Origin of the sequence: Micromonospora sp. NPDC047740 (assembly GCF_043204735.1) — a bacterium.
Classification (GTDB): domain Bacteria; phylum Actinomycetota; class Actinomycetes; order Mycobacteriales; family Micromonosporaceae; genus Micromonospora.
This window is the reverse complement of sequence record NZ_JBIDCT010000033.1, coordinates 1-52,167: the sequence shown is the minus strand read 5'-3', so window position 1 is coordinate 52,167 and position 52,167 is coordinate 1. Positions and strand designations below refer to the sequence as shown.

Below are 52,167 nucleotides of genomic sequence, written 5' to 3'. Positions count from 1 at the left end.
AGGGTCGGCAGGTGCAGCACCGCCACGGCGGGAACCGTAGGCGGCAACGTGATCCGGCACGCCACCCACGTCCAGTCCCGATACCCTCGCGGATCTGGGCGGGTGGGCAGTTGCAGCCGCAGCAGTGCTCTTGCCGGGTCGGTGTCGCTGCGTTCGATGGTGGCCTGCTGCTGGTCACACGCGGCCAACAGCAACATCCGCGGAATTCTCGGGGCGCCTTCGAGTTCGAACACGTCCACCGGCAGCCGGCCGTTGGCCTTGGCGAACGTGATGGCCTGCCGGGTCCGGGACTTGATGATGCTGGACGGCAGATGCTCTCCGCCTGGGATCGAGGCTCGCACCTGATCCCACTCGGCGGGGGTGCGCTTGCGCGGATCGGCCGGCCACGTCGCCAGGACCCCGCCGGTCACCTCGGCACGCCACGACGCCGAACGAAGCGCACGCCCCGCCTGCTCCTGCGCCATCCGCACGACCCGGTCATTGACCCGCACACCCCCAGGCGGGGTGGCGGTCCAGCCCAGACGTCGCAACGCCATCCACGCGTTCGACGGCAACCGCCGTCCACCCGCATCCACCCCGCCGGCCAGTACCTCCACATCCACGCGGTTCCAGTGCTCGCCGATCAGCGCGGCCACCATGCCCGCCACCAGGTCGGCACACCAACCCACCCGCCGCGCCAACACCGCCTGAGACAGCACCTCACCGGTTGCCTCGTCCACCCCGGCGCGCAGCACACCGCGGGCACACGCGGTGCGGGCGGCCTCACCCTCGGCCAGCCGCAGCTTCCCGCTCACCGACTCAACGCCGGCCCACAAAACCGGCCCTCACCGCCGACCCACGCCACCGGAACCCTCCCCGAGCCAACCCAAACGTGATGCGCCACGGGGTGAACACCGACACGCTTCCCGGCCTTGGAAAGCCGAAAACGTTCCACACAGGCCAACCTATGATCACTGATCATCGATAATCAAGTCGGTCAGCCTGACGGCCCAATCCGGTACCCGGTTCCGGCTCCTCCAGTGCCGTCGACAGCTCGATGAGCAGGGCTAGCGCCACTCCCTGCTCGACGGCCGGTGCGCCGTCGCCGTGGCGGCGCAGTCCCGAGTTCAGGGCCCGGAAGGCGGCTCGGTCATCGTGGCGCCAGTGGCGGGTCCTACCGCGGCTATGCATGAGTGAGACGGTGCCGGCGCGGTCCGCGGTATTCGATGGACTGGCCGCCCAGCAGCCACCGCGATGTCAGGCCGATGTTCGGCGGGGGATGCCTTTCCCGTCGAATCTGGCTACGTGTTCGACACGGTCGACGCGGCGCTGACCACGGTCGCGGGAAGTCCCTGGGTGCTGCTCGTCGTCGTGATTGTGGCAGCGGCAGATGCCCTCGTTCCGCTGGCTCCGAGCGAGAGCACGGTGATCGCTGTCGCCGTGGCGTCAGCCGCCAGCGGGCACCCACCGCTGGTCGCCGTCGTCGTCGCTGCGGCGCTCGGTGCGTACGGTGGTGATCGGCTGGCGTACGGGGTGGGCCGCTGGTGTGGGCCGGCGATGACTGCCCGCCTGCAGCGGCGCCGGCGAACTCGCGCCATGGCGGAGCTGGCACATCGCGTGATGCACCGGCGCGGTCGCATGCTTATCGTCTTCGGGCGCTACCTGCCCGGTGGGCGCTCGGCGACCGCTGTCACCGCCGGCCTGGTCGGGTACCCGTTGGGCCGGTTCCAACGGTTCACCGCGTTGGCGGTCACCATCTGGGCCGTCTGGGCGACGTTGCTGGGCTACGGCAGCGGCGCACTCTTCGGTAGTAATCCCACGCTGGGGCTCGCCCTCGCCTACACCGTCGCGGCTACGGTGGCCGTCGTCGCCGGGCTCGCCCGTCGCCTGGGCGGGTCCCCGGCGCCTGGCCGGTTAGGGCGTGTCCTGAGGACGGGGCGATCGACCGGCCGGGCCGGTGGCTCGGGGACCAGCAGGCCTGGGTAGCTTCCCTGTCATGAGTGAGGACACCTTCCGCTCGGTGGAGATCGAGCGCACCAGCGTCGGGCAGTACGTCGTGCGGAACGTCCGCGGTGGATTGATGTCGGTGGGCATGGGCCAGGATGCCAGCTTTACGCCGGTGGAACTCCTGCTGGCGGCGATCGGCGGCTGCACCGCGATCGACGTGGACCTCATCACCAGCCGCCGCGCCGAGCCGGCTCAGTTCTCGGTTGCGGTCACCGGCGACAAGATCCGGGACGAGGCGGGAGGCAACCGGATGCAGAACCTCACTGTCGAGTTCACCGTGACGTTCCCGGCTGGCGTGGACGGCGACAAGGCGCGTGAGGCGCTGCCCCGGTCGCTGCAGCAGTCGCACGATCGGCTCTGCACCGTCTCCCGTACCGTCGAACTCGGCACTCCCGTCTCGATCGTCGAGGCCGGTCCCACCGGGGACTGAGGTCTCCGGGCTACGGCCTCCACCAGCCGGTCGAGGGCCCGCCGGTCATGTTCCGGTACGGGAACCGGACTGACCTGGCGGCCTTCGACAGGCACATGAACACGTCCAACTTCTACCGCGTCGTCCGGGCGAGATCGTCAAACGCCTCGTCGCTCCGTGGACCGCGCACCTGATGACGATGCTGATGCAACTGGGAACGAAACCTATTTCATGGTTGCATACATTGCAATACGAGCATATATTGGCGACGTTGCCAAGGTGGAAGGGATGCGGACATGGGCGCGGGTCACGATCATGGGGGTGAGGCGATGCGGGCCGGTGCGCGGCACCGGAAACCGCTCTGGGCGGCGCTGGCCGTTCTGGCCACGTTCATGGTTGTGGAGGCGGTCGCAGCCTGGCTCACCGGCTCCCTCGCGCTGCTGTCGGACGCGGCGCACATGTTCACCGATGTCCTCGGGATCGCGCTGGCCGTCGCGGCCATCACCGCAGCAGGTCGGTCGTCCCACGGCATCCACCGCACGTTCGGTCTCTACCGGTTGGAGGTCCTCGCGGCCCTGGCCAACGCCGCCCTGCTGTTCGGGGTGGGGGTGTACGTGCTCGTCGAGGCGGTACGCCGGTTCGGCGACCCACCGCAGGTGCTGGTCGGGCCGATGTTGCTGGTCGCCATCGCCGGACTGATCGCCAACGTGGTGGCGTTCCTGCTGCTCCGGGCCGGCTCGAAGGAGAGCCTCAACGTACGCGGCGCATACCTCGAGGTACTGAGCGATCTCGTCGGCTCGGTCGGGGTGATTGTCGCCGCTGTCGTGATCGCCATGACCGGCTGGCTCTACGCGGACCTCGTCGTCGCGGTGGCGGTCGGCGTGTTCATCCTCCCGCGTACCTGGCAACTCGCCCGCGCCGCGCTGCGTGTGCTGGTGCAGGCGGCCCCGCCGCACATCGACGTCGCGGCGGTCCGGGCGAACCTGATCGACGTGCCCGGGGTGGCCGACGTGCATGACCTGCACGTGTGGACGCTGACCTCGGGCATGGACGTGGCCTCGGCGCACCTGAGCCTGCGTGCCGGCGCCGAGCTGGGGCCGGTGCTGGCGGCGGCGCGGGCCCGGCTGCACGACGGGTTCAGCATCGACCACTGCACCCTGCAGGTGGAACCGGCCACGGCGGAGAAGGTGTGCCACGGCGTTCAGTGGTGACCGGCCCTGCCTCGCTCGGCGAGATGCGTACGCAGCACAGCCACGCAGATGCGGCACCTGACACGCTATTGACGGCCGAAGATGCGGACGGATTAGCGGGTTTGGCCTGGCAGGTGCCGGACGTTAGGGTGCCTGTGTGACGGCATTTCGGATCGGTGAGGCAGCCGAACTGCTCGGGGTCAGCCCGGACACGGTCCGTCGTTGGATCGACGCCGGACGGTTGAGCGCGACCCGGGACGGCCACGGCCACCGGACGATCGACGGGGTCGAACTCGCCACGTTCGTCAGCGGCCAAGCCGGTGCGGCGGACGGTCGAGCCGACGCGTCGTCGGCGCGGAATCGGCTGCGGGGCATCGTCACCTCGGTGGTGAAGGACACCGTCATGGCGCAGGTAGACATCCAGGCCGGGCCGTTCCGGCTGGTGTCGCTGATGAGTCGCGAGGCCGTCGATCAGCTGGACCTGCAGGTCGGTTCGGTTGCGGTCGCAGTGATCAAGTCGACCACGGTGGTGGTGGAGAGATCCACCCCGGCCATGGCGAACAAGGGGAGGACCGCCACGTGACATCGCATCGCATGCGTACCCTGCTGACCGCACTGGCGGTGTCGGCGCTGGTCGCGGTGACCGGCTGCGGCGGCAACGACACGACTGGTGCACAGACCGGCACGAACGCCAGCGCGGGTGTCACCGGCACGGTGAACGTGTTCGCCGCGGCGTCCCTGACCGAGACGTTCACCAAACTCGGCAAAGACTTCGAGGCCGCACACCCCGGCACCACGGTGAAGTTCAACTTCGCCGGCAGTTCCGCGCTCGCAACGCAGATCAACCAGGGCGCGCCTGCGGACGTGTTCGCGTCCGCGGCGCCGACGAACATGAAGACGGTGACCGACGCCGGCAACGCCGACGGCACCCCGACCACATTCGTGAGGAACCAGCTCGTCATCGCCGTGCCAGCGGGCAACCCGCAGGGCGTCAAGGGCTTGGCCGACCTGACCAGGCCCGGGGTGAAGGTCGCCGTGTGCGCCGAGCAGGTTCCCTGCGGCGCCGCAGCGAAGAAGGCGCTCGACACCGGCGGGGTCAAGCTCACCCCGGTCACGCTGGAGCAGGACGTCAAGGCCGCGCTGTCGAAGGTGAAGCTCGGCGAGGTCGACGCCGCCCTGGTGTACCGCACCGACGCCAAGGCCGCCGCGGCCGACGTCGAGGGCATCGAGTTCCCCGAGTCGGCGGGAGCGGTCAACGACTACCCGATCGTCGCGCTGAAGGAGGCCAGGAACGCGGCCGGCGCGAAGGCGTTCGTCGCCTACGTGCTGTCCGACCAGGGGAAGGCGGTGCTGACCGAGGCCGGGTTCCAAGCCCCGTGACCGACACCGACGCCGTCGTGGCGGGCCGGCCCGAGAGCACGGCGTCCCGCCGCGGCACCCCGGGCCGGCAGGTGCCCGCCGCACTGCTGCTGCCCGCCGTACTCGGGCTGATGTTCCTTGTGCTCCCGCTTGCTGGGCTGCTGATCCGGGCGCCGTGGGCAACTCTGCCGCAGCGGCTGGCCGCACCCGGCGTGCTCACGGCCCTGCGGCTGTCCCTGCAGTGCGCCACCCTGGCGACGCTGCTGTGCCTCGCCCTCGGCGTCCCGCTCGCGTGGCTCCTCGCCCGGGTCGATTTCCCCGGCCGGCGGCTGGTCCGTGCGCTGGTCACCGTCCCGCTGGTGCTGCCGCCGGTCGTCGGTGGGGTGGCGCTGCTGCTGGTCTTCGGCCGCCGCGGCCTACTCGGCGGCTGGCTCGACAGCACGTTCGGCATCACGCTGCCGTTCACCACGACCGGCGTTGTGCTGGCCGAGGCATTCGTGGCGATGCCGTTCCTGATCATCGCCGTCGAGGGCGCGCTGCGCGGGGCCGACCGCCGGTACGAGGAGGCCGCCGCGACGCTCGGCGCCGGCCGGTGGACGACGTTCACCCACGTGACGCTGCCGCTGGTCGCGCCCGGGATCGCCGCCGGGGCCGTGCTCTGCTGGGCCCGCGCACTGGGTGAATTCGGTGCGACCATCACCTTCGCCGGCAACTATCCCGGCACCACGCAGACCATGCCACTCGCCGTTTACCTGGCCCTGGAGACCGACCTGGACGCCGCCATCGTGCTCAGCCTCATCCTGCTCACCGTCTCCGTGGCCATCCTCGCCGGGCTGCGCGACCGCTGGATCAACAGCACATGACCACCGTTCCCGAACCCGTCACGGCGACCCGGACACCGGTCGACGGCCCGATGCTCGACGCGCACCTGGTCGTCGACCGGGGCCCGTTCCGCCTCGAGGTCGCGCTGCGCATCGCCGCCGGGGAGGTCGTGGCGCTGCTCGGCCCCAACGGCGCGGGCAAGACGACCGCCCTGCGCGCCCTCGCCGGCCTGCAACCGCTCACCGACGGCCACCTGGCACTCGCCGGCGGCGACCTCGACCGCCCCGAGCGCCGGGTGTGGACGCCGCCCGAAGACCGCCCGATCGGCGTGGTGTTCCAGGACTACCTGCTCTTCCCGCACCTGACCGCCGTGGACAACGTCGCGTTCGGACTCCGCCGACGCGGCCTGGACCGCCGTGCGGCGCGTGCCCGGGCCGAGTCGTGGCTGGCCCGGGTCGGGCTTGCCGACCTCGCCCGCCGCAAACCCCGGCAGCTGTCCGGTGGGCAGGCGCAGCGGGTTGCGCTCGCCCGCGCCCTCGCCGTCGACCCGACCCTGCTGCTGCTCGACGAGCCCCTCGCCGCGCTCGACGCCCGTACCCGCCTGGACACCCGCGCCGAGCTGCACCGCCACCTCACCGCCCACCCCGGAGCGGCGCTGCTGGTCACCCACGACCCGCTCGACGCGCTCGTGCTTGCCGACCGGCTGGTCATCGTCGAGGACGGCAAGGTCGTGCAGGAGGGCGACGCCGCCGCGGTCACCGCCCGGCCCCGCACCGACTACGTCGCCCGCCTGGTCGGGCTCAACCTGTACCGCGGGCGGGCCGACGGCCATACCGTCCACCTCGGCGACGGGTTCACGCTCGCCTGTGCCGACCGGCTCGACGGCGACGCCTTCGTGGTCTTCCCGCCCACGGCCGTCGCGCTGCACCCCCAGCGGCCCGACGGCAGCGCCCGCAACACCTGGCCGGCCACGATCACCGGGATCCAGCGCCACGGCGACAACCTGCGCGTCCAACTCGCCGGACCGGTCACGGCCGCCGCCGACGTCACCCCGGCCGCCGCCGCCCACCTGCAGCTCACGCCGGGCCAGCAGGTGTGGGCCGCGGTCAAGGCCACCGAAACCCAGGCGTACCCAGCCTGACCTGCCCACCGAAGGACACTCGTGACCGCCGCCCCGGCAGCGTAGGTCATGCCCCGCACCTGGGAATCTGGCACGCCGCCCGGTCAAAGGTCCTTGACGGCATCGCTACCCATACGTTAAAGCTGTAAATATTTCAACGCTTGGATGAAGTGGCGATTCCTCGCGCCGTGCGGGGGAAAGTTCCAGTTCTGGGCGCTGCCGAGACATGCGACGAAGGGATCACGAGGTGTCACGCAGAGGGCTAGGCGTCGGCCTGGTCACAGCACTGTCCCTACTCGCGCTGTGTCCGGCCGAGGCATCCGTCGCCACGGGCGTGCCGGCAGGGGTGTCCGTGTATCTCACCGACCTCGACACCAACACCTACCTGTCGCGCCAATCCAGTGTGTCGTGGCATGGCGGGCGGGCCCCGGACGGACCGACGATCACCGTCGACAGCCAGCGGCGGTATCAGGAGATCACCGGCTTCGGGGCGTCGTTCACCGACTCCTCCGCCTGGCTCGTCGGCACCCGCCTCGACAACGAGCAGCGCGACGCGGTGATGCGCGACCTGTTCAGCGGCCAGGGCATCGGCTTGAGCTTCCTGCGCCAGCCGATGGGCTCCAGTGACTTCGCGGTGAACGGGAACTACTCGTACGACGACATGCCACCCGGCCAGACCGATCCGGCACTTGCGCATTTCTCCATCGACCACGACCGGGCATACATCATCCCGCTGCTCAAGCGGGCCCGGCAGCTCAACCCGAAGCTGACTGTGATGGCGTCGCCGTGGAGCCCGCCAGGCTGGATGAAGACCAGCGACTCGATGATCGGTGGGACGCTCAAGCCGGACGCCTATCAGCCGCTGGCCGACTACTTCGCGAAGTTCCTCGAAGCGTACGGGGAGGCGGGGGTTCCGGTCCGCTACATCACCCCGCAGAACGAGCCGCTCTACGTACCCTCGGGATATCCGGGTATGTCGCTCAGCGCGGAGCAGCAGAACAACCTGATCAAGAACTACCTCGGCCCGGCACTACGGGACCGCGATCTGGGCACAGAGATCCTTGGTTACGACCACAACTGGGATGTCGTCAGCTATCCGGAAACCATGTACGCCGACCCGGCCACGGCCGGGTTCGTCGCCGGCACAGCGTGGCACTGCTACGGCGGCGACGTGCGGGCTCAGGCCGTGTCGCACAACGACTATCCCAACAAGCCGGCATGGCACACGGAGTGTTCGGGCGGCACGTGGGAGGGCGACGAGCAGGCCGGTTTCGCCGGGGCGCTGGGCCTGATTATCAACAGCACCCGTGACTGGGCAAGGGGTGTCATCCGCTGGAACATGGCCCTGGATCAGAACAACGGACCGACCAACGGCGGTTGCCTGACCTGCCGCGGCGTGGTGACGGTCGCGCAGGACACGGCCGGCCACTGGTCGTACGCCAAGACGGTCGACTACTGGGCCCTCGGTCACGCCAGCAAGTTCGTGCGGCCGGGCGCCCGCCGGGTCGCGTCCAACTCCTTTGGGGCCGGTGACGTGCAGGACGTCGCCTTCGTCAATCCGGACGGCTCCACGGCGCTGGTCGCGTTCAACTCCGCGAACAGCCGAAAGACCTTCCGCGTGCAGTGGGGTAACAAGTGGTTCACCTACAGCCTTGCCGGCGGGGCGGCAGCCACGTTCACCTGGACCGGCACCCAGCCTGGCCCGGTGGACCCGGCCGCGATCGGCTCGGTCGACATCCCGCTCGAGAACCCGGACGGGACGCGAGCGTTGATCAGCTACGACTCCGGGATGCTGGCTCACCAGGCTCAGGTGCGGGTCGGCAACCAGTGGCTCGGCTACACGCTTCCCGCCGGAGCGTCGCTCACCGCTTCGACGACCGCGGTGCCGTTGTCCCGGGGCGCCTGGACGGTGTCGGCGTCAGCGAGCAATGCCACCGAACCAGCTGGTAATGCGATCGACGGCGACCCGGCAACGCGGTGGAGCACCGGCCGCGGCATGCAGCTCGGCGACTGGTTCCAGGTCGACCTCGGCTCGGCGCAGACGTTCAACCAGGTCGTCCTGGACACGACTGGTAGCAGCGGCGACTCCCCCCGGGGGTACGAACTCTTCGTGTCCAACGACGGCACGAACTGGGGCCAGCCGATCGCGACCGGACCGGGCAGCCCGGTGAACAAGATCCTCATTCCACAGGTCACGGGCCGCTACATCCGGGTGGTGAACCAGGGCGATGCCGGCAACTGGTGGTCGATCCACGAGCTGAACGTGCTCGGGCCGACCGGTTCGGCGAGCGTGGCGGCAGGCTCGGACAGTGGCGTTCAGCGCAAGACGGCCATGCTGCCCGACGGCACGCAGCTTCTCGTCGTGTACAACTCGCGCCGCTCGGTCGCCACGTTCGACGTGCCGTGGGGAGACACGACCTACGCCTACCGCCTGCCAGCCAGCGCCGCCGCGATCTTCACGACGCGCCGAGGCTGATCAGTTGGCGCTGTGCCGGCCGGCGCATCCCTGGCCGGCACAGCGAAGCGGCGCTTCGGGGGGATGCGGCAGGTCTCGGAACCGGGTCCGGATCGGCGCGGCGGCACCGACGCGGATCTGGTACATCACCTCGTCGGCGTCGGCGGCCGACGCCTCTGCGCGCTCCGCCGCGTCGGTCTCACCGACGCACGGCAGCCAGTGGGACAACGGGTTCGGTCGGAACGCTCTCCTGCACGACATGAGCGTGGGAGAGTCGGCGCAGAGCCTGACCCGAAGGAGGAGGAGTGCCGAGCCGTTGGCGCTTGTTGGCACTGCTCGGGGTCGCCGCCATCTTTCCGCTGGCCGAGTCCCTCGTGCTCGTGTTGATCGGGTTCCGGCAGGCGGAGGGATTGATCGGGCAGAGTTCGGCGGTCTGGCCGTACGACTCCTACCACGACATGCGCTGGCTGCTGGTCTACCACAATTCCTGGTGGGTGTTCGGGCTCGGCCTGGTGGGGGCGATCGTGCTGCGCGGGGCGCTGTCCGCGGTGCTGGTCGGCCTGTCCTGGCCGGCCGGGAAGCGCCGGCCATTACGGCGGACCCTGCTGCTGCGCAATCTCGGCGTGGCGGCGTTGACGGCCGCCATCGTCGCGCCGTTCGCCGCGCTCGCGGTGGCCGCGTCGGTGGTGTCGCTGTCCTGGGTTCTGTTCGCCTCGCTGATCCCCATGGTGATATTGGCCCCGTTCCTGCAGCGGATGTCGGTGGGTGCGGGCTGGTGGCGTGGCCTGCCGACGCTGGAGCTGTTCGGCTGGTCGTCGCTGAACTTCGTGGTCATCACCGTGGCCGGTGGCCTGGTATGGAGCGCGGCCGAGACGTGGACGCCGGTCGTCGCCGTGGCCGTCGGGATGGTCAACGGCCTGCTGTGGAACCGGACCGTGCGGGCGGCCGTGCTGCCCTCCCACGTACGGTTGCGGCGGGTGCCGGTGGTACCGATCGTCGTGGTGCTGGTGCTGCTCGTCCCGCTGGCGGCGCAGGTGCTGACCCGGAGCCACAAGCAGACGTACACCTTCTCGCCGCCGATCTTCAATCGGCCGTTGCCCGCCAACGTTCCCTATGCGGTGATCCTGCTCGCCGGGCACAATTCCGCGTACGACGGCCGAGCCGCCGCGGATCCGAACGTGGAGAGGTTCTCGTACGAGGGGCTGGACTCGGGCGGCCGTCCGCTGCCGTACCGGTCGACCGCCACCCACCGGTCGCTGACGTCCAGCGCCCAGTTGCTCGCCGCGCAGGTCGAAGCGGTACACCGACGGTCCGGCCGGCCGATCGCCCTGATGGGGGAGAGTGAGGGGGCGATGGTGGCCCGCACCTACCTGCGGGACCGGCCGGAGTCACCGGTGACGGCGCTGATGATGTTCAGTCCGCTGGTGCGTACCGGACGGGCGTACTATCCGCCGCCGAACGCCGGGTCGGGATACGGGGTGGCGACCGGTTGGCTGCTGCGGGGCATGTTCGCGCTCGGGAACGCGGGCACCGCAATCGACGTGTACCCGGATGAGCCGTTCATCCGTTCACTGCTGGAAGATGCGCCGTTCTATCGTTTTCAGCTCATGTGCCCGATTCCAGGTGTCCGGGTGATCGCCTTCCTGCCGACGGTTACCGCGGCCGAGTCGACACCGGGTCTGTTCACCAAGATTCCGGTGGTCGAGGTGCCGTCCTTCCACGCGGAGTTTCTTGGCCGGCAGATGGTCGAGGAGGAGGTGTTGGACTTCCTTGCCGGAGAGCATGTCAGCCGCGTCCGTGCCGAGTACGGCCTGCTTCAGCGGCTTGGGGCGGCCTGGCAGGCACCCCTTCTGACGGTGGACGCGAATCCGGTGTGGCGTCCCAAAGCGCCGCCTGGACCATCGTTCTCGTCGGGCCGGATCTGCGGTCCGGTCCGGTGAAGAACACCCTGGCGTCCGTCACCTGCCAGCGGCGCGAGTGCGTCCGGCCGGCGCATCCGGTGGCCAGGACGGCGGTGACCACGAGCGGGCCGGTCAGGCGTGGTGGTCGGTTTGCGGTCGAGGACAGTGGGTGCCGGGGGCTCCGCCCGGCCGCGGGGTCGGCCGGGCGGAGCCGGTCAGGGGACCTCGGCTCAGCCGAGGGTGGTGGTGTCGATGACGAATCGGTAGCGGACGTCGGAGCCGAGGACGCGGTCGTACGCGTCGTTGATCTTGTCAGCCGAGATGAGTTCGACGTCGGCGCCGATGTGGTGCTCGGCGCAGAAGTCGAGCATCTCCTGGGTCTCGCGGATGCCGCCGATCATCGAGCCGGCGTAGGAGCGGCGAGCGCCGATGAGGGAGAAGACGTTGAGGGTCAGCGGTTCGGCGGGGGCGCCGACGTTGACGAGGGTGCCGTCGACCGCGAGCAGGCCGAGGTAAGCGTCGACGTCGATGTGCGCGCTGACCGTGTTGATGATCAGGTCGAACCGGCCGGCGAGTTGCTGGAAGGTGTCCGGGTCGCTGGTGGCGTGGTAGTGGTCGGCACCCAGGCGTAGTCCGTCTTCCTGCTTCTTCAGCGACTGGGAAAGCACGGTCACCTCGGCGCCCAGGGCGTGGGCGATCTTGACGGCCAGGTGCCCCAGCCCGCCGAGGCCGACGACGGCGACCTTCTTGCCCGGGCCGGCGCCCCAGCGGCGCAGCGGCGAGTAGGTGGTGATGCCCGCACACAACAGCGGCGCGGCGGCCGTGAAGTCGATTCCCTCAGGCACCGACACGACGAAGTCGGCGTCGACCACGACGTGGGTGGCGTAGCCGCCCTGGGTGATGGTGCCGTCGCGGTCGACACCGCCGTAGGTCGGCACCATGCCGCCCCGGCAGTACTGCTCCTCGCCGTTGCGGCAGTTGATGCACTCCCGGCAGGCGTTCACCATGCAGCCGACCCCGACCCGGTCCCCGATCTGGTGGTGGGTGACCTCGGGGCCGACCTCGGTGACGATGCCGACGATCTCGTGGCCGGGCACCAGCGGGTAGGGCTGGGGCCCCCAGTCACCGCGAACGGTGTGGATGTCGGAGTGGCAGATGCCCGCGTACCTGATCTCGATGAGCACGTCGTTGGGGCCGACGTCGCGCCGCTCGACGATCGTGGGGGCCAGCGGCTCGGACGGGCTGGGTGCTGCGTAAGCGTGGACACGCATGATGTTGCTCCTGGTTCTTCGTGACAAGGATTGGCCGCGGGGCGGCCGGTTGCCCGTGCGGGTATCTGACGCAGGGCGTCAGGGTGCCGCGTCGCGCAGGATGGCTGCGTTCATCGCCACCCAGGAAACCTCGGCTGCGGCGCGCCGGGGAGTCTCTGCTGAAAGGTGTACTGACAGGCCACCCCACGGTGAGCCCGGGGAGGCAGGTCGGACCGTGGACAGATCCGCGAGTTGTCGCGGCGTGGCAAGATCGCCCCGGTACGGGCGGGCCAGGCAACCACAAAGCGAGAGAACATCACTCCGCGATAGCGGTTTGTGCGCCGGCGTCCGCTTCCTGTGAGGCGGCCCAGGACGCGAGCAGGCGCAGCGCGTCCTCGGATGGGGAGCCGGGCTCCGCGGTGAAGATGGTGAGAGTGAGGCCGGGCTCGGCGACCATTTCCAACCCTTCGTAGGCGAGGGTCAGGTCCCCGACGATGTGATGGCGGAAATGCTTGGCGCCGGTGCCGTGGTGCCGGACGTTGTGGGCTCCCCAGCGCTTCCGGAACTCGTCGCTGCAGGTGGAGAGTTCGCCCACGAGGTCGTGAAGATCCTTGTCGTGCGGGTCGCGGCCGGCTTCGGTGCGCAGGATGGCGACGCAGATGTCGGCGGCGACGTCCCAATCCGGGTAGAAGCGGTGCGCTTTCTCGTCGAGGAAGGTGAACCGTGCGAGGTTGGCGGGCCGCTGCGGATCTGCGTACACGTCGACGTAGAACGCGCGGGCGAGCCGGTTCGCGGCGAGCAGGTCCATGCGGCCGTTACGGACGAACGCGGGACCTTGGGTGACGGCGTCGAGGGCCCATTGCAGGCTGGGGCGTGGGGACCACTGCCGTGCCGTCCGGCGCCGGGGCCGCATGAGGGCACTGCTGCCGTCCGCGGCTCGGGCGAGGTCGAGCAGGTGGGCCCGCTCCGCGTCGTCGAGCTGGAGCGCCCGTGCGATGGCGTTCAGCACGCCAGGCGATACCCCGGCGAGCGAGCCCCGTTCGAGCTTCGAGTAGTACTCGATGCTCACCCCGGCCAGCGACGCGACTTCGCTGCGGCGTAGTCCCGGAACCCGCCGGTTGGGGCCGGCGGGCAGACCGGCCTGCTCCGGGCTGATCTTGGCACGTCGCGAGACGAGGAACTCGCGGACCTCTGAGCGGTTGTCCACGTCTCGACCGTACGTGTCGCGGCTGGCCGGTGGGGTGCCCTGTCAGTACACCTTCCAGGAGAAACTCCCTGAGCGGGCGCTGCCGGGGTTTGCTGGGTGGCGATGAACGCAACGACCGGCCGCGCCCAGGGGGAGTGACTGTCGTCGTCCTCGGCGGGGTCGTACGCCCGGCTCCCCGGCATCATCGCGGCCTGCCCGGGTAGGACGCGGAAGCTGGCAGGTCGGGTCGCGGCCGGTCCTTTGGGAGGAAGAAGAACCTATGCGTGGTGTCGTCATGCACGCCCCCGGCGACGTCCGGGTGGAAACGCGGGAGGATCCCCGGATCCTGCTCCCGACCGACGCGATCATTCGGCTGTCCGCGACCTGTGTCTGCGGTTCGGACCTGTGGCCGTATCGGGGCGTTGAAGTGTCGAAGGGGCCGTCGCCGATGGGCCACGAGTACGTCGGCGTCGTCGAGGAGGTCGGCAGCGAGGTCAAGAACATCAAGCCGGGCCAGTTCGTGGTCGGCTCCTTCTTCGCCTCCGACAACACCTGCCCGATCTGCCAGGCCGGCTACCAGAGTTCATGCATCCACCGAGAGCCGGTGGGCGGACTCGGCGCCCAGGCCGAGTACCTGCGTGTCCCGCTGGCGGACGGCACCCTGGTCGCCACGCCCGACACTCCCTCGGACGACCTGATTCCGGGCCTTCTCGCCGCCTCCGACGTGCTCGGCACGGGCTGGTTCGGCGCCGTCGCCGCGGAGGTGGGCCCGGGCAAGACCGTCGCAGTGGTCGGCGACGGGGCTGTCGGTCTGCTCGCCGTGCTGGCGGCCAAGCACTTCGGCGCGGAACGCATCATCGCGATGAGCCGGCACGAGCCTCGCCAGCGGCTCGCGGCACACTACGGCGCGACCCATGTCGTCACCGAGCGCGGCGATGAGGGCGTCGCGCGGATCAAGGAACTGACCGACGGGCTCGGCGCGCACTCGGTCATCGAGGCGGTCGGCACGCAGGAATCGATGATGCAGGCCATCCGTTCCACCCGTGCCGGCGGTCACGTCGGGTACGTCGGAGTGGCCCACGACGTCCAGCTGCCCGGCGACGAGCTGTTCTTCTCCCACGTGCACCTGCACGGCGGCCCCGCCCCGGTGCGCCGGTTCCTGCCCGAGCTGATCGCCCTGATCTGGAACCGGGAGATCGACCCCGGCAAGGTCTTCGACCTTACCCTCCCCCTTGAGCAGGCGGCCGAGGGGTACCAGGCCATGGACGAGCGTCGCGCCATCAAGGTCCTCCTCAACCCGTGACGACCTGCGTCGCCCCGGAGCGGGTGGCCACCGTGGCAGCGACAAGCCGCTGCATCCAGCGCAGGGCGTATCGCACAGGAGGACATCTTGGAGATCCTGACCAGACAGCCGTCGGTCAAGGGACCGGCCGACTGGTTCACCGGGGACGTCTGGTTCGACCAGATCGTTCCCATGACCGGCCCGCACATCGGCCGCTGCAACGCCGTGCACTTCGCCCCCGGCGCCCGCACCGCCTGGCACCGGCACGCCAACGGGCAGCTGCTGCACGTCACCGAAGGCATCGGGCTGACCCAGTCACGCGGCGGCGAGGTCGTCGTCATTCGCCCGGGCGACACCGTCTGGTGTCCGCCTGGTGAGTGGCACTGGCATGGCGCCACCCCTGACCACTTCATGACCCACCTGGCCATCTGGGACGGCCTCACCCCCGGGCAGGACGGGCCGGAAACGCAATGGGGCGAGCACGTGACAGACGACGAGTACCGCCGGCAGCCCGCGTGACCACCAGCCGGCGGCTGCGTCGTCCCGCGGCCGCCGGCCCACCCCGCCGAACAACAGGAGGAGTACGGACATGTCCGGGACCACTCAGCAGAGCCCCGCTCGGAAGATGCTCGGAGACTTCGCGCCCAAGCTCGTCTCGCTCACCGACGACGTGCTCTTCGCCGACGTCTGGGAACGCGCCGACCTCGCGCCCCGCGACCGCAGCCTGATCACCATCGCGGCCCTGGTCGCGGGTGGCAACAGCGAACAGTTGCCGTTCCACCTCAACCTCGGCAAGCAGAACGGCCTCACGCAGGCCGAGATCGTCGAGGCCATCACCCACCTGGCGTTCTACACCGGGTGGCCGCAGGCCATGTCCGCCATCTCGGTGGCCCGGCAGACCTTCGAGGGCTGACCGGAGTGCCAGCCGGCTCACCTTCACCCGTACATCAGGTGCAGCGTCATTCCGGCGTCGGCGTGTGCCAGGTTGTGGCAGTGGTTGGCCCACATTCCGGGGTTGTCGGCTGGGAACGCCACCTCCCAGACGTCGCCGGGGCGTACGTCGAACGAGTCCAGCCACAGGGGACTCCCGGTCGCCGGCTCTCCGTTGCGGGACAGCACCAGGACGTGATGGCCGTGCAGATGCCATGGGTGCACCACCAGTGACCGGTTCACGATCGTGAACTTGACGATGTCGCCGGGGCGTACGACCTGGGGCGGGATGTCCGGACCGGCCGCACCGTTGACGGTGTGGGCGTACCGCGGAAGCAGTCCGTGCAGGTCGAGGCCGCGGTCGAGGACCAGGGTGAACTCCTTGTCGAACCGGGACCACGGCCTCGGGGCACCGGCGCCGTAGGTGAGCGGCTCCAGCACCGGCCACGCGCCGGTCGCCGCGGACACCGGCCCGGTCGAGTAGACCGCCCGTCCGTCGACGAACAGCGCCACCGGCGTGGCGGGCGCGGTGAACGCCAGGTCGTAGCGGCCTCCGGCCGGGATCAGCACGGCGGTGTCCACGAGCGGGGTCGGGCCCTGCAGGTCGGATCCGTCGATCGCGGCGACCCGGAACGGGGTTCCGGCCAGGGCGTAGCGGTGCGTCGTGCTGTCGGTGTTGATCAGCCGCAGCCGTACGGGCGTCCCCGCCTCGACCGGTTCCGTTCGCGGTGCGGGCAGCGGAAGGCCGGAAAGGGTGTGCACCGGCACCGTGACGTCGGCGCCGGTCGCCGGCGCCGGGCGCACCACCAGGACCCCGTAGAGCCCCGTCCGCACACCGACGTCGGACACCGAGTGCGTGTGGTACCAGTACGTCCCGGCCTGGTCGGCGCGGAACCGGTAGACGAACTCCTGTCCGGGCAGCACCGCCGCCTGCGTCACGCCGGGCACCCCGTCCTGGCTGTTCGGCACGTCGTAGCCGTGCCAGTGCAGCGTGACACCCCGCGCGATGTCCCGGTTGCGGAGCGTCACCTCCAGGACGTCGCCGACGGCGGCGGTCAACTCCGGCCCGGGGACCTGCCCGTTGAATGTCCACGCCGCGACGTCACGGCCGCTCACGCTCACCGTGGCGGTCCCGGCCGTCAGGGTGAACCGCCTGGTCGGTTCGCCCACGGTCCGCGCATCTCCAACTCGGTGATCATGTGATACGGCGGGAGCAGCTCCCGGTACGGCTGCCAGCCCGGTTCCGGTCACCAGCGCCGCGACCGCCACCGCGACGGCCGCCCTGGACACCGTCTGCGACGGGCGCGCGCCGAGGACGCGCCACGTGACCGCGGTCGCCGCGACGACCCCGGCGACCGCGAGCAGGCCCGCGCCCGCCGACGCGGGATAGCCGTGCAGGACCGTCACGAGCAGGGCACCGCTGTCGGCGTACCCGGCGAAGAGGAGCGGGACCGCGACGGACCGGATGTCGCCCGGGGCCCGCAGCAGCCGCGGCCCGGCGACGACCACCGCCGCGAGCGACAGTGGGGCGGCGATGAGGACCTTCTCCGCCGCGAACCACCAGCCGGCGCGGGCGAGCGCGGTGATCGTGATCGCGCGGGCGACCGTGGCGAGCAGCGCGACGGCGGCCAGCGCCAGTGCGAGCCGGCGGCGCCGGGCGGCCGACGCGGCACCTCCGGTCAGCCAGCCGGCGGCCGCGAGCAGCGCGATCACCAGGTCGGCCGCGAGCAGCGAGCCGACGGTCATGCCGGCTCCCCTTCCCGGACGGTCAGGCGGGCGGCGGGGGCCGGCACCGGGCTGGCCAGCTTGCGCGCTGCCCGGAGGACGTTGACCACGACGTGCACCGCGACGATTCCGTTGACCGCGTGCAGCCCGGCGATGGCCAGGCCGAACGGCGTGCTGGCGCCCGCGGCGTCGGTGAAGGCGTTCGCGAGCATGGCGAGGAGCGCCTGCAGGACGACGAGGCCGAGCGGCAGGACGGCCAGTCCGACGAGCCGGCCCGGCGCCTTCGCCAGTACGGCGAACAGGATGGTGAGCAGGGTGAGGACGGGTATGACCGCCATCCCGGTGACGCTGTGCAGCGCATACGCGCCGTCGCCCGCGGGTTTGGTGAACGCGCCGACGGCGGCGAAGACGAACTGCAGGGCGAACGCGACGAGCAACAGAATGCTGACGACGACCAAGGCCTTGCGCATGGGTGACCTCCTAGAGTTGAGCCGGGGACAGTGCCCGGGCGACGTGGTCGGTGGCCGTGATCGCGCCGTAGGCGACCAGCCGTACGAGGTCGGCGTCGTCCGGATGGGACAGCCGCCAGAGGGCGACATCGCCCGAGCGGATCGCGCTGGGCGCGAACGCCGCCAGCAGGGCGATCCGCGTCGCGACGCGGTCCGCGCCGGGCACGTCCCGGACCAGATCGGTGGCCCACTCCGCGGGCCGGGCCGGGTGCCGGCCGTCCTCCCAGCTCACGGTGGCGGTGACGGTCCGGCGCGCCACGTCGCCCAGCAGGTCTCCGCCCCGCATGGCGGCGTTCCGCAACGACGCGTACGCGACGCCGACCGGGCTGTCCTCGGCCCACGCCGGTGGCGATGCCGCGCTGGCGCCGAGGAGCGGCAGGCTGTGGCCGGGCTCTTTCGGCTCCCGGGCCGTCCTCGCGTAGAGCCGGCCCCCGGCTGACCGCACCACACGGGAGCGCTGCAGGCCGCCGGGCAGCAGATCCGGATCGAGCAGCGCCGAGACGATCCGGTTGATGAAGTGGAAGGCGAGCAGGGTGCCGGTGACCTCAGGGCGGTACGGGCTGGTCCACTCACCGGCGCTGGGGCTGCGGCTGGCCTCGGCCCAGCCGACCAGCGCGGCCTGCCGCGGCTCCGGTGGCGTCCCGCCCCGGGCGATGACCTCGGCCAGCTCGTGCTCGCCCAGCGCGTGCAACAGCATCACGTGGGCGTCGACGCAGAATCGGCAGCGGTTGGCCCGGGACACCGCCGACGCGACGAGTTCGCGGTCGACCCGGGACGCGTCTCCGGCGAGCAGGGCCTCGCGCATCAGCGCCCAGGTCGCGGCCAGCACCTCCGGCACCGCCGAGAGCGCCTGGAAGGTGGGCGCCGGACCGAGGAACTCGTCCCGCAGCTGCCGGTAGACGTCCGCGGTGAGACCGGTCGCAGCGCCAGCTGGAGCGGGGGTGAAGAAGCGGTATGTCATGGACTCGATGCTTGCGGCGGCGGGCCGGGAAAGCGTCGTGCCGCCGCAGGCACTTGCCCGGGCGCCGATACCGCGTCCGCAGTACGCCGCATCTACCGCAGGCGCGGGATGCTCCCTGATGGCGACCGTTCTACAGTGCGATCATGCGCCGCGATCTGCCGTACGCCCTCAGCGGCCTCGCCCTCGGCATCCTCCTGCTCGGCAACGCCGCGCTCGCGCCGGACGCCGCACCGGTGCGGGCGATCGATGTCGCCCTGGTCCTGGTCATGGCGGCGGCCCTGGCGGCGTGCCGGCGGTACCCGGTGGTGGCGTTGAGCGTGGTAACCGCCGCCATGCTGGCCCTCCACGTCCGGGTGCATCCCGGGGTGTCCGCCGCGTTCCCCGTCCTCGGTGCGGTCTACGTCGCCGCCTGGCGGGGGCACCGATCGGCCACCGCCCTGGCCAGCCTCGTCTTCCTCGGCGGCTTCCTGGCCCGCGACGTCTCGGTCGCGCCCGCCGGCCGTCCCGGCCAGCTGATCGCCGAGCGGACCGCCCTGCTGCTGGGCTGGTTCGTGGCGGCCAACGTCGCCGGGCTCGTCTCGCGGCAGCGCCGGGCGTACCTGGAGCAGGTCGAGCAGCGGGCGGTCGAGGCCGAACGCACCCGCGAGGAGATGGCGCTGCGCCGCGCCGGGGAGGAGCGCCTGCGTATCGCCCGGGACCTGCACGACTCGCTGACCCACAGCATCTCCGTGATCAAGGTGCAGGCCGGGATCGCCGTACACCTGGCCCGCAAGCACGGCGCGGAACCGTCGGCCGCGCTGCTGGCGATCCAGGAGGCCAGCGGCGCCGCGATGCGGGAACTGCGGGCGACGCTGGACGTCCTGCGTTCACCCTCCGACGGGGACGGGGACGGGGTCGGGCTGGCCCGGGTGGGCGAGCTCGCCGAGCGGACCCGGGCGGCGGGCGTACCGGTGCAGGTGTCCGTCACCGGTCAGCCCCGGAACCTGCCCGCCGACGTCGACCAGGCCGGCTATCGCGTCGTCCAGGAGGCCCTGACCAACGTCGCCCGCCACGCCGGCCCCGCCACCGCCCAGGTCCACGTGGAGTACGCCCCGGCACAGCTGACCGTCTCCGTGACCGACGACGGCCAGGCCTCGCCGGTCCGGCCGGTGACACCCGGTGTGGGCCTGCGCGGCATGCGGGAACGGGTCACCGGACTGGGCGGCACGCTGCACACCGCCGCCCGCGACGGCGGCGGGTTCGGGGTGCAGGCCACGTTCCCGCTGGAGGAGCCGGCATGACCGAGCGCTTGCGCGAGGTCGAAGCAGCTCAGTCCGCCACGGATCGTGGCGGCTCCGACCGCAGGGAGGAGCCGGCATGATCCGGGTGCTGCTCGCCGACGACCAGGCGCTGATGCGGGCCGGATTTCGGGCGTTGCTCGACGCCGAGGACGACCTGGCGGTCGTCGGCGAGGCCGCCGACGGCGCCTCGGCTGTCGAGCTGTCGCGACGCCTGCGACCGGACGTCGTGCTGATGGACGTGCAGATGCCGGGACTCGACGGCATCGAAGCCACCCGGCGCATCGCCGTCGATCCCGACCTCGCCGCGGTCCGCGTCCTCATCCTCACCAACTACGGGCTCGACTCCCACGTCTTCGCCGCACTCCGCGCGGGCGCCAGCGGATTCCTCCTCAAGGACGCCGACCCCGCCGACCTGCTGCAGGCCGTCGCCGTCGTGGCGCGCGGCGACGCGCTGCTCGCCCCGGCGATCACGCGTACGCTCATCAGCGAGTTCGTCGCCAGCCCACCGCCGGCTGACCCGGCGGCCGGACGCGACGTGCTGACCGCCCGCGAGCAGGAGATCGTCGAGCTCGTCGCCCGGGGGCTGAACAACGACGAGATCGCCGAGCGCATGGTGATCAGCCCGTTGACCGCCAAGACACACGTCAACCGGGCGATGACGAAGCTGCACTGCCGCGACCGTGCCCAGCTGGTCGTGTGGGCGTACGAGTCGGGTCTGATCACACCGCGTCGCCGGTGACACCGCCTCGCCGTGCGCGGACGACAGCGGCGGTGTGACATCCATCGCCCACGGGAAGGGCCGGGTGAGCCTCGGGCGTTGTCCGGCACATGCCGGAGACGGATGTGGTGGTTGTCGGGGCTGGACAGGCGGGGCTGTCCAGCGCGTACCACCTGCGCTCCGCGGGGCTTGACTTCGCCCTCCTGGACGGCAACGCGGCACCGGGCGGGGCCTGGCAACACCGGTGGCCGACGCTGCGCATGGCGACCGTGCACGGGATCTTCGACCTGCCCGGCATGCGCTTCACGCCTCCGCCGCCGGACGAACCAGCCGCCGACGCGGTGCCGGCCTACTTCGCCGCCTTTGAGCGGGAATTCGGCATCGACGCGCAGCGGCCGGTCGCCGTCACGGCCGTCCGGAACGCCCGCGACGGACGACTCCTCGTCGAATCGGACAACGGCACCTGGACCACCCGGGCACTGATCAACGCCACCGGAACCTGGACCCGGCCGTTCGTGCCGTACTACCCGGGACAGGAAACGTTCCGCGGGCGGCAGCTGCACACCGCCCACTACCGGGGGCCGGCGGAATTCGCCGGGAAGCGGGTGGTCGTCGTCGGGGGCGGAGCGTCGGCCGTGCAGCTCCTGGTCGAGATCGCCGACGTCGCGGCGACGACGACCTGGGTCACCCGCCGGCCGCCGGTGTTCCGGGACGGGCCGTTCACGCCGGACTACGGACGTGAGGTGGTCGCCAAGGTGGAGGCACGGGTACGGGCCGGCCTGCCCCCGGGAAGCATCGCCAGCGCGACCGAGCTGTCGTGGACACCGCAGCTGCGCGAAGCCCGGGAACGCGGTCTCCTCCGCCGTCTGCCGATGTTCGACCGTATCGTCCCCGATGGCGTCCAGTGGCGCGACGGCGCGGCGCAGGACGTGGACGTCATCCTCTGGTGCACCGGCTTCCGGCCGGCGCTCGACCACCTGGCCCCGCTGCGGCTGCGGGGGCCCCGTGGCGGCATCGTCGTGGACGGCACCCGGGTGGTCGCCGACCCCCGGATCCACCTGGTCGGCTACGGGCCGTCCGCGAGCACGGTCGGCGCGAACCGCGCCGGGCGGGCAGCGGTCCGCGAGCTGCGCGCGCTGCTGGCGGCACCCGCCCCGGCCTGACCGCAACGCGGCGGATCCATCAAGGACGCTGTGCCGGCAGGGCTCAGAGCCAGGGCGGTGGACCCTCGAAGGTGAGGGCGTGCACGTCGAACAGCACTGCCGCCTCCACGCCCAGCGCCGGCCCGCCCTGTCGGGCCGCCCAGGTGAGGAACGGCCCGGGTTCGGGGCCGGCCACGCCCAAGCCCCTGGTGTACTCGGCGTGCGCAGCCAGCGAGGCGATACCCCGCTGCAACGGCTCACCCGTGACGTCCACGCCGTGCGTGGGGTGCTCCGCGCCGGCGAAGCAGACGTAGCGCACCCCGCCCCAGGGCGGCAGCCCTTCACCCACCAGTTCCGGGAAGATCCACCGGTTGCCCGCGTCGCGGGCCGCGTCCAGCGTCGCCAGCCCCACCGCCCGATGGTCGGCCTGGTTGGTCATGCCGCCCACCATGCGGATGGTGAAGGCGCCCGCGACGATGACCTCGGGCCGGTGCCGGCGGATCGCCCGCACGATGTCGCGGCGCAGGTCCGGGCCGTACTCGACGACCCCGTCGCGGTGATCGAGGAACTCCACGACCTCCACGCCGACCTCCCGGGCCGCGGCGCGCTGCTCCTCCTCCCGCAACGGCGCGGCCTGGTCCGGGTGCATGGTGTCGATTCCTGCCTCGCCCCGGGTGGCCAGCAGGTAGGTGACGTGCTTGCCCTGCGCGGTCCAGCGGGCGATCGCCGAGGCCGCGCCGTACTCGATGTCGTCAGGGTGTGCGGCCACCGCAAGGCAGCGCTCCCAGTCCTCCGGCAGTGCCGGTAGAAGACCATCCACGGTCCACACCGTAGGCGACTCACCGCCGCTCCGTCACCGCCGCGCCGCCACGTTGACATCCGTCAACCAGGCGATAATGAGCGGGTGGATCCCAGCCGGCTGCACCCGCAGGCGCGGGCGGCGATGCAAGTCCAGCAGCGTGTCCCGCTCACCCGGTCGACCCTGCCGGCGGCACGGCTCAGCATGGTCCAGGCAACCCCGGCCGAGGTGGGCAACGGACCGTCGATCCGGTCCGTGGTGACCGTCGACGCCGGCGGCGTGCCCGCCCGTCTCTACCGCGACGGCGATCACGACGCGACGCCGGTGGTCCTCTATGCGCACGGCGGGGGCTGGGTGATGGGCAGCGTGGAAACCCACGACGGGTTGTGCCGGCACGTGGCGGCCGCGTCCGGCTGGGCCGTGCTCTCCGTGGACTATCGGCTCGCCCCCGAATATCCGTACCCGGCCGCGGTGGACGACATGACGCGCACGCTCACCTGGCTGCGCGGGCCTGGGGCGGCTCGGCACGGCCTCGACCCGGGCCGGATAGCGGTGGCCGGTGACTCCGTGGGAGGGCACCTCGCGGCGGTGACCGCCCGGCGCGCCCGGGACGCGGGGATCCGTCTTGCGGGACAGATCCTCATCTGCCCGGTCATCGACCCCGCCGCCGACTACCCGGCCCTCGACGAGTACGGCCTGGACCGGGAGGAGATGCGGTTCTTCTGGGACGCGTTCGCCCCACCCGGGGTGGACCGTACCCAGCCAGATCTGGACCCCCTGCGGGCCGACCTCACCGGCCTGCCCCCCGCCCTGGTCATCACCGCCGAACTCGACCTGTTGTCCGCCGAGGGTGAGCGGTACGCGGCCCGGCTGCTGGCGGCCGGCGTTCCCGTCACCGCAACCCGATACCAGGGGCTCATCCACAACTTCCCGCGGAAGCTGGCCCTGTTCGACGCCGCCCATGTCGCCCTGGCCCAGTTGGCCGCCGCGCTGAGCCGTTGGTGAAACGGTTGGTACCGCCGCTGCGGGCCAGCACCTTGGGCGTCGCGATGGGGTGTTCGTCAGGCCGCGTCCTGGCGGTGGCCGGCGGCTCGGCCGGTGCGTCGGGCCCGGCGGCGGGCGTCGCCGCGTTCCAGCCACCACTCGGCGACGAGCAGGTTGACCACCCAGCTCATCCAGACGCTGGCGCCGGCCGCGGCCCGGATCATCGCGTCCTGGTCGCCGCCGTAGGTCGTGTCGACATGGGGCAGCAGCAGGACGATGAAGAGCACCAACCACGCCCGGTTAACCACGATCGACGTGGTCAGCGCGAAGCTGCGGATCATCCACCGGCGGTGCTCGACGAACCGGCGTTGCCGCGCCATCCGATAGCCGGCGACCGAGGTGGCGAGCCAGAGCACTGCCAGCATGGTGTTGCCGACCTGTGAGACGAAGCCGGTGCTGCTGAACGGTGCGACGCCCAGGATCGCGATCCCCGCCGGGAAGACCCCACCGAAGAAGTACGCCCGGCCCATCCAGCGGTGCGCGGCCGGGTAGCGGCGACGGAACCAGGGCCAGACCTGGAAGCAGCCGGCGACCAGGGCCACGGAGCCGAACACGATGTGCGCCACCAGCAGCGGGTAGTACTGCGGGTAATCCTCCGGGACCGGCAGCCGCGACCGGCTCGGGTCAAGCGTCAGGTACGGCGGCAGCGCGTACGCGACGAACGCGACCGCGACCAGCAGCAGCGGTACCGCCCAGCGCAGCTGCCGCCGCACGCGGCGGCGACCGGCCGGGTGCCCGGCCGGCCCGCCGGTTACGGGCGGGGTTGACGAGGTGTCGACGGTCGTTGGCATGTTCGCTTCCCCTGCCTTCTCGCATCGGCCGGTCTTGACCCAGGGCGTCCGGCGCTCACCCACCGAGCCCGGTCGGCCGGGGCCTACGACCCGCAACCGCCGGCCGTGCCGCTCGTGATGTGGCGAACCGGATGCAACAGACTCTGCGCCGTCCCGGCCGCCGGGTCAGCGGTGCTGGCTCCCGCATCGCTGGTGGTGCTGGCACCACCCCTGGGCACGCGCGAAAGCTCCGAGCTCTGCGCTGCAGGGGACAGAATGGGGCCCCTGGCCAGCGGCTTGGTGACGCCGGCCAGGGGCCCTTGACGCGATCAGCCTTACCTCAGCCGTCGGACTCCGACGACGGGATGTAGGCGCCCGGCACGTCCTCCGGCGCGAAAATCTTGTCCTCGCCGGGGTAGGGCCTCTTCCAGTCGTGCGCCTGGTACCACGTGAAGTGGTTCATCTGCGCGGGGTTCGCGAAGTCGGGCTTGGCGTCGGGCCCGGTCAGCCGCTGGTGCGACTTCCACTCGTCCCACTGCGCCGCCACCTGCTGCTTGTCCGCCGGCACGGTCGCCGACGGCGCGGCCGCGGCGAGGGGGTTCTGCTGGGCCGGGGTGTCCACGCCGCAGGCAGGCGGGGTCGCCAGACCCGCGGTCAGCGAGGTCCGGTTGGGCACCGCGGTGAACGGCGTGAAGTCCGCGTTCTGGGTGAACGCCCCCCGCATCGGGTTGGCCGCGCTTCCTTCTGGTTCATCGGGTGGATCCCGAGGATCTGCTCGATGGTCCGGATCATCGTGATCTGCGTGTAGTAGTGGCTGTCGACGACACCGTGCCGGGCCCAGGGGCTGATGATCTGGATCGGGGCACGGTGGCCGTCGACGTGGTCGAGGCCGGCCTGCGAGTCGTCCTCGACCACGAAGATCGCCGACTCCTTCCAGTACGGGCTGTGCGAGATCTTGTCGACGATCTTGCCGACCGCGAGGTCGTTGTCCGCGACCTGGGCGGCCGCGTTCGGCGGGCCACCGGTGTGGTCGCTGGAGAGCCAGAACATGTTGAGGTTCGCCGGCCCGTTCTTCTCGAAGTCACGCTTCCAGATCTCGTACCGGTAGATGTCCGGGACGCCCAGGTCGTACTTCGGGAAGCCGGGCACCGACACGTTGTTGAGCGACGGGATCGGCGAGGAGGAGACCATGCGGTAGGCGGAATCCTGCCCGGTCGCGGCCATGTTCCTGGTGTCGCAGTAGAGGTTCTGCCAACTCGAGCCGGGCGGCTTGGTCAGGAACTGGTGGAACTCGCCGAAGTTCCGCACGGTCTTCCCGGCCGCCTGCGCGCCGGTCCAGAGGAAGCCGGTCCGCTGGTGGCCGAGAGCGTCGTCCTCCGTGTCGTAGCTGCGGATGTACTCACCGGCCGAGGACTCGGTGTACTCCGGGTTGTCGGCCTGCATCAGCCAGTTGTGGCCCTCGGCCGAGTTCGTGCCGACGTCGTACGTGTTGTCGTACAGCCCGAACTGGCGAGCCATCGCGTGCTGGTTCGGGGTCACGTTCTCGCCGAACTGGGCCAGCGACGGGTCGCCGTTGCCCCGCGGGTCGTCACCGAAGACCTGGTCGTAGGTTCGGTTCTCCTTGACGATCAGGAAGACGTGCTTGATCGTTGACGGGTCGCCGAGGCGCAACGGGACCGGCACCGGCTTCTTGTCGCCCTTGCCCTCGGTCAGCGTGACCGAGCTGCCGTGCCAACCGTTCTGGCTGAACACCTTTCCGGTCTCGGACTTGATGACATCGTCGCCGGGCAGCGTGAACCGCGTCAGGCTGACCAATTTGATTGTGGATCGTCAGTGATCATAGATTGGTCGTGTGGACCTTCTTCGATTCTCGCAGACCGCGGGACTCCTGTCGGTGTTTACCTCGTGACGTTTGGTGGTTGGGTTGGTTCGGGGAGGATTCCGGGGACGCGGTCCGGCCGTGAGCGTTAGTTCTGCTCGATCGATGGTGGGTCGTTGAGTCGGTGAGCGGGAAGCTGCGGCTGGGCGAAGGCGAGACGGCCCGGACTGCGTGTGCCCGGGCTGTGCTGCGCACCGGTGTGGACGAGGAGACCGGTGAGGTCCTGTCTCGGGCGGTGCTGGTGCGGCGGGTTGGTTGGTGTGCTGATCTGGTGGCGGGCATGGTGGCCGCGCTGGTCGGCGAACACTGGAACCGTATGGATGTGGAGGTACTGGCGGCCGGGGTGGATGCGGGTGGACGGCGGTTGCCGTCGCACGCGTGGATGGCGTTGCGACGCCTGGGCTGGACCGCCACCCCGCCTCGGGGTGTGAGGGTCAATGACCGGGTCGTGCGGATGGCGCAGGAGCAGGCGGGGCGTGCGCTGCGGTCGGCGGCGTGGCGTGCCGAGGTGACAGCCGGAGTCCTGTCGGCGTGGCCGGCTGATCCGCGCAAGCGCACCCCTGCGGAGTGGGATCAGGTTCGGGCCTCGATCCCCGGCGGGAAGCATCTGCCGTCCAGTGTTATCAAGGGCCGGACCCGGCAGGTCGTCACGTTCGTCAAGGTCAACGGTCGGCTGCCGGTGGACGTGTTCGAGTTGGAAGGCGTCCCGAGAATCGGGCGGATGTTGCTGTTGGCCGCGTGTGACCGGCAGCAGGCCATCATCGAGCGCAGCGACACCGACCCGGGCAGGGCGCTGCTGCGGCTGCAACTGCCCACCCGTCCGGATCCGCGGACGTATCGGGACTGGACGTGGGTCGAGTGTCCGATCAGGCTGCCGTCCACGGTTCCCGCCTCGGCGGTGCTGCACCTGCCGACCCTCCGCGTCACCGACGGGACGGTGTGTGCCGACATGGCGTACACGCATGCCGTGCCGAAGGCCCGGGCTACCGGTCACTCGGTGGCGCTCGGTGTGGACTGGGGTCTCAACACTCTCCTCAGCGCGGGCGCCCTGCGACTGGGTAAGGATGGGCGGGTCACGGCGTTGGGGGCTGGTGGACAGTTCCGGGCCGCTGGGGTCCTGGCCAAGCAGCACCGCCTGCGGCGCCAGAGTGAGCGGCTGCATGCGAAGGCCGACCAGTACGCGCGGCTGCTCGGCGGCCGCCCCGACGAGCAGTTGAGAGCGAAACACGAGGTGCTGGCCGGCGAGATCCGCCACGTGTCCGCCCGCCGATCCAACCTCAACGATGCGCTTGCGTGGGCTGCCGCCCGCTGGACCGTCGACCAGGCGATCGCCGCGCGGGCGTCCGTCATCTATCTGGAAGACCTGCGCTCGATGGAAGCCAAGGGCATGGGACACAGCCTGAACACGCGGCTGTCCCAGCAGGTCCGCGGAAAGATCAGCGACCGGATGCGGCACCTCGCCGCCGAGCACGGTATCGCCGTGGTCACCGTCCCCGCCCGGAACACTTCCAAGCACTGCCCGCAATGTTTGACCCCGCTACAGCACCGTAAAGCCCCCGACCGGCCCGCCACGTCGGGATGGAAGTGGGCCATCTGCCCCAACCAGTCCTGCCGTTGGCAAGGAGACCGGGACCACGGCGCCTGGCGGCGCATCGCCGCCCGCGGACTCACCCACCAAGCCAAAACCGTCACCGACAAGACCAGCGGGCAGATGGTGATCCGCTCGGTCGTCGACGAACTCGAAGCCGCAGCCGTCATCACCCCCAGCACCACCACAGGCAGCCGGAGGGACCGGTCGAAGGCCGGCCCTACCCGGCACAAGCCACCACGCCCCGCGCCCAGGCGACGCAGGGCACCCTCCCCCACCCGGCCCCACGGTCAGGCGGGCAAGCGTCCGGAGGGACACGCACCAACGGACCGGAAGCTGCCCCGCGCAGCCCACCGACACCAGAGCGTGAACACGATCAGCACACCCACCGCCGGCCACCGGCCACGCGGAGCCGCACTGGGCGCAGGATTCCATCTCCACGTCCATGCATCTCCACCACGGTGGGAAACGATCCCGGAAACTCAATCCGACTCAAGATCGCTAAGCTGATCAGGGACGCTCGACGTCGTGTCGTGGGTGCCGTGCCCGGCGTTCTTGGTGGGCCGGCGGGCGTCGATACCGCGGGTGTTGGAGACCAGCACGTCCTTGCCGAAGGTGGTGATCTCCGCGGGGAAGTAGTCCGTCGGGAGCAGGCCGACATAGCTGACCGGCTCCAGCGGGGTCGTGTACCGGTAGACGGCGACCGCGTTGGCGCGGCCGACCAGCAGGTGACCGTCATCCGTGAGCGTCACCGCGTTGGGCTCGTAGCCCACCGTCGCCTCCGGCCACGGCTGGGTGGCGATGGTCTGGACGACCTTGTTGCTCGCGGTGTCGATGACCGACACGTCGTTGGTGGCGGTGTTGGTGACGAACAACGCCCCGTTCTTGGCGTACAGGGCGGTCGGGTGCAGACCGACGTCGATGCTCGACGGAGCGGCGGCCGGGTTCGCCAGGTCGATGACGCTGACCGTGCCGCTGAGGGTGGCGGCGGTGACCTGGTCGGCCAGCACCGGCGTGTTGTACGAGTTGATCGTGGGCTCGCCGGGCAACGCCTTCCGCCCGCCCTCGTTGCTGACGTAGAGCTTGCCGCCGACCTCGATCATGTCACGCGGGGCGTTGCCCACGGCCCAGCTCTGCTCGATGACCCCGGTTGCCGCGTTGATGGCGACCACGCGGTTCTGGCCGTTGACGGCGGAGTACACGGTGGAGCCGTCCGGCGAGAACACCGCCTCGCTCGCCAGCGCGCGCCGGGGCCCGTCCTGCGGAATCCGGATGAACGTCGGGTTGGCGAGGGTGCCGTCCGGGTTCACGGTGAATTTGCGGTAGCCGTCGGCCTGGCCCAGCCACAGCTGCGATCCGTCGGGGGAGTACGTGGGGCCTTCCTGGCCCACGTCGTTGCCGCTGATCCGCAGATCCGCCGCCGCGTTGTTGCCGACGAGCTGCTGCACCTTCCAGTTCTTCAGGTCCACGACGGCCAGCGCCATCCCGCCGTCGGTGACCGCGGCCGCGAGGTGGGTGCCGTCCGGGCTGACCGTGGACGACATGATCTTGCCGTTGTTGATGACGAGGCGCTCGCCGATCGGGTTGATGTACTGGTCGGCGGATACGACCAGGCCCTGGTCGGTGGTCTGGCCGACCTGGTCGGTGCCGAACCGGTGCGTCTGGGCGAAACCGATGCCGGTGCCGGCGGCGACGACGACAGCGGTGGTGCCTGCCGTCACGAGGGGGATCCGGCGGCCGATGCGTCGACCGAGAAGGCCTGAGCCGTCCTTCCCGACACGCCGGCGGCGGCGTGTTACCTGCATTGACTTATCCCTTCGTGGTGGGGAGCAGTTCGACATTGCCGTCGAACTGCCAGAGCGGGTTCGGTGCGTCCCCGGTCGAGGTCCGCACCAGGAAGTAGCCGTTCACTTCCTTCGGTCCGTCGCCGTCGGCCACGAACCGCCCGTCTGCGGTGACGTCGAGCTGGTAGATGGCCGTCCCGGCGGCCTCGACGTCGGGGAGATGCCAGGAGACGACGCAACGCCAGTCGTTGCCTGGCCCCTGGGCGGCGACCTTGCCACCGCCCTTGTTGCACGTCGCCGTCGCCTTCAGTTGCGCTTCGGTGACGTCAAGGCGATTGAGCTGCCTGGTCTGCATGCGGTAGAGGTGGGCGAATGCCGTGGCGACCGCGCGCTGCACCTTGTCCTGCTCGATCCCGGAGCCGGTGGCCGGCGTCGCCGCGGCGACGACCCCTACCGTCGCGGCGAGCAGCCCGACGAGCGGCAGGACGCCGGCGGTGACCGCCCGGCGCCCCGAGCCGTCGTAGGTCGGATTGGTGAAGTCGCGCCGCAGGAAGAGCAGGTACGCCAGCGCCGTCGCGGCCACGGTCCACACCAGGCTGACCACGATGCCGATCAGCAGCGGGCCGAGCTGTGTCGGGCTGGTGAACAGACCGTTCCACGCGATGAAGGCATAGCCGGGCAGGGCAAGGCGTACGGCGACGGGGAGCGGCAGCATCTGGGCGAGCTGCATTGCCAGCGCGACGAGCGCGGGCAGCAGCAGTCCCATCGGCGAGCGCCCCAGCGTGACGGACCGAGTAGTCCGATCGCGGCGAGGGCCAAGGTTGGGGCGAGCACGCAGACCCAGGCGAGCAGCACCTTCCCGGTGGCGTCCGCTGGCGTCAGCAGGTGGCCGTCGAGGCCGACCAGCGGCTCATTGCCGACTGCCACGACGCCGCCGGCCGCGCTCGAACAGGCCAGCCCGGCCACGAGCAGCAGGATGACGGTGAGGCTGGACAGTGCCTTCGCCGAAGATCCGTCGAGGCGACCGGACCGCAACGAGCAGGTAGCGCCAGGTGCCGAGCCGGTCCTCGGAGGCGAACACGTCGCCGGCGACCACCGAGGTCAGCAGCGGAAGCGCTCAGGTGCCCGCGAAACCGAGCGACACCAGCGGACCGGCCCACCCGGTGGCGTGCATCCAGCGGCCGAAGAGGGTGTCGACGGGCAGCGAGCTCTGCTGGCTCACCGCGGCGACGAAGAGCGCCGGCGCGATCCAGCAGGCGAGGAGCAGCAAGCGGATCCGCCATTGCGAGACCAGCTTGACCAGTTCGAAGCGGTAGCCGCGCGCCACCGAGACGCGGCGGGCCCTGGTGGCTTGGTCGGCGGTGATGGTGGCGGTCATCGGCCGGCCTCCTGCTGCTCGGTGAGGGCGAGGAACGCGGCCTCGAGCGGCGACACCACGGGTGCGAGCTCGCGCACCGCGATGCCCGCCTGCACGAGCCGTACCACCAGTTCGTCGAGCGCGGGCACCAGCGCGCGGACGACGAGCATCTCGGCGTCCGGCCGCGCCACGGCGTCGTCGTCAACGCGGATTCCGGCCGTGTCGTCGGCCAGCCGCCGGGCGGCCCCCGGATCGGAGGTGCGCAACCGGTAGCTGAGTTCACGGTTTTCGGCGGCCAGCTTGCCGAGTGGGCCGGAGAAGACGACCCGTCCCGTGGCGAGGGTGGTGACCTCGGAGCACAGTGCCTCGAGGTCGCCCATGCGGTGGCTCGAAAGTACGACACTGGTTCCGCCCCCGGCGAGCCGGGTGAGGACACCGTGTACGTGCTTCTTGCCGGCCGGGTCGAGGCCGTTGGACGGTTCGTCGAGAACGAGCAGTCGGGGCTTGGTGAGCAGCGCGGCGGCGAGCCCGAGCCGCTGGCGCATGCCGAGGGAGAAGCTGCTCGCCCGGTCGTCGGCGACATCGGTGAGCCCGACCTGGTCGAGCACGTCGTCGATCGCCGTCGTCCGCGTGTCGTGGCCGCACAGAACGGCCAGGGCGGCGAGGTTCTGCCTGGCGGTGAGCGAGGGGTAGAGGCCGGGACCGTCCACGAAGCCGGCGACACCGTCGGGAGCGTCCAGCGCCCGGGCGATCGGCGTACCCAGGATCTCGAGGCGGCCGCTGTCGGCGACGGCCAGGCCCAGCAGGAGGCCGAGCAATGTGGTCTTGCCGGCGCCGTTCGGCCCGACCAGGCCGTGGATCTGCCCCTGCGCCACATCCAGATCGATGCCGTCGAGCGCCACGACATCGCCGAAACACTTGGTGATCCTTCGAGCCCGGATTGCGAGGAGTGCGTCCATGAGCCCCTTCTTTCGTCGCCCTAAGCAACCTCGGGACCGCACCCAACCCAGGCATCGACAGCTGGTTAAACGTTCATGGAACGGGAGGCGACGGGCATCCGTTGCCGCCGATGCCCGCCGCCGGCCGTCGATATTCGACGGCACCTCGTCGACGTACGCGGAAGGGCCCCTTGTCGGCAAGGAGCCCTTCCACGTACCTCAGTCGAGCAACTCGGTCACGGTGCCGGCGGCGACCGTACGGCCGCCCTCCCGGACGGCGAAGCCGAGCCCGACATCCATCGCGACCGGCTTGCCCAGCTCCACCGACAGGTCAACGGTGTCGCCCGGCAGGACCATCGTCACGTCGCCGAGGTCCACCGACCCGACCACGTCGGTCGTGCGGAAGTAGAACTGCGGCCGGTAGTTGGCGAGGAACGGCGTGTGGCGCCCGCCCTCGGCCGTGGTCAGCGCATAGAGCCTGGCCCGGAACCGCTGGTGCGGCGTGACACTGCCCGGCAGCGCCACCACCTGACCCCGCTGCACCTGGTCGCGCTTGACCCCGCGCAGCAGTACGGCGGCGTTGTCCCCGGCCTCGGCGGTCGCCAACGACTTGCCGAAGGTCTCCAGCCCCGTCGCCACGGTCGACAGCGTCGGGCCGAGCCCGACCACCTCCACCGCGTCGCCGACCCGCAGGACGCCCCGCTCGACCGCGCCGGTCACCACCGTCCCCCGACCGGAGATCGTCATGACGTTCTCGATCGGCATCAGGAACGGCTCGCCGAGCTCGCGGGGCGGCACCGGGACGTACCGGTCGACAGCGTCGAGCAGCTCCACGACGGACGACACCCAGCGCGGGTCGCCCTCGAGAGCCCGCAGCGCCGAGACCCGCACGACGGGCACCTCGTCGCCGGGGAACCCGTACTCGGACACCAGCTCCCGGACCTCGAGCTCGACCAGGTCGAGCAGTTCCGGGTCCTCGACCGCGTCGGCCTTGTTCATCGCCACCACCAGGTAGGGCACACCGACCCGCCGAGCGAGCAGCACGTGCTCGCGGGTCTGCGGCATCGCCCCGTCGAGCGCGGACACGACCAGGATCGCGCCGTCGACCTGCGCCGCCCCCGTGATCATGTTCTTCACGAAGTCGGCATGGCCGGGCATGTCCACGTGGGCGTAGTGCCGGGTCGCGGTCTCGTACTCGACGTGCGCGATGTTGATGGTGATGCCGCGCGCCACCTCCTCCGGCGCCCGGTCGATGCCGTCGAAGGACACGAACCGGTTGACGGCGGGGTCGCGGTCGGCGAGGACCTTGGTGATGGCGGCCGTCAGGGTCGTCTTGCCGTGGTCGACGTGACCCATCGTGCCGATGTTGAGGTGCGGCTTCGCGCGCACGAACTGGCTCTTGGCCATGATGAACTCCACACTGGAGACGAACTGGCGGGAAACGAACGCGGGCGGGTGCCACTCCGCGGAACCGCGCCAGAACCGCATGCCACGGCGCGCCTCGAAGGGCAGCGCCGGAGCACCGGGCCACCCTCCTCCGTGGTTCTGCCGCAGCGGGAGGAGGGTCAGCCTCGGGTATCAGCCAGCCATGCGCACACGCCAGCGGCGCCCGGCAGGTGGAAACCTGCGGGCCGCACAGAGCCGACGGTGCCGAACATGGCGATCACGCTAGCCTCGAACGTCCGGTGGAGCGACCGATATTCCCTGCCGGTCTGGCTGTACGCCGCGACCCGCCTGGCAGAGCGGCCGACGGAGTCTTTCGGACTCAGCGGCTCACCGCGGTCTTCCGCTCGACACGGGACAGCTTCTCGGGATTGCGCACGGCGTAGAGCCCGGTGATGAGGCCGTCGTCGATGCGCGCCGCGATGACCGTGTCGATCTCGCCGTTGAGCCGGAGGATCAGCGCCGGGTAGCCATTGACCTGTGCCGGCTGCAGCGACACCGCGGCGGTGATCCGGCCCCGCCCGGCGTTCAGCACGCGGGCCACCCGGTCGGCCCCCACAACGGGCTTCAGCACGGCCTGCACGAGTCCGCCACCGTCACCCAGGAGGACTACGTCGATATGACAAGGAGGAACCAGTGAGTGACTTTCAGACCATCGCGGATCGCGTCGAGATCGAGGCGCTGCGCGGGGAGTTCACCGCGACACCGCGTCCGGCCGCGCGTACAGGTCGGAGCTCGGGCGTACCCGCGACGGTCGCCAGGGGCTGAACTACGCCATCTACCACGACCGCTACCGGCGCACCGGCGACGGCTGGAGGTTCACCGAGCGCGTCTACGAGGTCCGATACGAGGACAGCACGCCGCTGGCGGGCTCGCCGCCCCGCCGGGCCGCCCGCTGACCCGGCGTGACGAGTCGACACCGCGTCGACGGCCTCAGCAACGCGTCAAAGCCGGTACCCGTCCGGTCGGGCATCGATGCGACGACGCGCGCAAGATCCCGTTCGGCCAGAAGTTCCGACTTGTTCGGGCCGGGCTTACCGGGCAGGCGCCTGGTGGCCGATGTTCCGCTGCCGTTGGTCCGCTGCTTCCCTGGCATCCCACACAGACGTCACCAAGATCCACGAGCGTCTGCGGCTGCGTACACCTGGGCATTCCTGATGCCCCCTCTGTCAAGGATGCTCACCTTGTCCCACCACGAAGACGGCCGTTCCGCCATTTCCGGGCCGAGCCGGCGTCAGTTCCTGATCCTGTCGGGAGCGGTCGCCGCAGCGACCTCGATCGGCACTGCCATCCCCACCGCCGCCACCGCCGCCCTCGGCGGCGGCATCGGCAACCTGCCCGGCTACCCCTTTACCCTCGGCGTGGCCTCCGGTGATCCATTGGCCGACTCAGTCATCCTGTGGACCCGTCTCGCCCCGGAGCCGCTGGCCGTCGGGTCCGGCATGCCGCCGAAGAAGGTCCCGGTCCATTGGCAGGTCGCCCACGACGAGGCGTTCACCCAGATCGTCCGGGAGGGCGAGGTGTTCGCTCTGCCGGAGTACAACCACAGCGTCCGCGTCGACGTTCAGGGACTCGCGCCCGACCGCTGGTACTTCTATCGATTCCGGTGCGGGCCAGAGTTGAGCCCGGTCGGCCGTACGCGGACCCTGCCAGCCGCCGGTGCGCAGGTCAACTCTTTCACCATCAGTCACGCGTCCTGTCAGACCTGGCAGACCGGCTACTTCACGGCGTACCGGTACCTGGCACAGGACGACATCGACCTCGTCGTGCACCTCGGCGACTACATCTACGAGGGCGCGATCACCGCGGCCGCGCCCCGCGGCGGAACCTTCGTGCCCGATGAGGTGCGCGCCGCCACGAACACGGTCGACCAGTACCGGCTGCGCTACTCCCTGTATAAGTTGGACCCTGACCTGCAGGCGGCGCACGCCGCGTTCCCGTGGGCGATCACCCGGGACGACCACGAGGTCACCAACGACTACGCCGGCGGCATCGACCGCGGGCAGAAGCAGCTCGCCCGACGCGCCGCCGGCTACCAGGCGTGGTGGGAGAACACCCCCACGCGTTGCGCTCCGCCCGTCGGCCCCGACCAGCGGATCTTCCGCCGGTTCACCATCGGTAGCCTCGCGCAGCTGGACCTCCTGGACAGCCGTCAGCACCGCATCGGCGACAACGACCCGCTGGTCTCCAAGCTCGGCAACGAGCAGGAGGCGTGGCTGATCGACGGCATCAACTCGACCGGCGCCACGTGGCACGTGTTCGCGCAGGGCCAGCAGCTCGGCGGCGTCAACCAGAACAGCCCAACCCGGAACCGGATCTACCGCGCGTACCACGACCGCCAGGTGTACCCGGTCATCTTGTCCGGGGACCTGCACTGGACGCTCGTCCAGGATTCGCTGCTCGCGGTTCCGGATCCCACCAGCGCGATCGTGGGCACAGAGTTCATCGTCACGTCGATCACCTCGACCGGCGACGGCCCCGGCGACCAGGCCACGAAGGACAACTGGCTCAAGCGTCCGTGGATCCGGTACGTCGACGGTTACCGTGGCTTCATCCGCACCACGTTCACCCCGACCGGCGCGACGGCGACCCTGCGGAACGTCAAGTTCGTCACCCGGCCCGACGCCCCGACCTGGGACGCGCAGCGGTTCTACATCGAGGCCGGACGCCCCGGCGTGACCCTGGTCTAGGCCCCGCCCACGCCCGAGGTCGGCGCACCCCTCGGCACCGATGCCCGTCCGCGACGCGCGGCGGGACCGCGCCGGACGACACAAGATCGACCCCCCACCCTGGTTCAGCAGGGGTGGGGGCCGACTTCGTGAGCTCGCCGGTGGTGCCCCGCGGTCCCGTGCGACATGGGCCCACGACCAGCAGCAACACGGCGCGGCCGCGGCTTCCGTGCGGCTCGACGGCCCGGCCGGATACGGTGGCAGGCGTGACCGAGGCGGTGCGGGTGTCGGTGTGGTGCAGCTGACCTGGTGCGGGCACAGCACCGTATGGATCGAGGACTCGGGAACCCGGCTGCTGACCGACCCGCTGCTGCGTGACCGGCTCGCCCATCTGCGCCGTCGACGCGGGCCCACCCCGCGACTACCGTCCGCCCCGGACGCCGTACTCGTGTCGCACCTGCACGCCGACCACCTGGACTTCGCGTCGCTGCGCCGGCTGCCCGAGCACACCGCGCTGGTGGTGCCGGCGGGCGCCGCACGGCTGGTCCGGCGGGCGCTCGGCGCGGCGGCCGCCGGGCGCTGCACGGAACTCGCGGTCGGTGACCGGCTCACGATCGGCGGCGTCGGCGTCGCCGCCGTCCCCGCCGCCCACCACGCCGGCCGGGGTCCGTGGTCCCGGCACCGGGCAGCCGCCGTCGGTTACCTGATCGAAGGCCGCGCGCGAACCTGGTTCGCCGGGGACACCGGTCTCTTCGACGAGATGGCCGACCTCGGGCCCCTCGATCTCGCGCTGATTCCGGTCGGTGGTTGGGGACCGACGCTCGGCCCCGGCCACCTCGATCCGACGGGGGCCGCCGAAGCGGTACGGCGCGCGGCGCCGGCGTGGGCCGTACCCATCCACTTCGGCACCTTCTGGCCGGTTGGTTGCGACCGGATCCGGCCGGACCGGTTCGCTCGGCCGGGCGACGACTTCGCTCGCCAGGTGGAGATGGTCTCGCCCGCCACCCAGGTGCGCGTGCTGCGGCCGGGCGAGTCGTTCTGTGCGGACCCACCGTGACGGCCACGCTCGGCGCGCTGGGCTCGCTGATCCTGGTGGTGCTGTTCGGCTCCGTGGTCCCGGTGGTGCCGACCGGCGCGGCGGTCAGCGGCGCCGCGGCACTCGCCGCCCACCAGCATCCGGTGACCGTGGTCCTGGTCGTGATCGCCGGCGCCGTCGGCGCGTACGTCGGCGACCTCGCGACGTACGGCATGCTCGGCTGGGGCGGCGAGCGGGTCGCCCGGTGGCTACCCGGCCTGCGCGGACGGCAGCGGGTCGGCCAGGTCTCGGCCCGCGTGCGCGAGGGCCACGTCTCGACGCTGCTGGTGTCCCGGCTCATCCCCGGTGGCCGGATCCCGGTGCTGCTGGCCGCAGCCGTGGCAGGGCTGGCCTGGCGGCGTTTCGCCGTCGCCAACGCGCCGGCCAGCCTGCTGTGGGCGGTGCTCTACGCCTCGATCGGGGTCCTCGGCCGGGCGGTCTTCCCGCAGCCGTGGCAGAGCGTCGTCGCCGCGGTCCTGCTCGTCGTGCTGGTCACCCAGGCACTGGGTTGGCTCAGCCGGCGCCGGCGACTGCCGGACGATCCGTTGACCCCGTAGGCCGCGTCGCCCGCGCTACGCGGCCGGCTCGTGGCGTCGGTCGTGGTCCCGGTCGAAGTCCGGCTCGTTGCCCGCCCCGTCCGGCGTGCCGACGTCGTCGGCCCGCCGCAGGCCGAGCCGCCGCAGCCAGCCGAGCAACTGACGATGTACGTCGTCCGGGCCGACCAGCTCGCCCTCCTGCGGCCAGCCGGCCGGATGGATGAGCAGGGCCTCGGTCTGCCAGCCGCCGAGCCCGCCGTGGCACCCCACCAACTCCTCGAAGGCCGCGACCTCCTCCAGGCCCGGCTCCACGGCGCTGATCACCACGAGGTCGCCGACGTGGTCCATCGCCTGATGGCGTAGCAGGTCGTGGCGTGCCCGGGGGCCGTACGGGGCAAGTGGATCGTCGCCGTCGATCTGCCCGTCCCGCAGCCGGTGGCAGCCCCGGCTCCCGATCGCCAGCGGTCCGGCGGCGGAGTCGACCACGACCAGCCCGATGCCGGGGTGCGCGGCCAGGCCGTCGATCAGCCCCGGGACGGCGGCTTCGATCCGCTCGCGGGACAGCCGTCCCGGATGACGGGGCAGGTAGATCATCGCCAGGTTGCCCGATGCCACCACCACGGCCTCCGGATCGGCAGCGGTGGCCGCCTTCTCCCGGTCGGCCGGCCCCAGGCTGACCTCGCCCCCATCCCTCCTGGACCGCAGGGCCAGCCGAGCCGCCGTGCCGGTCGCCCCGCCCCGGCCGCCGACCTCGGTGAGCAGCGTGTTCACCCGGCCCCACGACTCGACGGGATCGGCGGCCTCGGCGGTCGTCGCGGGTTGGGTCGGGACGGTGGGCGCCAGCCGGCCGCCGGGCGCGACCTCCCGCACCGGGTGTGCGGCAAGGCGGGCGACCAGCTCCGTCAACGACTCGCCGTGTCGTTGGCGGAACGTGGCGCCCTGACTCTGCCCGTGGTCGCTCAACACCACGATGTGGTAGTCCCGCGTCGCCTCAGCCGCCAGACGCTGCAGGATGCCGAGCGTCTGATCGAGCGCCTCGAGGACCGCCATCGCCTGCGGGCGCGCCGGCCCGGCGTGGTGGGCCACCTCGTCGTAGTCCAGGAAGTCGCAGAAGATGACCGGTGTCCCGCCGGCCATCTGCTCGGCGATGAGCGACACGTTCAGGTCGCTGAGCAGGCTCGCCATCGGGCGCAGCGCCAGGTACGAACCTCGGCGCCGTCCCCGGGGCTGGATGTCGCGCAGCCGCTGCCGCCGCGCCTCGTACAGCTCGCGAAGCACCTGCCCGGCCCCGCGCACCACGGCTCGCGCGAAACCGTACGGGCTGGCCATGAACACCGCGTATCCCCGGGTGGATCGTCCGGGCAGTCCCGCGCGGCTCACCGTGAGCAGGCTGGTCGGGGCGTCGCCGGAGAAGGCGGTGCTGATGCTGACCCCGCCGTCCCGCAGCAGACCCTGTCCGGTGGACAGGCGCTGCTCGATCTCGGCGGCGTCGCGCGGTCGGCTGGTCACCACCATGCGGCCCGCGGAGCGTGCCCCGCTGTCGCTCACTGTCGCCTTCTCGTACCAGCGATAGGCCGGCACCCGCCGAGTGTCGCCGTACAACAGGCCCGCCTGGGCTGCCGGCGTCGTGGCCGGAAGCCCGGTGTGCCAGCGGGTCATCCGGTGGCTGCCCGAGCGTAGCCACCGGCCGACCGTGGGCAGGTTGCCGGCGCGGATGGCCCACCACACCAGCGGCGCGGCCACCCCGTCGAGTTGGATGATGAGCAGGCCGTCGGCTGCCTGCTGGGCGGGCGCCTCCGCCGGGGCGTCACCTCGCCGCCGTCGTTGCCGCCGGGCGGGGCGCCGCTCCCGCCTGCGCCGCACCCGGGCCATCACCCACAGCATCTCGCTGACGAACGCGTCGTCCGTTCCGGCGTCAGCGAGCCAGTTCACCACCGCCGCGAGCGCCACGGCGAGCCAGGCGGCGGCGAAGGCATCGGCGAACCCCGCCACGTCTGCCTTCGGATCCAGCCGCAGCGCGACATACATGACGACGGCCTGTACGGACACGCCGATGGCCAGAGCGCCGAGCCCGCCGAGCGCGGTGGCCAGGGCGAACAGCAGCGGCCGTAGCACCGCGCCGATCGCGGCGATCAGCCCGACCAGCCACAGGGTCGCGACCAAGCCGCTCGCCGTCACGCCCGGCAGCAGCCACAGCGTCGTGCTGAGCACCACGAAAGAGGTGACCATGTTGCGTAGCAGCGCACGCACCCGAGCGACCGTCGGCCGGTAGTCGCGCAGCACCCCCAGCCCGACGCGCACAGGCTGGGGCGTCAGCGTCCGGTGCTCCCCGGTGGCTGGGTCCGGCTCCATTCGACTCACAATGCCACACCCCGACGGGCCAAGATCGGTCTGCCGAAGGGCCGGAGTGTCCGCAGGTTGGAGCGGACGGGCTCGACATCAATCTTGGGCCAGCGTCGCCGGCGTGGTCCGGGGGCGGCTCTGGTGCATGAGGGCGGCGACGAGCAGGGCGATGCCCGCCATCAGGACGATGTCGCCGACGCTGATCACCACGTTCAGCCACGGCACGGGCAGGGTGTCGCCGAGTGCGGCGAGCCGGGTCGCCGTGGTGCCGACCGTGTGGTGGGGATCCAGGGTGGTGTCGGTCGGGGCGGCGCCGAGGTGGTGCAGTGCGGCTGGTGCGACCGGCATGTGGCCGTTCGGCAGGATCGTGGCCGCGTTCAACGCCGCGCCGGCGAGGGCGACGGCGATGCCGGCGCGGGCTGGGCGGGACAGGCGGGGGAGGTTGATCAGTAACGCGATGCCGACGGTGGTGAACACCAGGGCGGTCAGCCACCGTTGGGCGGCGGCGGAGAGGAGTCGGGAGCCCGGCGGTACGTGGGTGAGCAGTTGTCCGAGCGCGGCGGCGTACAGCAGCCAGATGCCCCGCAGTGGCTGGTCGGCGAGGCGGCGCAGCCGGCCGCCGGTGAGGTATCCGGCGGCCAGGCCGACGAGGACGGGGCCGACAAGAAGTACGGACATCGGCTTATCCGGCCTCGTCGAGGGGAGTGCCGATGGTCGAGTGCAGCGTGGTGGAAGCGACGAGCAGCAGGTCGATGGAGGGCCTCATCTTGAGCCGGGTCAGCCGCCGTGCTGATGTGGTGCGCCGACGGTGTAGAGCAGGGTGGCGAGTGCGGCCAACGCGAGGACGATCCGAAGCTTCATGGCACTCGATGCTATTGATCGGTGAACATCAACTGATTCGGTATTGTCGGCAGTGATCTGGACCTGTCCGTGCAGATGAATCTCAGGCAATCAGGTAAAGCCGCAGCGTGGTTTACACCCGTGGGTGCCTCCGATGCGTCGCCCGATCCAGCCGGCGTGAGTCTGGAGGGCCGGATGCAACGGGCTTGCCTGTCCGGTTCGGAGGGTGGGCCGAGTCCGTTCGAAAGCCTGGGGCGGTGCTTCGGCCCGACCCAACCGGGGACGGCTGATTCGGCGTGATGTCTGGCCGTCGAGCGTTGCGCTGCTGCCCGCCTTCATTCGTCGTCAGGATGTCGTCATGCGGGCCCGGTCAAAAGCTCTAAAGTGAGACGACGGCTCAACCGCTTCGGCCGGCGAATAGTCCTCACGGAAAGGATGAGTGGTCATGGACTCAGATTCAGACGAAGTAGAACTCAGCCCCGAGGAGCAGAAAGCGCAGTACAGGCTGCTGCAAGCCCTTGAGAGGGCGAGAACGATCTCGATGGCGCTCGACCGTGTCGAGCATCTCCTGGATCCCAATAAACCGTTCACTCCAGCCATGAACACGCCTTCGGTGAGGGCGTTGTTGGAAGAGGTGAATCCTGGCAATACGACCGAGACGCGCCGCGAAGCCGTACGCAAACTCAAGGAGAAGCTGAATATTGCCAACAAGGAGTACGACGAGGCAATGAAAGAGGCGGACAGGTTTTCGTGAGATTGGTGCCGTCGCCGTCCCGCCTGTCTCAGGGGAAGCGTGCGTCCTGCCGGGGCACGCGGGTCAGGTGGCGGCGCAGCACGATGCGGGCGAGGCGCTCGAGCAGCCACGGGCCCCGGGTTTCGTGGCGTTCATAGCCGAGCAGGCGCCCCCATCGCCCGGCGGTGACGACGAGAGCGGTCACCCGTTCGCGGCCGTCGCTGACACGGGTGGTTTCAATGTCGGCGACCCGTCCGATGATCCGACCTGCCAGGTCGCGAACGGGCTGTCGCAGGAGAGCACCGGCTCGCAGTGGGACGTCGGGCTGGTCAGCTGGCATCGTCTGCTCCCGGGATGCGGTTGTGGCGCGAGTCGGCGGGCGGAACTGGCCATCCAGCGGCCGAGGACACCGCCGATACGGTCGCCGAGAGCTTGCTGGCCGATGCGCATAGCCGGCCGCGTCCGGTGGCTGCGACACCTCATACGCCAGGCCGGCCCAGAGCCCGAGCAGCGCCGTGGCCGCGATGATCAACCGATGGACCAGTTTCACCCGGAGCTTCCTACGCACCCGGGTACGGCCGCCAATTCTGCGCTGGCATGCCTGCCTGATGCCAGCAGGACAAGCGAGGGAACCCCCAGATAACCCTTTTTGCCATATTGGGGATCAAGTGCCGCAGCCCCGGCCATAGGCTGCAATTCCAGGGTGTGGGAGGGAGGAAGAGGTGCGGCCTGAGGATCTCAGCGGGGCGGGCCCGCGCGGGCACTGCGGCGGGCTGTTCCGATGACGTGGACAGGACCGTCCAGACGCCCCACGGTAGTCCTCGCCCTGGTGGTAGCGGCCCTGCTCGTCTCGTCGTACGCGATGGGGCGGGCCTTGGGGCTGGACCAGCTAGGGCACAACGCCACCCGGGCTGCCGGTGACCCGGGCGGCGCGCAGCACGCCGACCAGCCCGAGGCCGGATCGGCTGGCCCGGCGACGCGCGACCACAGCGCGAGCCCACTCGATGCCGGGCAGGACGGCGCGACGCGGAACGCCGCCGGTGCCGGTCTCTTCGGTGCCCACGCCACCACCGGCACCCGCCGGATCGCGCTCACCTTCGACGACGGGCCCGACCCTCAATTCACCCCGCAGGTCCTTGCCGTGCTGCGGCGGTTCGAGGTCCGAGCAACCTTCTGCCTGGTGGGGGAGAACGCGCAGAAGCACCCCGATCTGGTTCGGGCGATCGTGGCCGACGGGCACACCCTGTGCAACCACTCCTGGAATCACAACATCTCCCTTGGCAACCGATCGCCCAAGGACATCCGGGCCGACCTGCTGCGGACCAATGCGGCGATCCGGGCGGCGGTTCCCGACGCGCCGATCGTGTGGTTCCGCCAGCCGGGCGGCGTATGGACCTACCCGCTGGTGTCGGTGGCGCACGAGTTGGGCATGACGTCGCTGCACTGGAGCGTGGACCCCTCGGACTGGCAGGCACCCGGGGCTGACCGCATCGCCTCGATGGTGATGAGCAGGACCGGACCGGGCGCGGTGGTGCTGCTGCACGACGGCGGCGGGAACCGGCAGGGCACGGTGAACGCCCTGGATCGCATCCTGCCGGACCTGGCCGCCCGGTTCGAGCTGACGGCGCTGCCCACCGAGGCCAAGTGATCGGACGAGAGCCGGAAAAGCCTGCCTGAACTTGAGCCGGCGCGATACGTGGACGGTTAGCTGGCTGACCTGCCAAGGCGGCCTCGGTAAATCAACCCGGAGAGGACGACGGTCATCGCCGGTATCAGGGCGGCCAAGTTGTGCCAGGCGGTGTAGGCGGCGGCAGTGGCGAACGCGGCGGCGGGATACCAGGTGACGACGAGGCTCCGCGCTATCTGCCGGTCAAGGGACCGGCTGCGGTCGCGGCGTAGCAGCTCGCCGATGCCCATACTGAGCCCGGTCCAGGTGCCCGTTATGTAGGTGGTGGTGACACCGGGTAAGCGGAGCCGGGCGGCGATGGCGCTCTGCATCCCCATGGCGGTGCCGGCAAGGGCGATGAGCCCGTATCGCGGCGCACCGGTTGGGCGGCCGGTCAGCAGGTTCCACCACACCGCCGTGGCCACCAGCAGGCACACCTCGATGAGAAACGCCGTACGGATGTGGTGCGGACCGGGCCTGTCGGGCACGGCGGCGCCGAGGGCCACTGCGGCCAGCACGTACGCACACAGCGCGGTCGCGGATCGACTGACGGCGGGCCAGTCACCGGTGGCCGCGCCGAGGCCGAGCAGGACGGTGTTGCCGGTCATGTTGGCGGGGAAGACGTGGCCGAGACCGAGGTAGCTGAGTGCGTCGGTGCCGGCCGCGGTGACGGTGAGCGCGCTGATGAGCAGTCTCTGCCGGCCCCGGCCTTCGCTCATGCCTGGTCTTGGTCGTCGGCGCGGTCGCGCAGCCGGCGCGCGGAACCGGACAGAGCCTGACCGAGCCGGTCGGGCACGATGCGGCCCGGGCTGGCCTCGAAGCTGGATTCGTCGAGGATGTCCTTGACCATCTGCAGGGCGATGCGGTTGCGGTTGGGTGTACCGGCGCGAAGTGCTGCCGCCAGTTTCTTGACCTGGTCCTTCTTGATCCGCGCCGGCATCGGGGGTTCGTGCGGGTCCACCACGCACTCGACGATGACCGGGCCGCTGGCAGCCAGCGCCCGCTTCATCTGATCGGGACAGCGGGCCGGGTCCGCAATGCGGACGCCCGTGGCACCGCAGGCTTCGGCGAACTTGACGAAGTCCATCGGGGCGAAGTTCACGCCATATTCGGGGCTGCCGAGAAAGACCATCTGCTCCCACTTGATCAGGCCGAGGCAGGTGGGCGCGCGGGTCCGCGACGTGTCAGGTGGCTGTCCCGTGACCCACGCCGGGGGCACCAGCACCGTGCTCGACCCCCTTCCGGGCAGGCAGCGACCGCTCCGGCGAGCGGTCACCCCGGTGTATCCCGTCCCGCCGGGCGGCCGTAAGTGCGCGCCGACGGTAGGTGACGGCAGCACTCACCGGTCCAGGCGAGGCGTCGGCCGGTGCCTGGCGCCGGATGGGCGGGGACGCCCGTCTCGGAAGTTCAGCCGTGGCAGCGCGGTATCTCGTATCCGGCCGGTCCGGGCGGGATGAGCGAAAGTCGGAGCGGCGGCGCCTGCCAGGCGACCGCCGCGCCCCGCAGGATCCGGTACAGCTCCGCGCCCGTCGGCCGCGGTGTCTCACCATGGAGAAACGCGACGAGTCCCTGCTGCACCCGGCTGCGGTCGAACGCGTCCCCGTGCAAGGCGACCACCAGGACGAACGGCACGCCCAACGGGTTGCCCGGCCGATCGGCGAGGGCATCGCTGAGCGTCACGAATGCCACCGTGCGTACCCCCGGGACCGGACAGAACATCTGATCGCGGTAGCGCTGTGGGTTACCCAGGAGCGAGTGGATGAGCGGTTCGTCGGTGCTGATCGGCAGGCCGCTGGACCACCTGGCGACCGTCAGGATCGCCCGCAGCTGCGCGCCTGCGGCCAGTCCCCAACCGCGTCCGTCGCCGGACGGTGGGAAGGCGGCTGCGGATGGGTTGGGCACGGGGCTGAGCAGGATGACCGCGGCCACGGCCGGGTGCGGGCGCGTTGCCAGGTAGGTGCGGACGACGAGGGCTCCCTCACTCTCCGCGAGCAGGGCCACCGGCTGACCGGTGCGGTTGTGCACCTCGGCGACCTGTGCGTCGAGCAGTTTCGCGCTGCTCTCCAGCGACTGCTGGGTTTGCTGCGCCCGATACGGCAGCGGCCGCCCGCCGGAGTCGAGGCCGGCGTAGGAGAATACTTCGAACGGGATGCTGTCGGCGATCTGCTGGCCGCCGCCGACTGGCGCGCCGTCGCCGACGGAGTCGTAGCCACCCACGAAGATGAGTGCCTGAGGCGGCCTGCCGCCGGGGCCGATAGCCAGTGGGGGCGGCGGTTGCCCGGCGACCTGGGCAGCGGTTCTGGCCAGGAACCCGGCCGGGGCGATGCCGAGCAGCAGCCCGACGGCGACCAACGGGGCGACCGGGACCCGGACCAGCACGACGCGTGCCGTCAGCACCGCCGCGAGCAGGCGCCGCCAGAGCCAGCCGTTCACGACGCCGGCGAGGGCGGCCAGCACGATGGGCAACGGGCCCGGCGCGGCGGACATGAGCACGGAGGCAATGGTCAGGATCAGGAACGACACCACGGCCCAGAGCACGGCGGCCGGCGGCGGTAGCCCCCGCCACCAGTCGGGCACCAGGCCGGCCCGCTGTCCGACGAGGACGAGCACGAAAACCACACCCACATCGGCAATGAAGAGCCAGGACAGCGAGGTCGCGGCGAGTGCCACCGAGAGCGCGGCCCAGGGCAGCATGACAACGGCCAGGACGGCGATGCCCGCGATGCCGGTGAGCAATGCCCTGCCCACCGCCGGGCGCCGTCCCGCTTGCGGCGGCCAGGCGACCTGCACGATGGCTGCGGTCCACACACCGCGTCCGACCACCGTGGCGATCAGTTCGCCCGTGAACTGCGGCCACGAGTCGTGATAGACGGAGATCCAGCGCAGGTCGTGAAAGGTCGCGAAGGGCACTGGCGCGCTCGCCTGCGGAGCCAGCCCCACCGCGGACCGGAGGCCGAAGCGGCTCGACAGCACCGCCTCCAGGATCGGCGGAAGCGTGGTCAGGGTAAGGAGCGCCAGGAGGCGTACGGACGCCGATCGCAGCACGACCACCGCGCCGACCTCCTGCTCGCCAGGCGTGCCGCCGCCCAGAACCGGGCTGCTCAGGTGAGGATGGACAGCATATTATCGGCTTTCTCCCTCCTATCTCCGGCATTTGGGGTGTGCCGAACACTAGGGCTCAGCAAGTGGCGGGGCGGGGGAGGGGGTCGGGGCGTTCATGCTGCCGTCGTCAACCCGGCTGAACCGCCGTGCGTACCCCCGTGCCGGCCAGCACAAAAGATCTTGAGGCGGTGTCGTATCCGACGTCCCGCCGGTCGTCTAGCAGGTGACAGCACCTCAACGAGACCGACGGGAGTAGATCATGAAACCGGTCATGGACAGCCTGGACATCGTCGTCGCGGACATCGCCGCCGCGATCGGGTTCTACCGGCGGCTGGGCCTGGAGTTCCAGGTTGACCCGAGCTACGCCGAGCACGCCGGATGCGACCTGCCGAATGGGCTGCATCTGATGCTGAACGAGGAGAAGTTCGCCGCGATGGCCCGCCCAGGTTGGACCCGTGGCGCGGGTAGCCCACCGGTCTTCCTGGCGTTCCGGCTCGACAGCCCGGCCGACGTCGACGCCAAGTACGCCGAGCTCAGCGGGGCCGGATACACCGGGGCGCGGGAGCCGTGGGACGCCTTCTGGGGTCACCGCTACGCCACCGTGCTGGACCCGGACGGCAACGGCATCGACCTGTACTGTCCGCTGCCCGGCCACAGCTGAGAAGGTGAGAGCCGTGAAGTACGTGCTGATGTTCGCCGAAACCGAGCAGTTCGCCGCCGACCTGGCCGCGATGGACGAGACCGAACGCGAGCGGGCCTACGGGCGGGTGCGGCAGTGGTTCACCTGCAACGCCGACAAGATCACCTCGCACACGCACCTGATGCCCGCCCACACCGCCACCACCGTCCGGCTCGACCAGGCCGAGCCGGTGATCACCGACGGGCCGTTCGTGGAGGGCAAGGAAGTGATCTCCGGTTTCGCCGAGATCGACGTCGCCGACCTGGACGAGGCGTTGCGCATCGTCGCGTCGTGGCCGGCGTGCCCACTGGTGGAGATCCGCCCGATCGCAGGATGAGTCGGGATGCCGGGGTGGAGTTGGCCCGCGTGGTGCGCGAGCACGCGGGCCGACTCGCCGCCTCCCTCGTGTCGCTGATCGGTGACTTCTCCGCCGCAGAGGACCTCGTCCAGGACGCGGTCGAGGCAGCGCTGCAGCACTGGCCGATCGAGGGCATCCCGGCCAACCCGGACGGCTGGCTCTACACGGTCGCCCGCCGCCGGGGCCTGGACGCGCTGCGCCGCGACGCCCGCTTCCGGGACAAGCTGGCGCTGGCCGCGTGGCTGCCGCAACCGGTGCCGGACGACCGGCTACGGCTGATCTTCACCTGCTGCCACCCCGCGCTGCCCCGCACCGCCCAGGTCGCCCTCACGCTCCGGGTTGCCTGCGGTCTGACCACCGCGCAGATCGCCAAAGCGTTCCTCATTCCCGAGACCACGGTGGCGCAGCGGATCACCCGCGCCAAGCGGAAGATCAGCGACGCGGGCATCCCATACCGGATCCCCGCCGCCGACGAACTCGGTGCACGCCTGGTCGAGGTGCTGACGGTGGTGTATCTGCTGTTCAACGAGGCCTACCTACCAACCAGCGGTCAGCGCGCTCAAGCGCAGCACCTTGCTGCGGATGCCGAGTTCCTGGCCACCCTGCTCGCCGGGCTGATGCCGAACGAGCCAGAGGTGCTCGGCCTGCTCGCGTTGATCCGGTTGCACCGTGCCCGCGAAGCCGCCCGCTTCACCCCGGACGGCCAGATCATCCAACTGCCCGACCAGGACCGAAGCCGGTGGGACCGGGACGTCATCGTCGATGCGGCCCGGCTGATCGCCAAGGCCGCAAGCCTCAAGAAGCCCGGCCCCTATCAGCTGCAGGCCGCGATCGTCGCGGTGCACGCCGAGGCCGGCCGGTGGGAGGACACCGACTGGCAGCAGATCCTGATCCTCTACACGATGCTCGACCGGCTCGCACCGTCGCCGGTCACCAAACTGCACCGGGCCGTCGCCCTGCGGTACGTGGCCGGGCCGGATGTGGCGCTGGCGGCAGTCGACGAACTCCGCCAGGCCCTCAACGGCTATCACCTGTGGCACGCCACCCGGGCTGCACTGCTCCGCGACCTCGGCCGCCCCGACGAGGCACACGACGCGGACAGGCGGGCGCTGGAGTTGACCGCCAACCCGGCCGAGCAGTCCTTGTTGCGGCAGCGGATCAGTTGGGCTTGACCGCGTGGACGCGTTCGACGGTGCCGGCCTTCAGCCTTTCTGTCTCGACGATCTCGAAGCCCGCGGCCCGCAGGAGGGGTAGCTGGCGGCGGGTGAAGTGCTCGCCGGCCGCGCGAATGGTGACCCGTTCAAGGAGCCACTGGGCGGCATAGACCGGTGGCCAGGTGCTGCCGATGTGGTCGAGCAGGAGCAGCCTGCCGCCAGGTACGAGGACGCGCTTCATCTCGCCGATAGCCTTCACCGGGTGCGGGATGGCGCACAGCGACAGGGCGCAGACCACAGTGTCGAACGACGCGTCGTCGAACGGCAGGCGCTCGGCGTCGCCCTCGTGCAGGTCGACCGAACGGCCGAGGTCGGCGGCGCGCTGCCGAGCGATGCCCAGCATCGCCGGGCTCAGTTCGATCCCGGTAAGCGTCGCCTCGGCGGGATAGTGCGGCAGGTTCCGGCCGGTGCCGATGGCGACCTCCAGCACCCGACCGCGGGCACGGGCGCCCAGCCACTCCCGGCCGCCACCGAACTGGATCCGCTCCAGGAGAACGATCTGCCTGTCGTAGCTGGGTGCGGCCCTGTCCCAGACTCGCCGCTGCTTCGCGGCCGGGGTCTCACCGGTATTCCCCTTGGCGGTGCTGCTCATGACGGTGGTCCTTCCACATTGGCGGGGTGGAGAAGGGTGCGATCCACATCCGAGGAGACGGCAGCGCCGATCACTTCCGTGACCGTCTGGCGGACCCGGGCGGCGGCTCTGGCGGGGTCGGGCTGCCCGGCGTCGAGCCAGGCGATGATCGCCTCGATCGCCACCACCGGGGCGAGCTGGGCGGCCCAGCGCGCCAGCGCCGCGTCGGGTACGACCGCCGAGATCTGCAGGTACGCGGCGGCGGTGATGCCGCCACGGAACTTCTCGATGCGCTCGTTGAACTCCGGTTCGCGCAGGGCGTGCTGAAACAGCAGCCGGAACCCGGCTGGGGACTCGACCGCCGCCTGAAGGAGGCCGTCGGTGCTGGCGTCGGTGAACCCACCGACGGGCTCTTCGACGTGGGCGTCCAGCCGGGCGCACATCCGGTCAAGAACCGCCTGGTACAGGTCGGTCTTGGAGTCGAAATGCCGGTAGAGGATCATCCTCGTGATCCCGGCCTCGGTGGCGATCTCGTCCAGGCCCGTCGCCGCGAAACCGGACCGGGCGAACGCTTCGGTCGCCGCGGCGAGGATCTGTTCCCGCCGCTGGGCCCGAGGCAGACGGCGTCCCGGCTCCGGTTTCTCGTCGGCCACGATCACCCTTCCCGGCTTGTCGACTTCAAAGTCTATAAATGCTCACTGCCTTTCTAGTGCCCGATTGGCAGGCTTCGATGGACGACCCGGTCTGAGTTGGCGTGCGCCTTCCCCCGAGTCCCGGTAGGGCCGCCAGAAGTTGCCACCTCCCGCTTCGGCCCGGCACGGTTCGGACGGCCCTGGACGAGCAGTGAACCTGGACGCCGCGAGCCGCGACTGAACAGGCAAAGGAGGGCAGATGGCCGATGAGTTGTTGGTTGTTCGCTGCCAGCTGGGCGAACGTGAGGCCTTCGCCGAACTGGTACGGGCCTGGCATCCGGCGATCGAGCGGTACGTCGGGCGGATGCTGACCGGGCCCGACGACGATGTGGTGCAGGAGGTGTGGCTGGCGGTCTTCAAGGGGCTGCCGCGACTGCGGCAGCCGGACCGGTTCGCCCCCTGGCTCTTCACCATCGCTCGCCGGGCGGTGATGAACCGACTGCGTGACGTCTACGCACGCCCGGAGCCCGAGCCGGTCGACGACGTGCCGGGAGCCGACGAGGCGGAAGCGGTGGTCGATCGGGAACTGCTCGGTGGCGCGTTGGCGGCGCTTCCGGCCAGGGAACGGGAGGTGCTGCTGCTGTTCTATCTCGAGGACCTCCCGCTTGAGGTGTGCGCACAGATCTGCGCTGTGCCGGTCGGCACCATCAAGTCGCGGCTCAACCGGGCAAGGAAGTTGTTGCGCCGCGAGTTGGCGCGGAAGGGGTATGAAGCATGACGCCGGAAGAGTTGCTCAAGCGGCTCGACGCACCGTTGTCGCTGCGTAAGAAGGTCGGATACGTGGCACTAGCGCTCGCCGGGCTCGCCGGCAGCGGCCTGATCGGGTTGCTGTGGGCAACCGAGCCCGGGCTGCCACCACGGACGATGGTGGCGTGCGCGGTACTGGTGGCGATCGGACTGTGCTGGGCGGCTTTCGGCGGCTGGGCCGTGACCCGCAGGACGCCGATGTTCGCCCGGGATCGCGTCGTCGCCGGCTGGCTCGGACTGGGCGCCTGGCTGCTGTTCACCGTCGGTGCGCTGGTGATCACCACCCTGCGGCACAAGCTCGCGCCGTCGTTGATCGTCGCGGTGCTGGCGTTGGGCGTTCTGGCCATCGCCAACCTGCGCACCGCCCGCCGTAGGCGGGCGGCCCTGCTACGACGCAAGGAAGAGTTGAGTCAGCGTCCCTGATCAGCTTAGCGATCTTGAGTCGGATGGGGTTTCCGGGATCGTTTCCCACCGTGGTGGAGATGCGTGGGCGTGGAGATGGAATCCTGCGCCCAGTGCGGCTCCTCGGGGCCGGTGGCCGGTGGTGGTGGGTGTGCTGATCGTGTTCACGTCCTGGTGTCGGTGGGCTGCGCGGGGCAGCCTCGGCCGGTCCGTTGGTGCGTGTCCCTCCGGACGCTTGCCCGCCCGGCCATGAGGCCGGGTGGGGGAGGGTGCCCCGCGTCGCCTGGGCGCGGGGCGTGGGGTGCGGGGCCGGGTAGGGCCGGTCTTCGACCGGTCCCTCCGGCTGGCATTAAAGGTGCTGGGGGTGACGACGGCTGCGGCTTCGAGTTCGTCGACGACCGTGCGGATCACCATGGCGCCGGTGGTCTTGTCGGTGACGGTTTTGGTCTGGTGGGTGAGTCCGCGGGCGGCGATGCGCCGCCAGGCGCCGTGGTCGCGGTCGCCCTGCCAACGGCAGGACTGGTTGGGCCAGATGGCCCACTTCCACCCCGCGACGGTCCGCTTGTCGGGGCTTTACGGTGCTGTAGCGGGGTTATACATTGGGGGCAGTGTTTGGAGGTGTTGCGGGCGGGGACGGTGACCACGGCGATCCCGTGCTCGGCGGCGAGGTGTCGCATCCGGTCGCTGATTTGTCCGCGGACCTGCTGGGACAG

The 52,167-nt window shown here is 70.7% G+C and carries 53 protein-coding genes and 1 pseudogene; 29 read left to right on the top strand and 25 right to left on the bottom strand.

Features of this window, described 5'->3' with window-relative positions; genetic code table 11:
* Positions 1-794, bottom strand: a 794-nt coding sequence (locus ACGF4F_RS35710) for a hypothetical protein (protein ID WP_393084722.1), incomplete at its 3' end; no start/stop codon positions are given.
* Positions 795-1,284: 490 nt separating this feature from the next.
* Between ACGF4F_RS35710 and ACGF4F_RS35705 the strand changes: the two genes are divergently transcribed.
* The 9 genes from ACGF4F_RS35705 to ACGF4F_RS35665 all read left to right on the top strand — a co-directional run bounded on the left by ACGF4F_RS35705 (position 1,285) and on the right by ACGF4F_RS35665 (position 11,281).
* Positions 1,285-1,965: a VTT domain-containing protein gene (locus ACGF4F_RS35705; RefSeq protein ID WP_357443096.1), complete on the top strand. Its 681-nt coding sequence runs from the start codon at positions 1,285-1,287 to the stop codon at positions 1,963-1,965.
* A gap of 10 nt (positions 1,966-1,975) precedes the next feature.
* Complete coding sequence (locus tag ACGF4F_RS35700) at positions 1,976-2,416, top strand: OsmC family protein (protein ID WP_393084719.1); 441 nt, start codon at positions 1,976-1,978, stop codon at positions 2,414-2,416.
* A gap of 275 nt (positions 2,417-2,691) precedes the next feature.
* Entirely contained in the window at positions 2,692-3,606 is a 915-nt protein-coding gene (locus ACGF4F_RS35695) for a cation diffusion facilitator family transporter (protein ID WP_393084716.1), read from the top strand.
* A 136-nt stretch (positions 3,607-3,742) separates the two neighbouring features.
* Positions 3,743-4,168, top strand: coding sequence for a molybdopterin-binding protein (locus ACGF4F_RS35690; RefSeq protein ID WP_393084713.1), 426 nt, complete (start codon positions 3,743-3,745; stop codon positions 4,166-4,168).
* 11 nt (positions 4,169-4,179) lie between these two features.
* A complete protein-coding gene (gene modA, locus ACGF4F_RS35685; protein WP_393084730.1) occupies positions 4,180-4,965 on the top strand; it encodes a molybdate ABC transporter substrate-binding protein in 786 nt (261 codons plus the stop codon).
* 17 nt (positions 4,966-4,982) lie between these two features.
* Complete coding sequence (locus ACGF4F_RS35680) at positions 4,983-5,807, top strand: ABC transporter permease (RefSeq protein WP_357443320.1); 825 nt, start codon at positions 4,983-4,985, stop codon at positions 5,805-5,807.
* A complete protein-coding gene (locus ACGF4F_RS35675) occupies positions 5,804-6,907 on the top strand; it encodes an ABC transporter ATP-binding protein (RefSeq protein ID WP_357443107.1) in 1,104 nt (367 codons plus the stop codon). The genes ACGF4F_RS35680 and ACGF4F_RS35675 overlap by 4 nt, the downstream gene beginning before the upstream one ends.
* Positions 6,908-7,133: 226 nt before the next feature.
* Positions 7,134-9,362, top strand: a complete 2,229-nt coding sequence (locus tag ACGF4F_RS35670) for a discoidin domain-containing protein (RefSeq protein ID WP_357443110.1) — start codon at positions 7,134-7,136, stop codon at positions 9,360-9,362.
* Between the two features lie 284 nt (positions 9,363-9,646).
* On the top strand, positions 9,647-11,281 hold the full coding sequence (locus tag ACGF4F_RS35665; protein WP_393084709.1) for a hypothetical protein: 1,635 nt from the start codon (positions 9,647-9,649) through the stop codon (positions 11,279-11,281).
* 191 nt (positions 11,282-11,472) lie between these two features.
* On the opposite strand, the gene ACGF4F_RS35660 is transcribed toward ACGF4F_RS35665, so the two are convergent.
* Both ACGF4F_RS35660 and ACGF4F_RS35655 read right to left on the bottom strand, forming a co-directional pair.
* The gene (locus tag ACGF4F_RS35660; RefSeq protein ID WP_357443322.1) at positions 11,473-12,516 is read right to left on the bottom strand and encodes an NAD(P)-dependent alcohol dehydrogenase; all 1,044 of its coding nucleotides are present in this window, start codon (positions 12,514-12,516) and stop codon (positions 11,473-11,475) included.
* Positions 12,517-12,808: 292 nt separating this feature from the next.
* Complete coding sequence (locus tag ACGF4F_RS35655) at positions 12,809-13,699, bottom strand: helix-turn-helix transcriptional regulator (RefSeq protein ID WP_357443116.1); 891 nt, start codon at positions 13,697-13,699, stop codon at positions 12,809-12,811.
* Between the two features lie 259 nt (positions 13,700-13,958).
* Between ACGF4F_RS35655 and ACGF4F_RS35650 the strand changes: the two genes are divergently transcribed.
* The 3 genes from ACGF4F_RS35650 (at position 13,959) to ACGF4F_RS35640 (ending at position 15,873) form a co-directional block, all read left to right on the top strand.
* Complete coding sequence (locus ACGF4F_RS35650) at positions 13,959-14,981, top strand: zinc-dependent alcohol dehydrogenase family protein (protein WP_357443119.1); 1,023 nt, start codon at positions 13,959-13,961, stop codon at positions 14,979-14,981.
* 87 nt (positions 14,982-15,068) lie between these two features.
* On the top strand, positions 15,069-15,479 hold the full coding sequence (locus ACGF4F_RS35645; RefSeq protein WP_357443122.1) for a cupin domain-containing protein: 411 nt from the start codon (positions 15,069-15,071) through the stop codon (positions 15,477-15,479).
* A 70-nt stretch (positions 15,480-15,549) separates the two neighbouring features.
* On the top strand, positions 15,550-15,873 hold the full coding sequence (locus tag ACGF4F_RS35640) for a carboxymuconolactone decarboxylase family protein (protein WP_357443125.1): 324 nt from the start codon (positions 15,550-15,552) through the stop codon (positions 15,871-15,873).
* 23 nt (positions 15,874-15,896) lie between these two features.
* On the opposite strand, the gene ACGF4F_RS35635 is transcribed toward ACGF4F_RS35640, so the two are convergent.
* The 3 genes from ACGF4F_RS35635 to ACGF4F_RS35625 are packed head-to-tail and all read right to left on the bottom strand — an operon-like array spanning position 15,897 to position 19,085.
* Positions 15,897-17,636 (bottom strand): multicopper oxidase family protein, encoded by a 1,740-nt coding sequence (locus tag ACGF4F_RS35635; RefSeq protein WP_393084704.1) that lies wholly within the window; start codon positions 17,634-17,636, stop codon positions 15,897-15,899.
* Positions 17,633-18,085 (bottom strand): DUF6220 domain-containing protein, encoded by a 453-nt coding sequence (locus tag ACGF4F_RS35630; RefSeq protein ID WP_357443131.1) that lies wholly within the window; start codon positions 18,083-18,085, stop codon positions 17,633-17,635. Before ACGF4F_RS35630 ends, ACGF4F_RS35635 begins: the two co-directional genes overlap by 4 nt.
* A gap of 10 nt (positions 18,086-18,095) precedes the next feature.
* The gene (locus ACGF4F_RS35625; RefSeq protein ID WP_393084701.1) at positions 18,096-19,085 is read right to left on the bottom strand and encodes a carboxymuconolactone decarboxylase family protein; all 990 of its coding nucleotides are present in this window, start codon (positions 19,083-19,085) and stop codon (positions 18,096-18,098) included.
* 143 nt (positions 19,086-19,228) lie between these two features.
* On the opposite strand from ACGF4F_RS35625, the gene ACGF4F_RS35620 reads away from it, so the two are divergent.
* From ACGF4F_RS35620 to ACGF4F_RS35610, 3 genes are all read left to right on the top strand, one after another.
* Positions 19,229-20,365, top strand: a complete 1,137-nt coding sequence (locus ACGF4F_RS35620) for a sensor histidine kinase (RefSeq protein WP_393084698.1) — start codon at positions 19,229-19,231, stop codon at positions 20,363-20,365.
* A gap of 76 nt (positions 20,366-20,441) precedes the next feature.
* A complete protein-coding gene (locus tag ACGF4F_RS35615) occupies positions 20,442-21,104 on the top strand; it encodes a response regulator transcription factor (RefSeq protein ID WP_357443138.1) in 663 nt (220 codons plus the stop codon).
* Between the two features lie 89 nt (positions 21,105-21,193).
* Positions 21,194-22,246: an FAD-dependent oxidoreductase gene (locus ACGF4F_RS35610; RefSeq protein WP_357443141.1), complete on the top strand. Its 1,053-nt coding sequence runs from the start codon at positions 21,194-21,196 to the stop codon at positions 22,244-22,246.
* 43 nt (positions 22,247-22,289) lie between these two features.
* Here ACGF4F_RS35610 and ACGF4F_RS35605 read toward each other — a convergent pair whose 3' ends face one another.
* A complete protein-coding gene (locus tag ACGF4F_RS35605) occupies positions 22,290-23,045 on the bottom strand; it encodes a PIG-L deacetylase family protein (RefSeq protein ID WP_357443144.1) in 756 nt (251 codons plus the stop codon).
* Between the two features lie 84 nt (positions 23,046-23,129).
* Here ACGF4F_RS35605 and ACGF4F_RS35600 point away from each other — a divergent pair, with 84 nt between their 5' ends.
* Positions 23,130-24,029: an alpha/beta hydrolase gene (locus ACGF4F_RS35600; protein WP_357443147.1), complete on the top strand. Its 900-nt coding sequence runs from the start codon at positions 23,130-23,132 to the stop codon at positions 24,027-24,029.
* 56 nt (positions 24,030-24,085) lie between these two features.
* On the opposite strand, the gene ACGF4F_RS35595 is transcribed toward ACGF4F_RS35600, so the two are convergent.
* From ACGF4F_RS35595 to ACGF4F_RS35585, 3 genes are all read right to left on the bottom strand, one after another.
* Positions 24,086-24,859, bottom strand: coding sequence for a DUF2306 domain-containing protein (locus ACGF4F_RS35595; protein WP_357443150.1), 774 nt, complete (start codon positions 24,857-24,859; stop codon positions 24,086-24,088).
* 319 nt (positions 24,860-25,178) lie between these two features.
* Positions 25,179-25,562: a hypothetical protein gene (locus ACGF4F_RS35590; RefSeq protein WP_357443153.1), complete on the bottom strand. Its 384-nt coding sequence runs from the start codon at positions 25,560-25,562 to the stop codon at positions 25,179-25,181.
* A complete protein-coding gene (locus ACGF4F_RS35585; protein WP_357443155.1) occupies positions 25,493-26,653 on the bottom strand; it encodes an alkaline phosphatase family protein in 1,161 nt (386 codons plus the stop codon). The genes ACGF4F_RS35590 and ACGF4F_RS35585 overlap by 70 nt, the downstream gene beginning before the upstream one ends.
* 188 nt (positions 26,654-26,841) lie before the next feature.
* On the opposite strand from ACGF4F_RS35585, the gene ACGF4F_RS35580 reads away from it, so the two are divergent.
* Positions 26,842-28,815, top strand: a complete 1,974-nt coding sequence (locus ACGF4F_RS35580) for a zinc ribbon domain-containing protein (protein ID WP_357443158.1) — start codon at positions 26,842-26,844, stop codon at positions 28,813-28,815.
* On the opposite strand, the gene ACGF4F_RS35575 is transcribed toward ACGF4F_RS35580, so the two are convergent.
* From ACGF4F_RS35575 to ACGF4F_RS35550, 6 genes are all read right to left on the bottom strand, one after another.
* The gene (locus ACGF4F_RS35575; RefSeq protein ID WP_357443160.1) at positions 28,788-30,026 is read right to left on the bottom strand and encodes a hypothetical protein; all 1,239 of its coding nucleotides are present in this window, start codon (positions 30,024-30,026) and stop codon (positions 28,788-28,790) included. The genes ACGF4F_RS35580 and ACGF4F_RS35575 overlap by 28 nt on opposite strands.
* Before the next feature lie 88 nt (positions 30,027-30,114).
* The gene (locus ACGF4F_RS35570; RefSeq protein WP_357443162.1) at positions 30,115-30,855 is read right to left on the bottom strand and encodes a hypothetical protein; all 741 of its coding nucleotides are present in this window, start codon (positions 30,853-30,855) and stop codon (positions 30,115-30,117) included.
* Between the two features lie 351 nt (positions 30,856-31,206).
* Positions 31,207-31,467: a hypothetical protein gene (locus ACGF4F_RS35565; protein ID WP_357443165.1), complete on the bottom strand. Its 261-nt coding sequence runs from the start codon at positions 31,465-31,467 to the stop codon at positions 31,207-31,209.
* Entirely contained in the window at positions 31,464-32,405 is a 942-nt protein-coding gene (locus tag ACGF4F_RS35560) for an ABC transporter ATP-binding protein (protein WP_357443167.1), read from the bottom strand. The genes ACGF4F_RS35565 and ACGF4F_RS35560 overlap by 4 nt, the downstream gene beginning before the upstream one ends.
* 198 nt (positions 32,406-32,603) lie before the next feature.
* Positions 32,604-33,791: an elongation factor Tu gene (gene tuf, locus ACGF4F_RS35555; RefSeq protein ID WP_393084727.1), complete on the bottom strand. Its 1,188-nt coding sequence runs from the start codon at positions 33,789-33,791 to the stop codon at positions 32,604-32,606.
* A 358-nt stretch (positions 33,792-34,149) separates the two neighbouring features.
* On the bottom strand, positions 34,150-34,410 hold the full coding sequence (locus ACGF4F_RS35550; RefSeq protein ID WP_357443169.1) for a hypothetical protein: 261 nt from the start codon (positions 34,408-34,410) through the stop codon (positions 34,150-34,152).
* Positions 34,411-34,463: 53 nt separating this feature from the next.
* Between ACGF4F_RS35550 and ACGF4F_RS35545 the strand changes: the two genes are divergently transcribed.
* The 5 genes and pseudogenes from ACGF4F_RS35545 (at position 34,464) to ACGF4F_RS35525 (ending at position 38,128) form a co-directional block, all read left to right on the top strand.
* Complete coding sequence (locus ACGF4F_RS35545) at positions 34,464-34,595, top strand: hypothetical protein (RefSeq protein WP_393084688.1); 132 nt, start codon at positions 34,464-34,466, stop codon at positions 34,593-34,595.
* Positions 34,586-34,726: pseudogene (locus ACGF4F_RS35540) on the top strand (hypothetical protein); the annotation flags it as partial. The gene ACGF4F_RS35545 and the pseudogene ACGF4F_RS35540, both read left to right, overlap by 10 nt.
* A gap of 285 nt (positions 34,727-35,011) precedes the next feature.
* Positions 35,012-36,517, top strand: a complete 1,506-nt coding sequence (locus ACGF4F_RS35535) for an alkaline phosphatase D family protein (RefSeq protein ID WP_357443174.1) — start codon at positions 35,012-35,014, stop codon at positions 36,515-36,517.
* Between the two features lie 271 nt (positions 36,518-36,788).
* Positions 36,789-37,553 carry an MBL fold metallo-hydrolase gene (locus ACGF4F_RS35530; RefSeq protein ID WP_357443177.1) on the top strand — a complete coding sequence of 255 codons (765 nt, stop codon included), beginning with the start codon at positions 36,789-36,791 and terminating at the stop codon, positions 37,551-37,553.
* Entirely contained in the window at positions 37,550-38,128 is a 579-nt protein-coding gene (locus ACGF4F_RS35525) for a DedA family protein (RefSeq protein ID WP_393084684.1), read from the top strand. Before ACGF4F_RS35530 ends, ACGF4F_RS35525 begins: the two co-directional genes overlap by 4 nt.
* 15 nt (positions 38,129-38,143) lie before the next feature.
* Here the strand turns inward: ACGF4F_RS35525 and ACGF4F_RS35520 are convergent, their stop codons facing one another.
* Complete coding sequence (locus ACGF4F_RS35520) at positions 38,144-40,459, bottom strand: alkaline phosphatase family protein (protein WP_393084681.1); 2,316 nt, start codon at positions 40,457-40,459, stop codon at positions 38,144-38,146.
* Between the two features lie 87 nt (positions 40,460-40,546).
* On the bottom strand, positions 40,547-41,128 hold the full coding sequence (locus tag ACGF4F_RS35515; protein WP_357443184.1) for a DUF5317 family protein: 582 nt from the start codon (positions 41,126-41,128) through the stop codon (positions 40,547-40,549).
* 607 nt (positions 41,129-41,735) lie between these two features.
* Between ACGF4F_RS35515 and ACGF4F_RS35510 the strand changes: the two genes are divergently transcribed.
* Entirely contained in the window at positions 41,736-42,044 is a 309-nt protein-coding gene (locus tag ACGF4F_RS35510) for a hypothetical protein (RefSeq protein WP_357443186.1), read from the top strand.
* 28 nt (positions 42,045-42,072) lie between these two features.
* On the opposite strand, the gene ACGF4F_RS35505 is transcribed toward ACGF4F_RS35510, so the two are convergent.
* Complete coding sequence (locus tag ACGF4F_RS35505; protein WP_393084677.1) at positions 42,073-42,573, bottom strand: hypothetical protein; 501 nt, start codon at positions 42,571-42,573, stop codon at positions 42,073-42,075.
* 231 nt (positions 42,574-42,804) lie between these two features.
* Here ACGF4F_RS35505 and ACGF4F_RS35500 point away from each other — a divergent pair, with 231 nt between their 5' ends.
* Positions 42,805-43,671, top strand: coding sequence for a polysaccharide deacetylase family protein (locus tag ACGF4F_RS35500; protein WP_393084674.1), 867 nt, complete (start codon positions 42,805-42,807; stop codon positions 43,669-43,671).
* A gap of 56 nt (positions 43,672-43,727) precedes the next feature.
* Here ACGF4F_RS35500 and ACGF4F_RS35495 read toward each other — a convergent pair whose 3' ends face one another.
* The 3 genes from ACGF4F_RS35495 to ACGF4F_RS35485 form a co-directional block, all read right to left on the bottom strand.
* A complete protein-coding gene (locus tag ACGF4F_RS35495) occupies positions 43,728-44,408 on the bottom strand; it encodes a YoaK family protein (RefSeq protein ID WP_357443192.1) in 681 nt (226 codons plus the stop codon).
* A complete protein-coding gene (locus ACGF4F_RS35490) occupies positions 44,405-44,914 on the bottom strand; it encodes a thiamine pyrophosphate-dependent enzyme (RefSeq protein ID WP_393084671.1) in 510 nt (169 codons plus the stop codon). Before ACGF4F_RS35490 ends, ACGF4F_RS35495 begins: the two co-directional genes overlap by 4 nt.
* Positions 44,915-45,096: 182 nt before the next feature.
* Entirely contained in the window at positions 45,097-46,740 is a 1,644-nt protein-coding gene (locus tag ACGF4F_RS35485) for a hypothetical protein (RefSeq protein WP_393084668.1), read from the bottom strand.
* Positions 46,741-47,050: 310 nt separating this feature from the next.
* Here ACGF4F_RS35485 and ACGF4F_RS35480 point away from each other — a divergent pair, with 310 nt between their 5' ends.
* The 3 genes from ACGF4F_RS35480 to ACGF4F_RS35470 are packed head-to-tail and all read left to right on the top strand — an operon-like array spanning position 47,051 to position 49,000.
* Positions 47,051-47,452 (top strand): VOC family protein, encoded by a 402-nt coding sequence (locus tag ACGF4F_RS35480; protein WP_357443201.1) that lies wholly within the window; start codon positions 47,051-47,053, stop codon positions 47,450-47,452.
* Between the two features lie 13 nt (positions 47,453-47,465).
* The gene (locus ACGF4F_RS35475; protein WP_393084664.1) at positions 47,466-47,807 is read left to right on the top strand and encodes a YciI family protein; all 342 of its coding nucleotides are present in this window, start codon (positions 47,466-47,468) and stop codon (positions 47,805-47,807) included.
* Positions 47,804-49,000 (top strand): RNA polymerase sigma factor, encoded by a 1,197-nt coding sequence (locus ACGF4F_RS35470; protein ID WP_393084661.1) that lies wholly within the window; start codon positions 47,804-47,806, stop codon positions 48,998-49,000. The genes ACGF4F_RS35475 and ACGF4F_RS35470 overlap by 4 nt, the downstream gene beginning before the upstream one ends.
* Here ACGF4F_RS35470 and ACGF4F_RS35465 read toward each other — a convergent pair.
* Positions 48,987-49,634: a methyltransferase domain-containing protein gene (locus ACGF4F_RS35465; RefSeq protein WP_357443326.1), complete on the bottom strand. Its 648-nt coding sequence runs from the start codon at positions 49,632-49,634 to the stop codon at positions 48,987-48,989. The genes ACGF4F_RS35470 and ACGF4F_RS35465 overlap by 14 nt on opposite strands.
* Positions 49,631-50,266 carry a TetR/AcrR family transcriptional regulator gene (locus ACGF4F_RS35460; RefSeq protein WP_393084658.1) on the bottom strand — a complete coding sequence of 212 codons (636 nt, stop codon included), beginning with the start codon at positions 50,264-50,266 and terminating at the stop codon, positions 49,631-49,633. Before ACGF4F_RS35460 ends, ACGF4F_RS35465 begins: the two co-directional genes overlap by 4 nt.
* A 238-nt stretch (positions 50,267-50,504) precedes the next feature.
* Here ACGF4F_RS35460 and ACGF4F_RS35455 point away from each other — a divergent pair, with 238 nt between their 5' ends.
* Together ACGF4F_RS35455 and ACGF4F_RS35450 are read left to right on the top strand one after the other, a co-directional pair.
* Positions 50,505-51,023: a sigma-70 family RNA polymerase sigma factor gene (locus tag ACGF4F_RS35455; RefSeq protein ID WP_357443208.1), complete on the top strand. Its 519-nt coding sequence runs from the start codon at positions 50,505-50,507 to the stop codon at positions 51,021-51,023.
* On the top strand, positions 51,020-51,475 hold the full coding sequence (locus ACGF4F_RS35450) for a hypothetical protein (RefSeq protein ID WP_357443211.1): 456 nt from the start codon (positions 51,020-51,022) through the stop codon (positions 51,473-51,475). Before ACGF4F_RS35455 ends, ACGF4F_RS35450 begins: the two co-directional genes overlap by 4 nt.
* A 386-nt stretch (positions 51,476-51,861) precedes the next feature.
* Here the strand turns inward: ACGF4F_RS35450 and ACGF4F_RS35445 are convergent, their stop codons facing one another.
* On the bottom strand, positions 51,862-52,131 hold the full coding sequence (locus tag ACGF4F_RS35445; RefSeq protein ID WP_393084725.1) for a hypothetical protein: 270 nt from the start codon (positions 52,129-52,131) through the stop codon (positions 51,862-51,864).
* Positions 52,132-52,167: the final 36 nt, after the last annotated feature.

What these genes read in the sequence shown, in the direction of transcription:
- ACGF4F_RS35495 (WP_357443192.1), bottom strand. Translation starts at nt 44,408, where the DNA reads ATGAGCGAAGGCCGGGGCCGGCAGAGACTGCTCATCAGCGCGCTCACC.
- ACGF4F_RS35470 (WP_393084661.1), top strand. Translation starts at nt 47,804, where the DNA reads ATGAGTCGGGATGCCGGGGTGGAGTTGGCCCGCGTGGTGCGCGAGCAC.
- ACGF4F_RS35650 (WP_357443119.1), top strand. Translation starts at nt 13,959, where the DNA reads ATGCGTGGTGTCGTCATGCACGCCCCCGGCGACGTCCGGGTGGAAACG.
- ACGF4F_RS35510 (WP_357443186.1), top strand. Translation starts at nt 41,736, where the DNA reads ATGGACTCAGATTCAGACGAAGTAGAACTCAGCCCCGAGGAGCAGAAA.
- ACGF4F_RS35570 (WP_357443162.1), bottom strand. Translation starts at nt 30,855, where the DNA reads ATGGGACTGCTGCTGCCCGCGCTCGTCGCGCTGGCAATGCAGCTCGCC.
- ACGF4F_RS35515 (WP_357443184.1), bottom strand. Translation starts at nt 41,128, where the DNA reads ATGTCCGTACTTCTTGTCGGCCCCGTCCTCGTCGGCCTGGCCGCCGGA.
- ACGF4F_RS35560 (WP_357443167.1), bottom strand. Translation starts at nt 32,405, where the DNA reads ATGGACGCACTCCTCGCAATCCGGGCTCGAAGGATCACCAAGTGTTTC.
- ACGF4F_RS35500 (WP_393084674.1), top strand. Translation starts at nt 42,805, where the DNA reads ATGACGTGGACAGGACCGTCCAGACGCCCCACGGTAGTCCTCGCCCTG.
- ACGF4F_RS35615 (WP_357443138.1), top strand. Translation starts at nt 20,442, where the DNA reads ATGATCCGGGTGCTGCTCGCCGACGACCAGGCGCTGATGCGGGCCGGA.
- ACGF4F_RS35695 (WP_393084716.1), top strand. Translation starts at nt 2,692, where the DNA reads ATGGGCGCGGGTCACGATCATGGGGGTGAGGCGATGCGGGCCGGTGCG.
- modA (WP_393084730.1), top strand. Translation starts at nt 4,180, where the DNA reads ATGCGTACCCTGCTGACCGCACTGGCGGTGTCGGCGCTGGTCGCGGTG.
- ACGF4F_RS35625 (WP_393084701.1), bottom strand. Translation starts at nt 19,085, where the DNA reads ATGACATACCGCTTCTTCACCCCCGCTCCAGCTGGCGCTGCGACCGGT.
- ACGF4F_RS35480 (WP_357443201.1), top strand. Translation starts at nt 47,051, where the DNA reads ATGAAACCGGTCATGGACAGCCTGGACATCGTCGTCGCGGACATCGCC.
- ACGF4F_RS35700 (WP_393084719.1), top strand. Translation starts at nt 1,976, where the DNA reads ATGAGTGAGGACACCTTCCGCTCGGTGGAGATCGAGCGCACCAGCGTC.
- ACGF4F_RS35635 (WP_393084704.1), bottom strand. Translation starts at nt 17,636, where the DNA reads ATGACCGTCGGCTCGCTGCTCGCGGCCGACCTGGTGATCGCGCTGCTC.
- ACGF4F_RS35640 (WP_357443125.1), top strand. Translation starts at nt 15,550, where the DNA reads ATGTCCGGGACCACTCAGCAGAGCCCCGCTCGGAAGATGCTCGGAGAC.
- ACGF4F_RS35455 (WP_357443208.1), top strand. Translation starts at nt 50,505, where the DNA reads ATGGCCGATGAGTTGTTGGTTGTTCGCTGCCAGCTGGGCGAACGTGAG.
- ACGF4F_RS35595 (WP_357443150.1), bottom strand. Translation starts at nt 24,859, where the DNA reads ATGCCAACGACCGTCGACACCTCGTCAACCCCGCCCGTAACCGGCGGG.
- ACGF4F_RS35590 (WP_357443153.1), bottom strand. Translation starts at nt 25,562, where the DNA reads ATGCGGGGGGCGTTCACCCAGAACGCGGACTTCACGCCGTTCACCGCG.
- ACGF4F_RS35450 (WP_357443211.1), top strand. Translation starts at nt 51,020, where the DNA reads ATGACGCCGGAAGAGTTGCTCAAGCGGCTCGACGCACCGTTGTCGCTG.
- ACGF4F_RS35630 (WP_357443131.1), bottom strand. Translation starts at nt 18,085, where the DNA reads ATGCGCAAGGCCTTGGTCGTCGTCAGCATTCTGTTGCTCGTCGCGTTC.
- tuf (WP_393084727.1), bottom strand. Translation starts at nt 33,791, where the DNA reads ATGGCCAAGAGCCAGTTCGTGCGCGCGAAGCCGCACCTCAACATCGGC.
- ACGF4F_RS35520 (WP_393084681.1), bottom strand. Translation starts at nt 40,459, where the DNA reads ATGGAGCCGGACCCAGCCACCGGGGAGCACCGGACGCTGACGCCCCAG.
- ACGF4F_RS35675 (WP_357443107.1), top strand. Translation starts at nt 5,804, where the DNA reads ATGACCACCGTTCCCGAACCCGTCACGGCGACCCGGACACCGGTCGAC.
- ACGF4F_RS35620 (WP_393084698.1), top strand. Translation starts at nt 19,229, where the DNA reads ATGCGCCGCGATCTGCCGTACGCCCTCAGCGGCCTCGCCCTCGGCATC.
- ACGF4F_RS35565 (WP_357443165.1), bottom strand. Translation starts at nt 31,467, where the DNA reads ATGACCGCCACCATCACCGCCGACCAAGCCACCAGGGCCCGCCGCGTC.
- ACGF4F_RS35465 (WP_357443326.1), bottom strand. Translation starts at nt 49,634, where the DNA reads ATGAGCAGCACCGCCAAGGGGAATACCGGTGAGACCCCGGCCGCGAAG.
- ACGF4F_RS35445 (WP_393084725.1), bottom strand. Translation starts at nt 52,131, where the DNA reads ATGCGACACCTCGCCGCCGAGCACGGGATCGCCGTGGTCACCGTCCCC.
- ACGF4F_RS35610 (WP_357443141.1), top strand. Translation starts at nt 21,194, where the DNA reads ATGCCGGAGACGGATGTGGTGGTTGTCGGGGCTGGACAGGCGGGGCTG.